The organism is Streptomyces sp. LS-MS-L19 (assembly GCF_058382285.1).
On record NZ_JBYCLL010000001.1, the window covers coordinates 4,888,340 to 4,943,597 of the forward strand.

A 55,258-nucleotide genomic window follows, 5' to 3' on the forward strand; every position below is an offset into this window, starting at 1 on the left:
TCCGAACCGCCCGTGCCGTGGCCGGCCTCGCCGATCTCCAGGCGTTTGCCCTCGGGGGTCAGGACCCGGAAGGAGTCGTCGAGCAGGCCGACGGACTCGGTGAAGGTCAGGATGATGGAGCGGGGGGACGACTTGAGGACGGTTCCGTCTCCGGGGTCGGTGGAGCGGAGGGCCGCGTGGGCCGACGCCGTTCCACCGCCGAGGAGGAGCAGGACCAGCACGGTGCCGAGCAGCACCAGCCCTTGAAGTCCTCGCCTTCGCCGGCCTCCGCTGCTGCGCGCACGCTCACACCTCACGTCACTACTCCGTACCTGGACTCGCGGTCTTCCCGATAGGTACGGACGCGGAGGACGCAGCGCTCACCGGCACGGCGGGTCAACGCCGACTCCGCCTGCCCACCCACCCGGCCCGGCATCGGTGATTCCGTCCACCCGCCTCCCCGGCCACGACGCTCACCACGCCGACCCCGCCGACCCCGCGTCGGCCACGTCCTCCGGGCGCCCGAGGCGGCCCAGCGGTGCCCGCCGTGTCCACGCTCACCCCCGCTGCCGGGCAACGAGCACTCCGTCCGTCCACCGGCCCGGCCCCGCTCCAGTGATCCGTGCGGCTCACCACACCGCCCCCGCCGTCACCCCGCCGTCCACCACCAGGTCGTGCCCGGTGATCCAGGACGCGAGCGGGGAGGCAAGGAACACGCAGGCGTCGGCCACGTCCTCGGGGCGTCCGAGCCGGCCCAGCGGAGCCCGACGGGTCCAGCGCTCCACCCCCTCCGGCCAGGCCTCCGCCAGACCGGCGCGGTCGATCAGGCCAGGGGAGACGGTGTTGACGCGGATGCCGTGCGGGCCGTACTCGAGGGCCGCGGACCGGGCGTGCATGACGATCGCGGCCTTGGAGGCGGAGTAGTGGGCGTGCTCCGGCGCGGGGTGGCTCGCCTCGATCGACGCGATGTGGGTCACCGACCCACCCGGCCGCATGAGCTCCGCGGCGGCCTGCGTACAGGCGAAGACGCCGGTGAGGTTGGTGTCCACGACCTCCCGCCACTGGGCCGCCGTCATCCCGGGCAGCGGCCGTGTGGGCTGCACGCCCGCGTTGTTGACCAGCGCGGTCAGTCCCCCGCCCCATTCCGCGGCCTCCCGCACCAGCCGCCGGCACCCCTCCTCGTCCCGCAGGTCCGCTTCCAGTACGACGGCCCGGGCGCCCACGTCCTCGATCCTGGCCGCGACTTCACGGGCCGCCGCCACCGCCGTACGGCAATGGACCGCGACCGCCGCCCCCTGCTCGGCGAACCGCAGCGCGATGCCCCGTCCGATGCCGCCGCCCGCGCCCGTGACCAGGGCGACCTGGCCCTCCAGGAGTCTCATGGACGGCACAGTGCCGCGATCCGCGCGGCCTCGGCGGGATAACGCGCCGTCAGCTCGGCCGCGTCGCCGTGCTCGTAGCCCTCGTAGGTGAAGCCGGGGGCCATGGTGCAGCCGAAGAAGGTCCACGCGCCGCGGGTCCTGGCGCCCATCCAGGTGCCCGCGGGCACGGTCAGCTGGGGGCGCTGGCCGCTCCTTATGTCCGGGCCCAGGACGGGGGTGGTCGCGGTGCCGTCGGGGGCGAGGAGCAGCAGGTCCAGGGGGTCGCCGAGGTAGTGGTGCCAGATCTCGTCGCTGGGCAGGCGGTGCAGCGCGGAGTAGTCGTCCGCGGTCAGGAGCGCGACGATCGCGGTGCCGTGCGGTCGTCCGTCGGCGCGCTCCGGGCCCGCCCAGGTCTGCCGGAACAGGCCGCCCTCGCGGGGGATCGGTTCCAGGCCGTAGTGGGCGACGAGGTCGTCAGGCGTCACCCGGGAAGGCTACCTCCCGTGTCAGAAAGGCCAGTTGGGCGTGCTTCTCGGGCAGGTGGACGTCGGGGAGGTCGATCTCCGGGAGGACGACCGCCTCGCCCGCCACGAATCCCTGCTTCAGGAAACGGGCGATCGCCTTCTCGTTGCGCACGTCCGGGTCGACGACGACCCGCCGCCGGTCCAGGCCCCGCAGCACGTACGAGGCGACCGCGCTCAGCAGCGCCGAGGACCACCCGGAGGTGGGGGCCCCCTCGGCCGCCGGCGCGAGCAGCAGGTGGACGCCGATGTCGCCGGGGCGGACCTCGTAGCACTCGCTGACCCGGTCGGCCTCCGGCTCGTAGGTCTGGAGCAGCCCGGCCGGGTCGCCGTCCTTCTCCAGGAGGTAGGCGTGGTGGGTGTCGAGGGTGTCCAAGTGGGCGTAGATCTCGGCCACTTGCTCCTCGGTGAGGCCGTTCATGCCCCAGAACGCGGCCCGTTCCTCGCGCACCCACGCGTGCACGGTGGGGGCGTCGGCGTGCGGGTCGAGGCGCAGCACGCGGACGGTGCCGAAGCCGGGGACGGTCTGGGCGTGGACCGCTTCACGGGCGGGGGTGCGGACATCCTCGTCGGCAGGGGCGTGGGCCGCTTCACGGGCGGGGGTGCGGGGCATCGGTCTCCTCAGTCTTCCTTGGTCAGGTGGTGCCAGTCGGTGACGACCGGGACGAGATCTCCCCTGAGCCACAAGGGGAGTTGGTCGCGGTGATGGGGGGAGCCGGGGACGCCGGACGCGCCCAGCGGGACCACCCAGAGGCTGTCCTCGCGGCGGGCCAGGTCCCAGACGTACCGGGCGGCCGGGCCGCGGGCGGCGAGGTCGGTGAGTCCGGGGACCGCCGAGGTGCACAGGACGCAGTCGTGGTCGCCGGAGAGGGCGGGGGCGTCCGGGTCGTGCTCGGGAAGTGCCCGCCAGGGGGCGAGGCGGTGGGTGTCGCCCCAGGTGCCGCGCGGCGGCTCGGCGGCCACCTCCTCCAGGGCGCCGCGCACCATCTCGTCCCGGTCGACTCCGTACAACTCCTCTGCGCGCAGGAGGTGTTCGAGGGCGAAGGCGATCCTGGGGAGGAGACCGAGCCAGGGGAGGAGGACGTCGGGGTAGGCGGGCGCGGTGGTCAGCGCGGCGAAGGCGGGGTGGGCCGCCAGGCGTCGTACGACCGCGCTGCGGACGGCGGCGTAGAGCGCGGCCTCGTGGCTGTCCGCGGTCATACGGCGATCCCAGCGGAGAACCGTTTCCCTCAGGGTCGCGGCCTCGGGGCTCACTCCGTCCAGGTTCCGGAGGCGGTCCAGCAGGGGCTGGGCCGAGGCGAGGTGGGTGTCCGTGTGGATCGCCGGCATGTCGGCCGCGGTCCAGCGGTCCTTCTCCGCCAGCAGGGCGGTGATGCGGTGCGCGCGGTGGGGCGGGGCGAACTCGACGCCGAGGGGGGCGGCGGGGCCGCGCTGGTTCGCCATCACGGCGACCCCGTCGGCGAGAGCGGCTCGGGGCGTCTCGTGCCAGCCCCGCCATTCGTGGCCGGGCTCCCAGGCGGGGACGGGCCGCAGGCGGTTGGCCTCCGCGCGCACCGGGACCCGCCCCGCGACCCGGTGCAGCAGCCCGCCCTCGGTGTCGGCGGCCTGCACCACGTTCACCGGCTCGACCCACCGGTCGAAGGCCCGGTCCACGTCGGCGGTGCGGCGGGCGCGGAGGAGGGGGAGGAGGGCGCTGAAGCCGAGGTCCTCGGTGACGCGGGGCGGGTGACGGAGGGAAAGGGCCACCGGCGGGTGGAGAAGCGCTGCCTCCCCTGCCGGCACTCCCCCGTCCAGCCCCTCCGGGCCGCCCGCGATCACCGGGCCCCGGTCGGTCTCGATCACCTCGATCTCGACCGGTTCCTCGCCCGCCACCTCGACGGTCTCCGTGTGCCGGGAGGCGCGCCGCCAGGTGCCGTCCGGGGCGAGGGCCTCGATGCCCGCACCCGTGCGGCGCAGGCGCTCTCGGTAGAGGTCCTGGTAGTCGGCCATCGCGTTGGTGATGGACCAGGCGACCGGGCCGGCGTGGCCGAAGTGGGCGATGCCGGGGACCCCGGGCACGGCGAGGCCGAGGACGTCGAACTCGGGGCAGGACAGGCGGATCTGCTGGTAGACGCCGGGGTCCTCGATGAAGCGGTGCGGGTCGCCCGCGAGCACGGCGTGCCCGGTGGTGGTGCGGGCGCCCGCGACCAGCCAGCCGTTGCTGCCCGCGGTGCCGGGGCCGTCGGTGGCGAAGAGGCCGACCGCGTCCGGGCCCAGGTGCCGTAGCGCCTCGTCCCGCCAGAGCTTGGCCGGGAAGCCCGCGAAGAGGATGTGCGTGGAGAGCCAGACGGCGAGCGGGGTCCAGGGTTCCCAGCGCCCGGGGGCGAGGCCGGTGCGGGTGAACTCCGGGGCCTCGGTGGCCGGCAGCTCCTCGTTGACCCCTTCGACGTACGCCCGCACCCAGTCGGCCGTCTCCGGGTCCCGTCTCTCCAGGGCCGTGAAGCAGCGTCTCGCGGTGTCGTCGAGGCGGGCCCGTCTCGCGAGGGTGTCCCAGGACAGCGCACCGGCGCCGAGGAAGGCGGCCGAGGTGCCCTGGGCGCGGTGCCGTTCGACCTCCAGCTGCCAGGCACGGTCGCGGGCGGTGACCCGGCCCTGGGCACGGGCGAGTTCCCGCGCGCTGTCCGCGCGGAGGTGGGGGATCCCCCAGGCGTCCCGGTAGATCTCGGTACTCACCCTCACACCCGCTTCTCTTTAAGTTAGGCTTACCTAAGTTTTCTCGGTGTGGGAATCGTACGTGAAGGGTGAAACACCATGGGCCAGGGGCACGGCTGGGAGGGCGCGGTCCTGCGGCTGCTGCGCGCGAAGGACTTCGAGTTCACCGTGACCGGCGCGGAGGACGTCACCGACGCGTACCGCCGGGTGCATCTCACCGACGGCGGAATGCTCGCCGCCACCGGCGTGCACCCCACGATGTGGGTACGGCTGTGGTTCTCCGCCGCGGGCAAGCCGCACCAGCGCGCCTACACCCTGGTCGACCCGGACCCCGGGGCCGGCACCTTCAGCCTGGAGTTCGCCCTGCACGACGGCGTCGCCAGCGACTGGGCCCGCACGGCCAAGCCCGGTGACACCGTCGAGGCCACGGTCCACGGCACCGGCTTCGACCGCCCCGACCCCGAGCCCTCCCACGTCTTCGCCTTCGGCGACCCGGCCTCCCTGCCCGCCCTCAACTCCCTTCTCGGCGCGCTGGACTCCTCCCCCGCGACGGTCTGGTTCGAGGGCGGCGACGACGCCCTCCCCTTCCGCACCGACCCCGCCCGCCACGAGGTCCGCCGGGTCCTGCGCCTCGACTCCGGCGCGCACCTGGTCGCCCAGGCGAAGGCGGACCTGCCGGCCCTGCTGGGGACCCATCCGGACGCCTACGTCTGGATCGCCTGCGACACGGCGACGACCCGCGCCCTGTCGTCGTACGTCCGCAAGGAGCTGGGCGTGCCGAAGGAGCGGGTGAACGCGCTGGGGTACTGGAGGCCCTGACGGTGCATCCACGCCGTGCGTACAACTCTTCGCGTGGCCGGTGTGTCGTAAGGGACGGCTGTTGCCCCTTACCGAGGAGTCCCGTTGCGCAGAGCCGTCATCGCGGCCGCCGTGCTCACCGCGTCCGTCGCCGTCACGCTCACGCCCGTGACGTCGTCCGCGGCCGCCCCCTACAAGGGGGTCAACACCGCCGCCGTCCAGGACGACTTCAACGGTGACGGCTACCGGGACCTCGCGGTCGGTGCCCCGAACGCGGCCAACGGCAGCGTGGAGGAGGCCGGCGCGGTCGTCGTGCTGTACGGCTCGAAGTCCTCGGTGAGCCCCACCCGCCGGACCGTCATCACCCAGGCCACGACCGGGATCCCGGGCGACCCGGAGGCGTGGGACGGGTTCGGCACGACGGTGGCCAGTGCCGACCTGGACCGGGACGGGTACGCGGACCTGCTGGTCGGCACCCCGGACGAGAACGTCGGCGGTGTCGACCTGCGGGGCACCGTGACCGTCGTGTGGGGCGGGCCCAGCGGGCTGAAGGGCGGGGCGAGCATCGCCCCGCCGGCCGGTTTCGGCGAGGGCTGGACGTACTGCCGCTTCGGCATGTCGCTGGCCACGGGTGACATGAACGGTGACGGTGCCCCCGAGCTGGGCGTCGGCTCCGGCTGCGAGGCCTCCTCCTACTCGGGGCCCTTCACCCGCACCGGCAGGGCCGCCTCGCACTATCTGGAGTCGCGGATGAACTCCCGCGGTGTGGTGATGGGCGACGTGAACGGCGACGGCAAGGCCGAGCGCTTCTGGCTCCCGGGCGCGTCCGACGACGACCTGCGCGGTTCCGTCCACCTCGACACCGGCGCCCCCGACCCCGAGGACTACTTGGCCAACTGGCCCGCCGAGCTGCCCTACGCCGACGGCCACGCCGGACAGATCGGTGACGTCAACGGCGACGGCTACGGCGACCTCGTCACGGCAATCGCCGAGGACGACTACAACGGCGAGGCCGCCGCGCACAAGGGCGGCGAGATCCAGGTCCTCTACGGCAGCGCGCAGGGCATCTCGGCCGCCCAGAAGCCCAAGGTCTTCCACCAGGACACCGCGGGCGTGCCGGGCGGCGCGGAGTGGGGCGACCGGTTCGGCCAGTCGCTGAGCGTCGGCGACGTGAACAAGGACGGGTACGCCGACGTCCTGGTCGGCTCCCCCGACGAGGCCGTGGGCACCCGCGCGAGGGCCGGCACCGCCGTCCTGCTGCGCGGCTCCGCCACCGGCCTGACCACCGCCAAGGCCGCCGGGTACACCCAGGACACGACCGACGTGCCCGGCGCGGTGGAGACCGGTGACGCGTTCGGCCAGGCCGTCCACCTCGCCGACCTCAACGGCGACGGCCGGGCGGAGACGGTCGTGGCCGCGCCCACCGAGAACAACGACGGCTGCCTGTGGATCGCCCGCGGCTCGGCCTCCGGGCCGGTCCTCAAGGGCTCGGTGAACCTGTGCGGCAAGAGCGCCGGCATCACCGTCCGGGGCGTCAAGGGCTACTTCGGCGCGGCTCTCACCAGCCCTCACGTGGAGCGATGACCGGCGCGGGGGCATGATCGGGGCATGGACGTCACCCTTCACCTCGCCCAGGACCCCGAGGCCGACGAACTCCTCGGCCGGTCCCCGCTCGCCGCGCTGGTCGGGATGCTGCTGGACCAGCAGGTTCCGATGGAGTGGGCGTTCAAGGGGCCCCGCACCATCGCGGACCGGCTCGGCGCGAACGACCTCGACGCGCACGAGATCGCCGCGCAGGACCCGGAGGCCTTCGCCGCGCTGCTCTCCGAGAAGCCGGCCGTGCACCGCTACCCGGGCTCGATGGCCAAGCGGATCCAGCAGCTGTGCCAGTACCTCGTCGAGCACTACGACGGTGAGGCCGAGCTGGTCTGGAAGGGCGTCGAGGACGGCCGGGAGCTGCTGCGCCGCCTCCAGGAGCTGCCGGGGTTCGGGAAGCAGAAGGCGCAGATCTTCCTGGCGCTGCTGGGCAAGCAGCTCGGCGTGCAGCCGCAGGGGTGGCGGGAGGCGGCCGGCGCGTACGGCGAGCCGAAGTCCTTCCGCTCCGTCGCCGACATCACGGGCCCCGAGTCCCTGACGAAGGTCCGCGCCCACAAGCAGGAGATGAAGGCGGCGGCGAAGGCAGCGAAGGCGACGAAGAAGGCCTAGCCGGGCGGGCGGCTGGTCGTCGTCGGCGCGCGTGAGCCCGGTGAGGGCTGGTCCCGCGGGGCGGCCGCCGGTCCGGGCCGGTGCGCTCGGTACGCCGCTGCGATCGGGGCGTTGAGTGACTCGCGGCGGACCCCGCAACCCCCGCCCGCATCCACAAGCCTGCCGACCGCCCCGAAGAACCCGCACCCCTCCCCCGTCCCCCTTGCTGCAACCGGGTGAATCTCCGCGCCGTTGTGAGGAAGCGCGCGCGTCGGAGGGGGAGACGACTTGGGTGAGCACCGTACGACGCCTTCCGCACCGGCTCGGTCCGCTGCGTGCGCTCGTGCTGCTCCTCGTGCTGCTGGTGCCGGGTGCCCCCGCACAGACGCACGCCGCACATGTCGTGGCCGGTGAGGTCGCCGAGTACGACGTCCTGGACACGGCCCTGCGGCCACCGGCCCGCACAGCCCACCGCAGGGCAGCGGCCGTACCCCTGCGACCCGCCCCGCTCCCCGGGACGGCACCCGCCGTCGCCGAGAGCCGTCGGCTCCCGGCGCCCCCGCGGCCGCCGTACGCGCTGCCCGCCCTGCGTTCCGTGGTCCTGCGCTGCTGACAGAGCCCGCTCCGCCAGGCCGGCTCGAACTCACGCGAGGAACAAGGAATACAGCCATGCCCACCGACCCGTACGCGATCCTGCGCGCCCTGCTGCGCGCGGAAGCCGCCCGCAGTGCGCCGAAGGCGCAGCACCAGGACCGGAAGCCGCCGGTGAAGGAACCGAAGCGCGGCTGATCCACCGGGGCCCGGAGGAGGCGTGGCCCTTCGGCTACCGCCTCCTCCGGGCCGTACCGAAGATCGAGCGGGTGATCTCGCGCCCGAGCTGCGTGCCCAGCGACCGTGCGAGGGACTTGAACACCCCGCTGCCGACGACCTGTTCGACGACGGAGGGGTCGTCCTTCGGCTTCCTGGCCGGTGCCTTCACCTCGTCCGCCATCTCGTCCGGGCCCTTGGCGCCCCGCGCACTCAGCTTCTCGTACGCCGACTCCCTGTCCACAGCCTGTGCGTAACGGCCGTACAGGGCCGAGGCCTTGACCGCCGTGTCCAGGGCTGCCGCCTCGACGGGCCCCATCAGGGACTCGGGGGCGCGCAGCCGGGTCGCCGCGACGGGCGTGGGGGCGCCCTTCTCGCTCAGCACCGTGACGACGGCCTCGCCCGTCCCGAGCCCGGTGAGGAGTTCCTCCAGGTCGTAGGCCGAGTCGGGGAAGGTCTTCACGGTCGCCCGGAGCGCCTTCTGGTCGTCGGGGGTGAAGGCGCGGAGCGCGTGCTGGATCCGGTTGCCGAGCTGGCCGAGGACATCGGCCGGTACGTCCTTCGGGGTCTGCGTGACGAAGAAGACGCCGACCCCTTTCGAGCGAATCAGCCGGACGGTCTGCGTGAGGGCGTCGAGGAACGCCTTCGAGGCCCCGTTGAAGAGCAGATGCGCCTCGTCGAAGAAGAAGACGAGCTTCGGCTTGTCGGCGTCCCCGACCTCCGGCAGGTCGTGGAAGAGATCGGCGAGCAGCCACATCAGGAAGGTCGAGAAGAGCCGCGGCCGGTCCTGTACGGCGGCCAGCTCCAGGACGGACACCAGCCCCCGCCCGTCGCTCGCCGTCCGCAGCAGCTCGGCGGTGTCGAACTCGGGCTCCCCGAAGAAGTCCGCCATGCCCTGCGCCTCGAACGCGGTGAGGGACCGCAGGATGACCCCGGCCGTGGCCGTGGACAGGCCCCCGATGTTCTTCAGCTCGGCCTTGCCCTCGTCGGAGGTGAGGAAGGCGACGACGGCCCGGAGGTCCTTCAGGTCGAGGAGTTCGAGCCCCTTCTGGTCGGCGTAGTGGAAGATCAGGCCGAGGGACTGCTCCTGGGTCTGGTTGAGCTGGAGCACCTTGGACAGCAGCACCGGCCCGAAGCTGGTGACGGTGGCCCGCACGGGGATGCCGTGCCCGATGCCGCCCAGGGCGTAGAACTCGGCGGGGAACCCGGTGGCCACCCACTCCTGGTGTACGTCCGCGGCCCTGGCCTGCACCTTCTCGTTCCGCGCACCGGGCGCCGAGATCCCCGACACGTCCCCCTTGATGTCCGCCAGGAAGACCGGCACGCCCTGCGCGGAGAGCTGCTCGGCGATGAGCTGGAGCGTCTTGGTCTTGCCGGTGCCGGTGGCGCCGGCCACCAGCCCGTGCCGGTTGAGCATCGGCAGGGGGATCCTGACCTGCGCGTCCGGCAGGCAGACGCCGTCCCACAGGAGCGCGCCCAGATCGAGGGCGGGGCCGGTGAAGGCGTAGCCCGACGCGATCTCCAGGGCCGGCTGCGGGAGGGCGGCGGAGGCGGGTTTTGCCTCCGGCATGGACCGGTCGGCGGCTCCGGCGGGAACCCCCGTGACGCCCCCGGGTGCGGTCCTTCGCTCGCTCATACCAGACCCCTGTTCCCGCTATGCCCCGGTTTTGGGCATTTTTTCAAGCGTCGCACTCGCCCGCCATGGCTGCGCCCGGAAGGTCTTGACCGGTAGGCTTTCCGTGTGATCTTCAAGCGCATCGGAAACGGCCGGCCGTACCCCGACCACGGCCGGGAAAGCACCCGGCAGTGGGCGGACGTCGCACCGCGCCCGGTCCGCCTCGATCAGCTCGTGACGACCAAGGGCCAACTCGACCTGGAGACCCTGCTCGCCGAGGACTCGACGTTCTACGGCGACCTGTTCGCGCACGTCGTGAAGTGGCAGGGCGACCTGTACCTGGAGGACGGCCTCCACCGCGCGGTGCGGGCGGCGCTCCAGCAGCGACAGGTGCTGCACGCGCGAGTACTCGAGCTGGACTGAGTGACCGCGCTGTAAAGGTTTGACCCTTTCGGGTTCTCCTGCGCGCGGGTCAATGATCATCTAGTAGGCATTGCCGCCGGAGCGCACTACGCTGCGCCCATGAGCATGCTGACGCCCCCCGGCATGGGCGGTAAGTACCGGATCACGGGCGACAAGTACCCCCGGATGCGTCGGCCCCGGCGGCGCGGCAGGCTCGTGTTCGGCGTGGTCGCCTCCGTCGCCGCGCTGAGCCTGGTCGGCTGGGGCACGCTCCAGCTGATCGACGTGTTCACGGGTGGCGGGGACCAGGCGTCGGCGGCGGGCCCGAAGGCCGACTGCGCGGCCAGGACCAAGGCGAGCGCGTCCCCCTCTGCCGCCGCCTACCCGAAGCCGGGCCAGATCACCGTCAACGTCTTCAACGCCACGAAGCGGGGCGGCCTCGCCAAGAAGACCGCGGACGAGCTGAAGAAGCGGGGCTTCAGGATCGGGGACGTGGGCAACGCGACGGCGGCCTACGACAAGAAGGTCAAGGGCACGGGGATACTGCTCGGTCCTGCCTCCGCGCTGAAGACGTCCCTGCCGGTGCTGGGCACGCAGCTCGCCGCCGCCGAGACCCGTACGGACGCGCGCAAGGGGGCGGAGGTCGACCTGATCATCGGGTCGGCGTTCAAGAGCCTCAACCCCAGGGCCGCCGCCGACAAGGCGCTGACGGCACTGGCCCATCCGCAGCCCGCCGCCACTGCCTCGAAGAAGAGCTGCTGAGTTCAGGTAGGTCGGAGGCGCGGGGAACTGTGCAGGACGCCCGCGCCCACCGACCTGCAGCCGCTACTCGGCCGCGCCGTACAGGCGGTCTCCCGCGTCACCCAGGCCCGGCACGATGTAGCCGTGTTCGTTCAGGTGGTCGTCGACGGCTGCCGTGACGACCGTGACCGGCGTCCCCGCCAGCTCGCGTTCCATGATCTCCACGCCTTCCGGCGCCGCCAGCAGCACCACCGCGGTCACGTCGTCCGCGCCGCGCTTGATCAGCTCGCGGATCGCCGCGACCAGGGTGCCGCCGGTGGCGAGCATCGGGTCGAGGACGTAGACCTGACGGCCCGAGAGGTCCTCCGGCATGCGCGCCGCGTACGTGGTGGCCTGGAGGGTCTCCTCGTCGCGGATCATGCCGAGGAAGCCGACCTCCGCGGTCGGCAGCAGCCGGACCATGCCGTCCAGCATGCCGAGCCCGGCCCGCAGGATCGGCACCACCAGCGGCCGCGGGTACGACAGCTTCACCCCGGTCGTCGCGGCGACCGGCGTCCTGATGTCGACCGCCTCGGTGCGCACGTCACGCGTGGCCTCGTAGGCGAGCAGGGTGACCAGCTCGTCGGCGAGACGGCGGAAGGTCGCGGAGTCGGTGCGCTGGTCGCGCAGCGTGGTGAGCTTGTGGGCGACCAGGGGGTGGTCGACGACGTGGAGACGCATGTCCACAACAGTAACCGGCACCACCGCCCCGTTCGCGCTGGCGTCAAACCGCCCGTCCGAGGGAAAGTGGGAGGGACGGACAACAGGGTGGTGAGCCTATGCCTGACCTGCCGGAGCGCGAATCCGGGCGGAAACCGTCACGACAGCGACCGAGGCGCACGAGGGGCTCGGGAGAGCCCGGGCAACCCCGGGACCCGAGCGGTCCCCAAGAGCCACGCGGCCCCCAGGACGCGCGCGGCCGCCGCGACCCGGGGCCCCGCGACCCGAGTCCCCGCGACCCGAGCGGCCCCCGCGACTCGGGCGAGACCGACGCCGAGCGCCGCCGCCGTCGCGCCCAGTTCCTGCGCGACCTCGCGGAGGCCCGTGAGCTGCGCGACCGGGTCCAGCCACGCCGGGCGAAGGTGGCCCGGCTGCGGCACGCGATGCGTATGCGGACCTTCCGCTGGTAAGGAAGTCCACGCTCCCGAGGCGCCCGGGAACCGCGTCGGCGACGCCCGCGCGGTGCGCTGAACAGGTGGCCGTGCGAAGGCCCTTGGAAAAGCCGCGTACGATCCCGCTCGTGGCGGCGACGAGTGCGCTGGTGATTCCTTCACCGACGTGCCGACGCGCGTGCGATCAAAACCACCGGACACAGGGTGCCGAAGACGTCCCCTGAACGCCTTGTTTCTGCCACGATTCCGAGTGGGTGGGGCTCGGAGCCGAGCTCTCCCCGCCCGCACCTCCGCCGGGGGGACCCCCAACCGGCACGCCTATGACCAGTGGGAGAGTCACGGTGTACTTCGCCGCACTGCTCGCGCGCACCGAAGACGGGTGGGAAGCGAGCGACACAGAGCTCCTCGACAATGTGGAGACGCTGTCGGATCTGGCCGACCTCGCCCGGGAAGCCGCGGCCGAGGACGACACGGTGCTCGTCCTCATCGAGCAGGAGGACGCGTGGTTCGGCGTCGTCCGGATCGACGGTGAGGAAGACCCTCGTATCTACGTCTCGGACGCCGCAGCCGCCGCCCGCAGCTCGTACGGCGAGATCCTGCTCACCGACGAACTGCTCGGAAGGGAGCCCGGCGACGACGACCCCGACCTGGACGCCCTCGACCTCGACGGCACCGAGGACGGTGAGGACGACGAGGACGACGACGCCGAGAGCGGCGGTGGCTCCGCCGAGGCCGTGCCGCACGGTCCGGTCGGTGACGCCGCGGTCCTCGACGACCTGGGCGTCACCGAGAAGGAGCTGAAGTCCCTGTCCGAGGACGCGCTCACCGAGATCGCCGAGGCCCTGGGCGCCTCGGAGGTGCTGGAGACCGTCCGCTGACCGCACCGACCGCAGAAGACGGCGCCCCGGACCCGGTCCGGGACCGCTGGCGGGCCGCCATGCGGCTCGCCCTCGACGAGGCCGGCAGGGCGGGCGCGGACGTCCCGGTGGGCGCCGTCGTCCTGTCCCCGGACGGTACGACCGTGCTCGCGGCCGGCCACAACGAACGCGAGGCCGGCGGCGATCCGACCGCGCACGCCGAGATCCTCGCGATCAGAAGGGCGGCGGCGGAGCTCGGCGAGTGGCGGCTGACCGGCTGCACGCTCGTCGTCACGCTGGAGCCCTGCACGATGTGCGCGGGCGCGATCGTGCAGTCCCGGGTGGACCGGGTCGTCTACGGCGCCCGGGACGAGAAGGCGGGCGCGGCCGGCTCCCTCTGGGACGTCGTCCGCGACCGGCGCCTCAACCACCGCCCCGAGGTCGTCGGGGGAGTCCTCGCCGACGCATGCGCCCGGCTCCTCACGGAGTTCTTCCGGGACCGCTGAGGAGACCCCCGATTACCGATTTCAAAGCACGCCCCACCTTGCTGTAAGGTCTCCCTCGGTAGCGTGTCCGAGCGGCCGAAGGAGCTCGCCTCGAAAGCGAGTGTGGCGCAAGTCACCGAGGGTTCAAATCCCTCCGCTACCGCTTGAGAAGGGCCCCGTCTGACGACGGGGCCCTTCATGCGTACTGATCACCCCGGTTACACTCGCGCCCCATAAGCAACAGCAGAAGCGGGGGAGGCCGCGGTGGCGGTGAACGGTAAGAAGATCGCCGTCTATCTGGTCGTGGTCTTCGTCCTGTACGTGATCATCACGGACCCGGCCAAGGCCGCCGATTACGTGCAGATAGGGTTCCAGGGCATATCGGACGCCGCCAAGGCCGTGGGCGACTTCTTCACCTGGCTGGCCGACGGCGCGCACTGACCGAACCGAGGGAACGCCCATGATCCGCCATCTCGTCCTGTTCAAGCTCAACGAGGGTGTCGAGCGCGACGATCCGCGGGTCGTCGCGGGCGTCGAGGCCTTCCGCGCCCTGGACGGCAAGATCCCCGAGATCCGCTTCTGGGAGCTGGGCTGGAACATCAGCGACCGCCCCATCGCCTACGACTTCGCGATCAACTCCGGCTTCGAGGACGTGGCGGCGCTGCGGACCTACGCCGAGCACCCGGATCACCAGGCCGGCGTGGCGCTGTGGAAGGAGTTCGCGACCTGGGTGGTCGCGGACTACGCGTACTGAGCCCGAACGTACTGAGCCCCAGATCCGAAGCCTCCCGCCGGGAACGGCAGGAGGCTTTTCGGCGTCTTGCGCCCGAACTTGCTCGGACCTGCCCCTCAACACGGCGTAACCCAACGTTATGCGGTGCTTGCACACAGTGCACATGTCTTGTGATGCTATGACCGCTTTTGACGGATGAGTTGACCAACGAAGAGGTGGCGTTGACCGTGTCGGCCAGTACCGCGCCTCCCCAGGAGGCGGCCCCTCCCCAGGAGGCGGCCCCCCGCAGCCGCGGCGCCGACACCCGGGCGCTCACCCAGGTGCTCTTCGGCCAGTTGAAGGGGCTCCAGCCGGGCACGCCGGAGCACAACCGGGTGCGGGCGGCGCTCATCGAGGCCAACCTCCCGCTCGTGCGCTACGCGGCCGCCCGGTTCCGCTCCCGCAACGAGCCGATGGAGGACGTGATCCAGGTCGGCACCATCGGGCTCATCAACGCCATCGACCGCTTCGACCCGGACCGGGGTGTGCAGTTCCCCACCTACGCGATGCCGACCGTCGTCGGCGAGATCAAGCGGTACTTCCGCGACAACGTCCGCACGGTCCACGTCCCGCGCCGGCTGCACGAGCTGTGGGTGCAGGTCAACGGCGCCACCGAGGACCTGACGACCGCCTTCGGACGCACCCCCACGACCGCCGAGATCGCCGAGCGGCTGCGCATCGGCGAGGACGAGGTGCTGTCCTGCATCGAGGCCGGACGGTCGTACCACGCCACCTCGCTGGAGGCGGCCCAGGAGGGCGACGGGATGCCCGGGCTCCTGGACCGGCTCGGCTACGAGGACCCGGCCCTGGACGGCGTGGAGCACCGCGATCTGGTCCGGCATCTGCTGGTGCAACTGCCCGAGCGCGAACAGAGAATCCTTCTCCTGCGCTACTACAGCAACCTCACCCAGTCGCAAATCAGCGCGGAACTCGGCGTCTCACAGATGCACGTTTCGAGGCTACTCGCGCGTAGCTTCCAGCGACTGCGCTCCGCCAATCGGATCGACGCGTAGTTCCGGGCGCATAGCGGATGCATAAGGGGCGCACGGTCGCACGTTCCGTAACACCGCAGTTCGCAAGCACTGTCGAGGCGTAACCGGCGCGAGCGAATCGCTCACCGGCGCCGTTCCCGACACTTCTGTGCCGAAAAACCGTCAGACCCCCTTTATCCAGGGCGGATTCGAGTCTCACATGTCGACATGTCACTACAGCGTGTTGCCGACATGTGACATTCTTCCGGAAGCGCGTTTGCCAGGGCTTCGGCTCCGGTATTCAGGTGAAGGCTGACGTTCCTCGACGGAGCGTCCGCCGTACCGTCCCGCGACCCAAAGGGGGTGGCATGTCCGCAGACCAGGGCAGCTCGAAGGTGCTCACGCTCACGAAGAGCGAGGCTGCGCCCGCGCTCATCGACGTCCCGGCTGTCGAGGCCGCCCCGACCCCGGCCCTGCCGGCCGCGTCCGGAGCCATCGACACCCGCACCCTGTCCCGCTCCCTCTTCCTGCGGCTCGCCGCACTCGACGAGAACAGCCCCGAGCGCGCGTACGTCCGGGACACCCTCATCGAGCTCAACCTCCCGCTGGTGCGCTACGCGGCCGCCCGCTTCCGCTCGCGCAACGAGCCGATGGAGGACATCGTCCAGGTCGGCACCATCGGCCTGATCAAGGCGATCGACCGCTTCGACTGCGAACGGGGCGTGGAGTTCCCGACGTTCGCCATGCCGACGGTCGTGGGCGAGATCAAGCGGTTCTTCCGCGACACCTCGTGGTCGGTCCGCGTCCCGCGCCGCCTCCAGGAGCTGCGCCTGGCCCTCACCAAGGCCAGCGACGAGCTCTCCCAGAAGCTGGACCGCTCCCCGACGGTCGCCGAACTCGCCTCGGTGCTCGGCGTGTCCGAGGAGGACGTCGTCGACGGCCTCGCGGTGGGCAACGCCTACACCGCCTCCTCGCTGGACTCCCCGGCCCCGGAGGACGACGGCGGCGAGGGCTCCCTCGCGGACCGCCTCGGCTACGAGGACACCGCCCTGGAGGGCGTGGAGTACCGCGAGTCCCTCAAGCCCCTGCTGGCGAAGCTGCCGCCCCGCGAGCGGCAGATCATCATGCTCCGCTTCTTCGCCAACATGACCCAGTCGCAGATCGGCGAGGAGGTCGGCATCTCCCAGATGCACGTCTCCCGCCTGCTCACCCGCACGCTGGCCCAGCTGCGCGAGGGTCTCATCTCCGACTGATCCCGTCCCCGCACGGGGGTTCCCATGTGACGGGGCGTCAGCCACCATGGCGCGATGCCTCGCTCACCCCGGACGACCTGGACACCTGGCCGTCGGTGCGCCCTGATCGGCGCGTCGGCGGCCGTCGTCTGTCTCGGCACGGCCCTGGCCGCGTGCGGCGGCGGCACCGGTGAGGGTTACGTCGCCACGGGCGCGGCGGGCGGCCCGTCCCCTTCTTCCGGTACGGCCGTCAGGCCGACGGGCGACGTGACGCTGGTGCCGCTCCCCGGGACGCCGTCCGGGCCGGGCAGGGGCCCGGGACCGGCGGACTCCGCCTCCCCCGGCGGCGCTTCGGCCGGATCGCCGGATGCCGGCGCGGCGGCCACTGCGCCGGGCGGCGCTCCCGGGACAGGCGGGCCGGCCGGCGTCGGCGGTGCCACGAGCGCGCCCGCGCGGTCCACCGAGGGCGCCGGGGACGGTCGTACCCCCTCGGCCTCCCCCTCCGCGGAGGCCACCCCGGAACCCGCGGCGCTCGGCTGGTCCGAGCCGGTCCGGGAGGCGACCGACCAGCGCTGGTGCGAGGACGTCACCCTGGAGTTCCGCAACACCGGGGGCCTGCCGGTGACTTCGGGTGCCGTCACCTTCGGGACGCACGTCATCGGCGCGCTCGGCATCGACTGGGCGACCGTGGAGTCCACGGCGGGACTCCCGGTGCCGATCGATGCCGACGCGCGTGTGGTGAGGACCTGGACGGTGTGCGTCGACGCGTGGCGCGTGCCGGTGGGCATGCGGGTGGAGACGCGGGACGTCACCGTCCGGTGGAGGTAGGTCCGCCTACTTCAGCGCCAGCCAGGCCACCGCGGCCACGACCGCGACGGCGACGATCACGCCGATGATCAGGCCCACGCGGGGGCCGGCGGAGGCGGGAGCGGCGGCCTGCTGCCGTCCGCCCTGGGGACCCTCGTCGACGAAGGCACGGAACATCTGGGTGCTGCCGGCGGGGTCGTAGTTGCCCTGGGGGCCCTGGTTGTCAGCCATGCCCAGAGACCCTAGCGAATCCGGCAGTGGGGCCCAAGTGCGGGGCTGACGGGGGTATCAGGGGGCCTCACGTGCTGGTTTACGTTCGCAATACTTGCCTTTGCCAAGTTTTTATACCGTACTCACCCCGTTTTATTTGCCTGTAGCAACCAAGCACGCCTATGGTTGCCCTAAGCAACGAATACGGGAGGTGTGATGGCCGAGCAGGCGCGATACGAGGAGCTGATCCGCCAGTTCAGCGCCTTCGGTGCCGTGAAGCGGGAGCTGGGGCGGATGATGCCGTCCGAGTGCCCCTCCGGTTCCGCCGCCGTGCTGACCCTCCTCGGGCGCTACGGAGACATGCGCATGAGCAAGCTCTCCGAGCTGCTCGCCGTGGACATGTCCGTGACCAGCCGCCATGTGGCGCATGTCGCCGAGCGCGGCTGGATCGAGCGCTCCCCCGACCCGGCGGACCGGCGCTCGCGCATCCTCCGGCTGACGCCGGCCGGCCAGGCGCTCCTGGACCAGCTGTCCCGGCGGACCTGCCTCATGCTCGCCGAGCGGCTGAGCGACTGGAGCGACGACGAGGTGGCCCAGCTGACCGCGCTGATGGCACGGCTGCGGGCGAGCTTCGACGACACCCGCGCGCACGGCCCCGAACTCCGGCCGCCCGCACCCCTCGTAGACGAACAGACCACCCGTACACCCGCGATCACCAAGTAAGAGAAGGAAGCCCATGGCAACGACCACACCAGCCGGTGTGCGGGCTCACGCCAAGCACGGGGGAGGCTCCGGCGAGTACGCCCCGATGACGCACCGGCAGATCATGGAGGCCATCTCCGGCCTGCTGCTCGGCATGTTCGTGGCGATCCTGTCGTCCACGATCGTCACCAACGCGCTCCCGCACATCATCAGCGACCTCGGCGGCGGCCAGTCCGCCTACACCTGGGTCGTCACCGCCGCCCTGCTGTCGATGACCGCGGCCACCCCCCTGTGGGGCAAGCTCGCCGACCTGTACAGCAAGAAGGCGCTCGTCCAGATAGCCCTGGTCATCTATGTGCTGGGTTCGATGGCCGCCGGCCTCTCGCAGAACCCGGGCATGCTGATCGCCTGCCGTGTCGTGCAGGGCATCGGCGTGGGCGGACTCTCCGCCCTCGCGCAGATCGTGATGGCCGCGATGATCTCCCCGCGCGAGCGCGGCCGTTACTCCGGCTACCTCGGCGCGACCTTCGCCGTCGCCACCGTCGGCGGCCCGCTGCTCGGCGGTGTCATCACCGACACCTCTTGGCTGGGCTGGCGCTGGTGCTTCTACGTCGGCGTCCCCTTCGCCGTCCTCGCCCTGATCGTGCTCCAGAAGACCCTGCACCTGCCCGTCGTGAAGCGGGACGTCAAGGTCGACTGGGCCGGTGCGACCTTCATCGCCGCCGCCGTCTCCCTGCTGCTGGTCTGGGTCACCTTCGCCGGTGACAAGTACGACTGGCTGTCGTGGCAGACGTACACGATGGTCGGTGGTTCGATCGTCCTCGGTCTGCTGTTCGTGCTGATCGAGTCCAAGGCGGCCGAACCGATCATCCCGCTGCGCCTGTTCAAGAACCGCACCATCACGCTGGCGTCGCTGGCCTCGCTGTTCGTCGGTGTCGCGATGTTCACCGGCACGGTCTTCTTCAGCCAGTACTTCCAGCTGGCCCGCGACAAGTCCCCGACGATGTCGGGCGTCATGACCATCCCGATGATCGGCGGACTGTTCATCTCCTCGACCGTCTCCGGGCAGTTCATCACCCGCACCGGGCGCTGGAAGGCGTGGCTGGTCAGCGGTGGTGTGCTGGTGACGGCCGGGCTCGGTCTGCTCGGGACCATCCGGTACGACACGGCCTACTGGAAGATGTCGATCTTCATGGCCCTGCTGGGTCTCGGCATCGGCATGATGATGCAGAACCTGGTGCTGTGCACCCAGAACCAGGTCGACCCCTCCGACCTCGGCTCGGCCAGCTCCACGGTCACCTTCTTCCGGTCCCTGGGCGGTGCGGTCGGCGTCTCCGCGCTGGGCGCGGTCATGTCCCACCGGATCACCCACTACGTCTCGGACGGCGTCGCCGCCCTCGACCCCAAGTACCGGGCGGCGCTGGCCGGTTCCGGCTCCTCCACCGACAGCATCCCGGACCTGGGCAAGCTGCCGGCCCCGATCCGCACCCTCATGGAGAGCTCCTACGGCCACGGCATCGCCGACGTCTTCCTGATCGCCGGCGCCCTCGCGGCCGTCGCGTTCCTGATCACGCTGTTCATCAAGGAGGTCCCGCTGAGGACCAGGGGCGCGCTGGCGCAGGCGGCGACGGACGAGTCGCCGGCCGAGGTGCCCGCGGAGACGGCCGAGGCTCCGGCCGCGGCACACACCCCGAGCTGGGCCACCACCACCTCCGACACCGAGACCGCTCCCGACGGCACCCAGCGGCTGTCCGCCGTGGCCACCCTCGCCCGGCCCGAGGCGTCCGGTGACGGCTCCGGCGGCATCCCGGTCCGCGGCTTCGTCCGCGGCAACGAGGGCGCGCCGGTCCCGCAGGCCGCGGTCACGCTGATCTCCCTCGCGGGACGGCAGCTGGGCCGCTCGGTCACCCAGGCCGACGGTTCCTACGCGGTCGAGGCGCCGAGCGTCGGGTCGTACGTCCTGATCGCCTCCGCGGACGGGTTCCAGCCGCAGGCGTCCACGGTCCTCGTGGGCGGCGAGCCGGTGGCCTACGACGTCCTCCTCAGCGGCACCAGCGGGCTCAACGGGCTCGTGCGGGCCGCGCAGAACGGGGAGCCGGTCAAGGACGCCATGGTGATCGTCACCGATGTGCGGGGCGATCTGCTGGCCACCGGGACCACCGGTGAGCAGGGCGAGTTCGCCTTCGGCGAGCTGGTGCCGGGTGCCGTGACCGTCGCCGTCAACGCCGCCGGGTTCCGGCCGCGCGCCCTGCCCGTCGAGGTCGGCGGCACCGGCGTCACCCGCATCGAGGTGGATCTGGACTCCGGCGCCCGCCTCCAGGGCGTCGTCCGGGCACCGCACGGCCCGCTGGCGGACGCGCGGGTCACCCTCGTGGACGCGGCCGGCAACGTGGTCGGCACCGCCACCACCGGGACGGACGGGGCGTACGCCTTCACCGACCTGGACGGCGGCGAGTACACGGTCATCGCCACGGGCTACCCGCCGCAGGCGACGGCCCTCACGGTCAGCGGCCCGGCGGTCGACGGCCACGACATCGAACTCGCCCACCCCGGCGAGTAGTCCACCCACTCCGGCCCGTGGCGGGGGAGCGCGCTCCGAGCGGAGGTGCGCGCCCGCCACGGGCCGGTCTTCTTGGAGAGGTACGTGAAATGGGACTGACCGCGAGGATCCGCACCCGGGACGGATGGGCCGTGTCGCACGCGGTCGTCACGGTGACCGACATGACCGGGACGCAGGTGCTGCGCGCGGAGGCGGACGCGGAGGGCGCCGTACGGGACGGGACCCCGCTGGAGCCGGGGCCGTACACCGTCATCGTCACGGCCGTCGGGTACGCGCCCGCCGCCTCCAGCGCGATCGTCACCGCGAGCGGGCGGGCCGAGGTCGGCACGGTCACGCTGGCCCGGCTCGGCGGGGCGGAACTCCCGCCGCCCGGCCCCTGGACCGTCGACCCGGCCCACTCCAGCGTGGGCGCGGTCGCCCAGCACCTGGGCATCTCCAGCGTCCACGGGCGCTTCACCGACTTCACCGCGGCGATCGAGGTCGCCCCGGACGACGTGACCAAGTCCCGGGTGGAGGCGGTGATCCGGGCGGCCTCCATCGACACCGGGAACGCGATGCGGGACGAGCACCTGAGGTCGGCGGACTTCCTGGACGTGGAGCGGTACCCGGAGATCACGTACCGGTCGACGGGGCTGGTCGTGGCCGGTACGGACCGCTGGACGGTGCGTGGAGAGCTGGCGATGCGCGGTGTCGTACGGCCCGTCGACCTGGACCTCGCCTACCTGGGCACGGGCGCCGACCCCTGGGGCGGGACCCGCGCGGCCTTCCGGGCCACGACCCAGCTGCGGCGGGAGGACTTCGCCATGAACTACAACCAGGTCGTGCAGGCGGGGATCGCCGCGATCGGGACGACGCTCAAGGTCGAGCTCGATGTGCAGGCCGTGCAGGGGGATTCGCTGCCACAGGGGTGAGGGCGCCGTCCGGGGCGTTGTCAGTGGTGGGTCGTACGGTTTGGGCATGGAGCCGATCACGGGGGTGCAGGGCTACTACGCCGAGTCGGCGGAGCGGCTGGGAGAGGTGTACGAGAGCGTCTCGTTCGAGAGCGTGCACGGGGCGTTGCTGGACCTGTTGCCGGATGCGCCCGCGCGGGTGCTGGACGTCGGCGCGGGGACCGGGCGGGACGCGGCGGCGCTGGCCGGGCGCGGGTTCACCGTCGACGCGGTGGAGCCGGTGGCGGAGCTGCGCGGGGTGGCGGAGCGGCTGCATCCGGACAGCGGGGTGAGGTGGCTGGCGGACGCGCTGCCGGATCTCCGTCGTGCGCGGGGACCGTACGACGTCGTCCTGCTGTCCGCGGTGTGGATGCACCTGCGGCCGGAGGAGCGGCCGCGCGCGATGCGCCGACTGGCCGGGCTGCTGGCCCCGGGCGGGCTGCTGCTGATCACCCTGCGGCGCGGTGTGCCTCCGACGGACCGGCTGATGTTCGACATCGCGCCCGAGGAGGTCGCCGGGCAGGGGGCGGAAGCCGGGCTGAGACCGCTGCGGATCGTGGCCGAGGGGGCGGACGGACTCGGGCGGGACGCCGTGCGCTGGAACTCGGTGGCGCTCCAACTAGGCTGATTCCATGGCACCGAACATCGCGAGCAATACGGCCGTCTCCCTCGACGAACTGCTGGACTTCGTGCGCCCCCGGCACCGGGCGATCCTGCTGACCCGGCGCGGGGACGGGTCGCCGCAGGCCTCGCCGTTGACGTGCGGGGTGGACGACTCGGGGCGGATCGTGGTGTCGACGTATCCCGAGCGGGCGAAGACGCGGAACGCGAAGCGGGATCCGCGGGTGAGCGTGGTCGTGCTGAGCGACGACTGGGACGGACCGTGGGTGCAGGTCGACGGGACCGCGGAGGTCATCGACTCGCCGGAGTCCGTGGAGCCGTTGGTGGAGTACTTCCGGAACATCTCGGGGGAGCATCCGGACTGGGACGAGTACCGTTCGGCGATGGTGCGGCAGGGGAAGTCGATCATTCGGGTCACGCCGGAGCGGTGGGGTCCTGTGGCTACGGGCGGATTTCCGGCGAGGTTGGCTTCGCCGGACGCGTGAGGGGGTGGGGGGCTTCTCGTTCGTCGGGGGGTGCGGGTTCACTGTGGCTGGTCGCGCCGTTCCCCGCGCCCCTGGGGAGTTGCACTCACCATCGTTTCGATGCCTGCCACGAGTAGGTCCAGGGCGAACGTGAAGTCCCTGTCTCTCATCTCCTCCACCGTGTCGCCGCCCCTCGCCTTCATGATCTCCTCGTTCTCCTTGAGGATCTCGGCGGCGTCGGGGGACCGGGTCGCTGATGCCATCGCGTGGCGGAAGTAGGCCTCCTGGGTCATGCCGGCCTGTGCGGAGCGGCTGATGAAGTGGCCCTCGATGGTGCCGAAGCCGTAGACGAACTGGAAGACGGCGGAGATCGCGCCGGTGATGCCGTGGGCGGGCAGGCCGGTTCTGCGGACGACCCGGTGCACGGTCCGGGACAGGGCCAGCGAGTTGGGGCCGATGTTGAGGAAGGTCCCGGCCAGCGGGGAGACCCAGGGGTGCCGGACCAGCAGACCCCGGTACTCCCGGGCGATCGTGCGGAGTTGGTCCCGCCAGTCCTCCTCCTCGGCCTCCGGGTCGGGCAGTCGCAGGCCGCCGAAGGCCGCGTCCAGGGCGAGTTCGAGGAGGTCGTCCTTGGTCTCGACGTACCAGTAGACGGACATCGCGGTCACGTTCAGCTCCGCGGCCAGCCGCCGCATCGAGAACTTGGCCAGGCCGTCCATGTCGAGCAGCCGCACCGTGGCCTCGGTGATCCGGTCCCGGTCCAGCCCCGAGGGCTGCCCTCCCCCACGCCCACCCCGGCGCACCTTGCCTTCAAGCCAGACACTGGTCCGGCCTGAGGCCTTTTGGCCTGCGTTAGCCATGGCGCACCTTCCCGAGACACTCGTCCACTGGCAAAGATGCCAGGTGCCTTCCAACTTAAGGGGCGCGGGGCTGCGTCGATGTGCGGCTCCGCCGCGTGGGCGCGACCAGCCACGACGCTCCCGCACCCGCCGACGACCGAGAAGCCCCCACCCCCTCAGGCGACTGCCTCCCGCTCCGCCCTCCGCAACAGAACAGCCGCGACCACCCCGCCCAGCAACACAGCCACCGCCCCCACCAACTGACTGCTCTCCAGGCCGGAGGCAAACGCGTCAGTGATCCGCGCCCGCTCCAACGCCGATCCCGCCTCCCCCAACGCCCCCGGCAGGGACACCGCGACCACCGAAATCCCCGCCGCGAACCGGGCGTTGAGCACCGCACCCAGCACCGCCACCCCCAGCCCCTGCCCGAACTCCGCCACCGTGCCGTTGATCCCCGCTCCCACCCCGGCCTTCTCCGGCGGGATCGCGCTCATGATCGCGTGGGCCATCGCGGGGCTCGCCACCGCCGCCCCCGCACCGATCAGCACCAGCCCGAGCAGCGTGCCCGGATACCCGTGGTCGGTGAGGGTGGCGATCGAGAAGAGGCCCGCCGCCATCACCGCCATGCCGAGCCCGATGGAGAACGGGGTCCCGAGCCGTGCCGACCACTTCGCCGACAGGCCCGTGAAGTTGAGGGCCACGATCATCAGCGCGAGCGGTGCCGTGCGCAGCCCCGCCTCCAGGGGGCCGTAACCGAGGACGAACTGCATGTGCTGGGTGAGCAGGAACAGGGAGCCGCCCATCCCGAAGGTGATCAGCACCGCGCCGGCCACCGCGCCCGTGAACCGGCGGTCGCGGAAGAAGTGCAGGTCGAGCATGGGGTGGGGGATGCGGCTCTCCCACCACGCGAACCCGGCGAGGACCCCGACCGCCACCGCCGCCGGCACCAGCACCCGGCCGGACGTCCAGCCGTGCTCCGGGCCGGAGATGATCGCGAACACCAGGGAGGCCATGCCGATGGTGGAGAGCAGCGCGCCGAGCAGGTCGGGGCGATCGCCGCGGCCCGGGGGACCGGGGGTGGCCCCCCGGGAAGACACAGCCTTGGACTCGGGGACCAGGACCACCACCGCGACCAGGGCGAGCGCGGCGACCGGCAGGTTGATCAGGAAGATCGCGCCCCACCAGAAGTGGTTCAGCATGAAGCCGCCCAGGAGGGGGCCGGTCGCGAAGCCGAGGGAGTTCACCGCCGCCCAGATGCCGATCGCCCGCGGCTGCTCCTCGGGCGCGAAGATCTGCATCGCCACGGCGAGCGTGGTGGTCATCAGCAGCGCCCCGCCGACGCCCATCCCGGCCCGCGCCGCGATCAGCTGGGCGGTGGAGTCGGCGAGGCCCGCGACCAGCGAGCCCACCCCGAACAGCACCAGGCCGGCGGCCAGCATCTTCTTGCGGCCGTAGCGGTCGGCGGCGCTGCCCGCGGTGAGCAGGAGGCCCGACTGCACCAGCGAGTACGCGTTGATCATCCACTGGATGTCGGCGGTGGCGGCGCCCAGTTCGCTGGTGAGCGAGGGGATCGCCACGTTCAGGATCGTGTTGTCGAGGAGCACGGTCAGCTGGGCGAGACAGATGACGCCGAGTATCAGCCAGCGCTGGGGATGGCCCTGGGAGACGGTGACGGGGGCGGGAGCGGTCATGCCGTACACCGTAGAGGAGTTCTTATACGCCGTACAACGCGGATTCTCGCCGTACGACAGGAGTGGGGGCGGCGACCCCGCGGTCACCGCCCCCACTCCTGTCGTACGCCCTGCGTCAGCCGCTCGCCTTCTGGGTGAGGTCGTAGAAGGTGGCCGAACCGACCGTCACCTTCTTGAAGTTGGCCTCGACCCATGAGGTGATCTGCGAGGACGTACCGCTGCTGCTGCCGCCCATGCCACCCCCGGTGCCGCTGGAGATGAAGTAGTGGATCCTGCCGTCCGCCACGTACTTCTTGAACTGCGCCAGCGTCGGGGACGGGTCGGTGCCGTTGAAGCCGCCGATCGCCATGACGGACTCGTCGGTGGCGAGCTGGTAGCTCGCGGCGTTCTGGGCGCCGATCGCGGCCGCCGCCCAGGTGTAGTCGTCCGCGTCGGCCTGGAGCAGCTTCTTGGCCTCGGAGGAGACGGTCGCGCCGTTGAGCAGGCCGCCGACGCCACCGCCGCCGCCGTCGCCCATGCCGCCGCGCTGGTTCTGGGTGGTGCCGTTGCCCTGGGTGTTTCCGTTCTGGCCCGGCATGCCACCGCCGAAGCCGCCGGTGCCGCCTGTACCGCCGGTGGTGCCGCCTGTTCCGCCGCCCGGGAAGCCCTGGCCCTGCTGGCCCTGGCCCTGCGTGTTGCCGTTGCCGTTCCCGTTCTGCTGGTTCTGGCCGCCGAAGCCGCCCATACCGCCACCGCCGCCGGGACCGCCGCCCCGGCCACCGCCGAAGCCCATCATGCTCGCGCCCGCAGGACCCGCCGTCGGGATGGACCCGGTGTGCGCGGAGTTCACCGTGCTGAGCGTGTACGCCGTGGGACCGGCCAGCGCGGCCACGATGCCCAGGGCCGCCGCACCGAGCGCCAGCTGCCTGCCGAGCCGGGCCACGAAGATCAGGCCGAGCGCGGCGACCAGGCCGCCGACCAGCACCAGCCACCTCAGCCAGGGCAGGTAGTCGGGGGTGCGGTTGAGGAGGACGTACCCCCAGGCGGCACCGGCCACGACCGCCGCCGCGAGGGTGAGCGAGGCCCACGTCTCGGTGCGCTTCTCCCACAGGATTCCGGCGCCCATGCCGACCACGGCGGCGATGTAGGGGGCCAGGGCGATCGTGTAGTACTGGTGGAAGATGCCCGCCATGAAGCTGAAGACCACCAGGGTGATCAGCAGCGAGCCGCCCCAGACCAGGAACGAGGCCCGGGTCACCGAGGTCCGCTTGAGCTTCCGGGTCGCCACCAGGCCCGCGACCAGCAGGATCAGCGCGGCCGGCAGCAGCCAGGAGATCTGGCTTCCGATCTCGGAGTTGAACATCCGGTTCCAGCCGGTCTCGCCCCAGTTGCCGCCGGTGCCGCCACCGCCGCCGCCGACCGAGCCGGTCTCCTCGCCGTTGAGCCGGCCGAGTCCGTTGTAGCCGAAGGTCAGTTCAAGGAACGAGTTGTTCTGGGAGCCGCCGATGTAGGGGCGGGAGGAGGCGGGCCACAGCTCGACGATCGCGACCCACCAGCCACCGGAGACGACCAGGGCGAGGGTGGCCAGGGCCAGTTGACCGATCCGCTTCCTCAGCCGGTGCGGGCCGACCGCCGCGTACACGAAGGCCAGCGCCGGCAGGATCAGGAAGGCCTGGAGGGTCTTGGCGAGGAACGCGAAGCCGATCGCCACGCCCGCCCACACCAGCCACTTCGTCCGGCCGTCCTCGACGGCCCGTACGACGAAGTAGCAGGCCAGCGCCATCAACAGGGCCAGCATCGCGTCCGGGTTGTTGAACCGGAACATCAGCGCCGCGACGGGAGTGAGCGCGAGCACCGCGCCCGCGATCAGACCGGCCCCGGGGCTGAACCGGCGGCGCACGGACGCGTAGACAACGGCGACGGTGCCGACACCCATGAGCACCTCGGGGCCGAGGATCGTCCAGGAGTTCAGGCCGAAGATCCTGGCCGCGATCTCCATCGGCCACAGGAACGCCGAGGGCTTGTCGACGGTGATGGCGTTGCCCGCGTCCAGCGAGCCGAAGAACATCGCCTTCCAGCTCTTGGTGCCGGCCTGGACGGCCGCCGAGTAGAAGGAGTTGGCGTAGCCGGAGGCGCTCAGGTTGTAGAAGTACAGCGCCGCGGTGGCGAGCAGCAGCCCCCAGAAGGCCGGGCGGGCCCAGCGGGGGTCCTCGGGGCGGCCGCGCCACAGTCTGCGCGCGAACGGCTGCTGGGGTTCACCGGATTCGGGGGCCGGGGGAGCGACGGGCTCATGCGGGTCCGTCACGGTCACCGCCGGACCCCACCCGGAACCCTGCTGGGTCGGATGGTCGGTCTGCGTGGTCATCAGGAGCTCCTCGGGTCGGTGTCGGTCGGACGCACCGGGTCGAGGCGCATGGTGGCGTCCTTCCAGGAGCGCTGCTCCGCGGCTTCACCGGCGCGGAACTCGGTCGTGTCGTACGGGGATTGCGGGGTGTACGGCGCCGGCGCGTACTGGTGCGCCGTCGGGCGCGTGGGCAGCGGGGCGTAGCGCTGCTGGGTGCCGTCTGCCTGCCGCGTGCCGTAGGACGGCATGGCTGGCTGCGTGGCGGGCTGCGCGTGCGTGGCGGGCGGCATGTCCGTGGCGGGCGGCGTATGGGTGGCGACCACCGTGGACCGGGGCTGGTCCTCGTCGCGGTCGGGGAAGACCCAGGCCCGGAAGAGCAGGAAGCGCAGCACGGTCGCCGCGAGGTTGGCGGCGATCAGCACCGCCAGCTCGGTGGAGTGCGCCGGGTCGCTGCTGGCCGCGTTGAGCGCGGCGAGCGAACCGCTGGTCAGCGCGAGGCCGATGCCGAAGACGACCAGGCCCTGCGCCTGGTGGCGGACCGCGCCGCCCCGCCCGCGCACCCCGAAGGTCAGCCGCCGGTTGGCCGCGGTGTTGGCGACCGCCGAGACCAGCAGGGCCAGCGCGTTGGCGGTCTGGGAGCCGCCGAACTGCCGGAAGACGCTGTAGAGCAGCAGGTAGAACAGGGTCGACAGACCGCCCACGACACAGAACCCGACGAGCTGGCGGGCCAGCCCCTTCGGCACGTCCTGGACGTCACGGTCGCGCGGGTCGTCGCCGAACGGTCGGGCGATCCGGTCCAGCGGCAGCGCGCCGGTGGCCAGGGCCTTCCCCACGCGCCACACCCCCTTCAGGTCGTCGGTGGCCGTCTTGACGATGTGGACGGTGGAGTCGGGGTCGTCGACCCAGTCGACGGGCACTTCGTGGATACGGAGGCCCGCGCGCTCGGCGATGACCAGCATTTCGGTGTCGAAGAACCAGCCGGTGTCCTCGACCAGCGGCAGCAGGACCTGCGCCACGTCACGCCGGATGGCCTTGAAGCCGCACTGCGCGTCGGAGAAGCGGGCCTGGAGCGAGCCGCGCAGGATCAGGTTGTAGGCGCGGGAGATGAACTCACGCTTGGGGCCGCGCACGACCCGGGAACTGCGGGCGAGCCGGGAGCCGATCGCCAGGTCGGAGTGGCCCGAGATGAGCGGGGCCACCAGCGGCAGCAGGGCGTTGAGGTCGGTGGACAGGTCCACGTCCATGTAGGCGAGGACCGGGGCGTCCGAGGCGGACCAGACCGTCCTGAGCGCTCGGCCGCGGCCCTTCTGCTCCAGCCGGAAGGCCCTGACCTCCGGGATCTCCGCCTCCAGCCGCCGCGACACCAGGGGAGTGGTGTCCGTCGACGCGTTGTCCGCGATGGTGATGCGGAACGCGTACGGGAACGTGCGCTCGAGGTGCTCGTGCAGTCTCAGCACACACGGCTGGAGGTCCTTCTCCTCGTTGTAGACGGGGATCACTACGTCCAGGACAGGCGTACCGGCGTCGCCGGCCGGGAGGTGCTCCCGCGCCGGCAGGGTGCCGGGAGAAGAGTCGGTTCGCATGGGAACGACTCTGGTCAGGCCCCCTGTTGCACCCATATGGCGGCGCTGTGCTGTGCCTGTGAGTGCGATTGCCAGTTCGTTTCGGGCGCCGGACGCGGGGTCACGGGACCGACCGCGGGCAGGTGCACGGTGAACACGGTCCGCCCGGGCACGCTGTCGACGGTCACGGCACCGCCGTGCGCGGTCGCGACGGCCTGCACGATGGCGAGGCCGAGCCCGGTGGAGCCGGAGGCACGGGAGCGCGAGGAGTCACCGCGCGCGAACCGCTCGAAGACGTGCGGGAGCAGCTCGGGCGGGATGCCCTGGCCGTTGTCCTCGACGTCCACGCACATCCAGGGGCCGCGTCGCTGCACGCGCGCGGTGACGGTCGTGCCCTCCGGGGTGTGTTTGCGGGCGTTGCCGAGCAGGTTGATGAGCACCTGCTGGAGGCGGGCCGCGTCACCGGCGACCAGCGCCGGTTCGTCGGGCAGGTCCAGGCGCCAGTTGTGGTCCATGCCGGCCGCACGGGCGTCGCTGATGGTGTCCACGACGAGCGGGATCAGGTCGGTGTGCTCGAACTGGAGCGGCCGCCCCGCGTCGAGGCGCGCGAGCAGCAGCAGGTCCTCCACGAGCAGCGTCATCCGGCCCGCCTCGGACTCGATACGGCCCAGGGCGTGCCGGGTGTCGGGGCCGACCTGTTCCCGGCCGCGCCGGGTGAGTTCGGCGTACCCGCGGATGGAGGCGAGCGGGGTCCTCAGCTCGTGACTGGCGTCGGCCACGAACTGCCGTACCCGCATCTCGCTCTGCTGCCGGGCGTGCAGGGCGCCGTGGACGTGGTCCAGCATCCTGTTGAGCGCGGAGCCGACCTGACCGACCTCGGTGTGCGGATCGCACTCCGCCTCCGGCACGCGCTCGCTGAGGTTCACCTCGCCGGTGTGCAGCGGCAGTTCGGAGACCCGGGTGGCGGTGTTGGCGACCTTGCGGAGGGGGCGGGTGGCGAGCCCGACCAGCACGTAACCGGCGATGACGGCGGCACCGAGACCGGCGGCGGTGACGCTGATCTCTACGAGGATCAGGGTGTTGACGGTGCTGTTGACGTCATCGGTGGGCAGGGCGATGTAGTAGGAGTCGCTGCCGTCCCTGCTCGTGACGTACTGCACGCGGTACTCACCGAAGCCCGGGATGTCCACGGTGTGCGCGTTGTTGTCCTTGGCGACGCCGGCGAGGGCCGCCTTGGCCGCGGTGGTCAGGCTGCCCGCGGCCATTCCCTTGAAGTTGCCGTAGCTGTCCTTCTGCTGCTTGGCGACGGCGGCACTGACGATCTTCCCGCTCTGCACATACGCGGCGATGGTGTCGGGCTGCGTCGGGGCCTGCTTCACGAAGTTCGAGGCCTTGGCGCTCGCCGGAACCTTCTTGTCGGGCTTCTCCGGCAGGGCGCTTCCGGCCGACGGGGCCGTGCCCTCTGCCTTCGGACCGGCGTTTCCGACGACGCCCGGCGCGTTGTCCTTGCCGAAGCCGACCGCGCGCCCGGAGGTCTCGCGCAGCTTGCCGTCCAGCTGCTCGTACAGATGCGACCGCAACGCCAGAGTCGTCACCGTGCCGATCACCGCGCAGATCACGGCGATCAGCACCACCGACGCGACGACGAGCCGCGTCCGCAGCGTGCGCGGCTTGCCTGCTCGCCCTGCCCGCTTCTGCGCCCGCGGCCGTCGTCGCCCGCTCATGAGGCGGCGGGCTTGATCAGGTAACCCGCGCCGCGCCGGGTGTGGATCATCGGCTCCCGGCCCGCGTCGATCTTCCGGCGCAGGTACGAGATGTACAGCTCGACGACATTGGCCTGGCCGCCGAAGTCGTACGACCACACCCGGTCGAGGATCTGCGCCTTGCTGAGCACCCGCCGGGGGTTGCGCATGAGGAACCGCAGGAGTTCGAACTCGGTGGCGGTGAGGTGGATGTTCTCCCCGGCCCGCGAGACCTCGTGGCTGTCCTCGTCGAGCGTGAGGTCACCGACAACCAGCACGGAGTCGGACCGCCGGTCGGCCGCGCCGGACCGCCGGATCAGCCCCCGCAGCCGGGCCACGACCTCTTCGAGGCTGAACGGCTTGGTGACGTAGTCGTCGCCACCGGCGGTGAGCCCGGCGATACGGTCCTCGACGGCGTCCTTGGCCGTCAGGAACAGCACGGGCACGTCCGGCAGCTCACGGCGCAGCCGGCCGAGCACAGCCAGCCCGTCCATGTCCGGCAGCATCATGTCGAGGACGACGGCGTCGGGCCGGAACTCCCGCGCGGTCTGCACGGCACCCATGCCGTCCCCCGCGCTGCGGATCTGCCATCCCTCATAGCGCAGGGCCATGGACAGCAGCTCGGTGATCGACAGCTCGTCGTCCACCACAAGCACTCGGACGGGGCTCCCGTCCGGCCTCAGCAGTTCGGTGCGCCCCTGGGGCGAGGTCGTGGTCATGGTGAACACCCTGTCGGGGCCCCCTGAGAACACCCTTTCGGCAATCTGTGATTTCCCTGAGAAACACACAGGCACCTCTCAGGGAACCCCTGGGGAACTGCTTGTTCTACGGCTCGGACGGGACCGGTGCGCCACGGCTCGGCCGGGCTCCACCCGGCGCCCGCTCGAAGCTCCGGCTCTGCTCCACCCTGGCGATGTGCAGGGAGTACCGCTCGTACCAGTGCGCCCGGCCGTACTCCTTGGCCGCCCTGTGCTCCTCGTCGCGCCGCCACCGCTCGATGCCGGCCAGGTCCCGGAAGTACGCCACGGTCACCGACAGCCCGCCCGGCGTACTGGCCGAGTCCTCCCCCAGGAAGCCGGGGATCCGCTGCACCAGCTCCCCCATGCGTGAGGCGGTCTCGTCGTACCCGTCCCGGTCCGCGGCGGGGACGGACGTGAACACGACGGCGTAGTAGGGCGGTTCGAAGGCGGCGACAGGTGCGACAGATGCGACGGGCGCGACGGGCGCGACGGGTACTGACACGGCGCGTGCGACAGGTACGGACGCGGCGGGTGCGACAGGTACGTCAGGTGCGACACGGTGATCACTCATGTCCTCCACGATCGACGCACAGCGAGCCGTGCTCCACCCGGTTTGCCGAACGGGATCACCGAGGGATCCAACTCTTGACCTTCCGCTCCCCCCTGGCGTCAGAACAACTGGTCCTGAACCCCCGGCACCCCCTTGAACTCCCTTACCGGCACGGTGTTCCCCGGTGTCGCCCCCTCGGCCGGCACCAGCTCCCAGCCGGTCATCAGGCGGGTGTCCAGTACGACGACCCCCTGACCCTCCGTCTCCACATGAAGGTCCGGCCCGGCGGCAGCGATCAGGCGACCGCCCACCACCCCGCCCGCGACGAGTTCCCTCACCTCTCCCCTCGCGGTGGGCAGCCCCGCGAGGCCGAAGGTCCCGACGTGGTCGACCGGTTCGTACGGCGCCCGCTCCAGGGACTCCGGCCAGCCGCCCAGGGTCATCGCCCGGGCATGCAACTCGGCGATCTCGGCGGCCCGCTCGGGGGCCGACGCCGGCAGGGACGACCGTACGGCCCGCTTGTCGCCGTACGGAACACGGTCCGGCACCGAGAGCGCGGCCCGCAACAGCTCCTCGGTGCGCCGGGCCGCCATCAGCGGGCCGGTGCCGAGCCAGCTGAAGCAGACGGCGCCCTGTTCCAGCAGCCGCGCGGAGCCCCGTTCGTACGCCGTGATGCCGACCTTGACCATGCCGGGGCCGAACCAGGCCAGATACACCCGGTACGGCCGGGGGTCGTCCGCGAGGGTGTCGGCGGCCACCGAGTGCGCCCGGTCCAGCCGCGCGCACTCCTCGCAGCGCGCCCCGGTGCTCCGCCCCGACACCGCGGCCCGTGCCGCACACGCGTGCCCCCGCGCTCCCACACATGTCCGCACACCCCCCTCCGCGACCCCGAAAGCCACCCGCTTCCCCCAGGTCAGCGCACTGCGCCGCCCGCCGTCCCACCGCAGCACGGGTCCGTCGGCCGACCACCACAGCCCCGCGCACTTCCATGCCTGTGCCATCCCTCACGAGAGTAGGGGGCACCAATGACAACGGGGGTCGCCGAGGGGACGAGGGGCCTGATCAGCCGACCGACTCCGCGGGGACCTGCCCCGCCGCGACCCCGGTCCCTGTCCCGGCTTCGCTTCCGACCCCGGTATCGACCGCCGCGGCCCGCCGTCCTCCGCGCCCCGCCAGCCGGCACCCGACACACCCCGCATGTCCCTCCCGCGCGCCCGTGTCCCGCACCCGCATGCCCCACTCCGCACGCGGCCGGCGTCCCGGCGGCTTGCCCCAGCCGGACAGATGCAGGGCCCAGGTCACGAGGACGCTGACCGCGGTGACCGCGAGTCCGCCGGCGATCAGCGCGCCGGAGACCGTGCACACGCCCAGCCCCAGCACGGCCGTGCCCACCGTGGCTATGCCGAAGCCGGTCCACCCCGCGACCGTGTGCCCCTCGTCATACTGATGTGCGCTCACAGATCCTCCTGGACGAGTTCTCTCACCTCCTAAGAAATTTAGCGCAAAAACCTCTCACGCACTAAGAGAATCAGGATTCCGATGCCCGCCGAGCCCCGCCCCGCCGCCACCGCGGCCCAGGCACTGGAGGCGATGGACTTCTTCATCGCCACCGCCCACCTCGGCCAGCAGGAGATGGCCCAGCGGCTGGGTCTGAACGTCACCGACCTGCTGTCCTTCGCCTACGTCCTGAAGGCCGGCGAGGACCTCCTCACCGCGGGCGACCTCGCCGAGCACGCCCACGTCACGACCGGCGCGGTCACCGGCATCCTCAACCGCCTCGAACGCGGCGGCTACGTCACCCGCGTCCCCGACCCCGCCGACCGCCGCCGCGTCCGGGTCGCCGCGCGCCCCGACGCCGTGGCCAAGGTCGTCGCCCTCTACCAGCCGTACTACGACCGCCTCGACGCCGTCTTCGCCGAGTACTCCGCCGACGAGATCGCCGTACTCCACGACTGGTTCAGCCGTACGACCGACCTGGCGCTCGCATATATCGAGGAGCTGCGGGCGAAGGACGCGGAGGGGTAGGGAGGGGGAGGAGCGGGGCGGGACTTGGGGAGGGGGAGCGGCGGGTGGCGGGAACCCCCCACCCCGAGGGTGTAGCCAGCCCTACCCCCGGTTCGGGAGGGTGCTCTATCGATCCGGCGAGCGCGCGACGGCATCGTTGATCTCAGCTGATCCACCAGGGATCGAGCAGATCGCGAAGCCCCGCGAAACGCGTGAAGTGCGCGCGAAGCGCGTGCTGCTCGCGACAAGCCGGAGGGAACACCACCATGGAGCCGCAGACGGCCGACAGGACCAAGTCCCCGTCCACGCCCTCCCGTTCCTCCCAGGTCTCGCTGCCGGCCCCGGCGGCTCCCGGCCCGCTCGCCTCCTTCGTGCGCTTCGTCGTCTGCGGCGGCGGGATCGGCGTCCTGTCCAGCTTCGCCGTGCCGCTGGTGGCCATGACGATGCCGTGGGCGGTCGCGAACGCGGTGATCACGGTGGTCTCCACGCTCCTGTGCACCGAGCTGCACGCCCTGTTCACCTTCGGCACGGGCGGCCGCGCGGGCCTGCGCCGACACCTCCAGTCCTCCGGGTCGGCCGTCGCCGCGTACGCCGTCACCAGCGCGGCGATGTTCCTCCTGCACACGGTCCAGGCGGCCCCGAGCATGCTCACGGAACAGGCGGTCTACCTCACCGCCTCCGCTCTCGCCGGCATCGGCCGCTTCCTGGTGCTGCGCCTGTTCGTCTTCACCACGACCCGCAAGCCCCACACGGCGATCCGCCCCACCGCCCTCCCCCGCCCGCAGCTGTCCCGGCCCGCGGTGAGCGCGGCCTGCTGAAGCGCGTCACTCAAGCGGCCAGGTACCGCCGCAGAGCCTCCACCCCGTCGGACACGAACTCCCCCCGCCCGACCGCCTCCAGCAACTCGCCCTCCCCGAACCACCCGTACCAGTCGATCTCCGTCGGATCCGGCACGATCGCCCCGCGCACGACGGCCTCATGCACGCCCAGCCAGTAGGGGCTGATCTCCCCACGGCAGAGGAACTTGAAGACGTGCCGCACCGGCACCCCGAACACCCCCAGTTCCTCGGAGAGTTCACGGGCGGCAGCTTCCTCGTACGACTCGCCGGCCTCCGCGGCCCCACCGATCAGCCAGTTGTACTGCCCCGGGAACCGGGAGATCCCGTCCGGCCGCCGATGCACGAGTATCCGGCCGCGCGGATCACGGCAGACGGTGGTCGCGACCCGGTGCAGCCACCCTTTCTCGATGGCCTCCGCCCGCTCCACCACCCCGACGACGAGGTCCTCCTCGTCCACCCGGTCCACCAGCTCGCCCATGAGGACCACCATCGCAGAGGGGTACGACAGTGCCTTCGCGGAAGCCGCGTGGGTACGACAGTGCCCTCGCGGAAGCCTCGCCGGGAGGGGTGGCAACCCCCCGCGGGTACAGCTGGCCCCACCCCGGACCGGGCGGCGGGCCGCATGTCGCGGCGCCGGGATCGGGGGCATCGTAGAGCCATCGGATCCCGAACCCCGGATCTCAGATCCTCGGGCCCCGGCCCAGAGTTCACCGCACTCCTCCGGAAGGAACTCCCATGAGCCCGCTGCTGTCCTCCGCATCCGTACCGTCGGCCGAGATCGCTGCCGAGATCTCTTCCGAAGGCGAACTGGCCCCGCTCCTCACCGCCTGGGACCTGGCCCACCCGACGGCGGCCGACCCCGACTGGCGCCACCTGCTGGACGAGATCGCCCACCCGCGCACCACGGAGGCGTTCCACGGCCTCGCGTCGAGTGCCGCGTGAGATCAGACCAGTTGGTGTCGGTTCACTCCGCGTCGAGCTGGTGGTCGGCCCAGACGTAGCTCTCGGGCAGCAGGTCGGTGATGGGAACGCTTCGGACGCGGTCCTTCCCGCCGACGATGACGTCGAGGGCGGGGAAGTAGTCGAGCAGCGCCTGCCGGCACCGGCCGCACGGAGGAAGGACCCCCCGGTCGCGGTCGCCCACGGCGACAATGGTGTCCAGCTCGTAGACACCCTGCGCGGCCGCGGCCCCGATGAGGACGAGCTCGGCGCAGGGTCCGCCGGTGAAGTGATAGGCGTTCACCGCGGTGACGATCCGCCCGTCTTGGGCGCGCCCCGCGGCGGCCACGGTGTGGTTGTCACCCCGGCACCGGGTACGGGCGACGTCGGCGGCGGCCTGGACGAGTTCATGATCGACGGGGCGGGTCATGCGATCAACTCCCGGACCGCCAGCACGAGGTTGACCACGGCCGGCAGGAGAAAGACGCAGCCGAACCCGATCCACAGGACCCCGGCTGTCCGATGCCGACGGCTCGGGGCCGGCGGCGGCACCAGTCGATCGGCGGTCCTCATCGTCTCGCTGTGAGCCAGCGCGTGCCGCGCGGTGCGCCACTGCCGCCGTCCCAGCCCGATGAAGAGGACAGCGGCGGCGGCCGTGAAGGCAGCCAGTTGCAGATGCTCTCCCGGCGTCTCGGCACCGGCAAGCGTCATGGCGACGTACGACAAACCCACTCCCCCGAAGACTTACGGTCAGTGGATCACCTCACAAGGCGATGACCGTGTCAAACGAGTTGAACGACTCAACGCCTCCCCCGAGGAGCCCGGCTCTTGCGCACCACCCGCGCCCCCGATACAACCGTCTCGTGACGAGCGACTCGGGCCCGAAGGCCGGGTGGACCAAGGACAAGGCCGGCGCCACCCTCGCGGCCACCACCGGCTTCTTCCTCACTCTCGGCCCGGCTCTTGAGACGACGAAGCAACTGACCCAGAGACACGCGTACACGGCGGCTTCACTCGCCGGCCTGGCGGTTGCCGTCCTCGCGTACTGGATCGGGATGCGGGTGATGAGAAAGCTCCCCTGACGGCTCGCACCCGTCGAGTGGTGGACCAGAATGCGGCCATGGGACCGATGCAACCGGACATCACATGGCCGTTCCCTGCCGGGGTCTTCCCTTCAGGAATGCTGGCAGTGGTGCAACGTACGGTCGCGAAGGGGGAGTTCCCGGCACTGACGGTGATCCACGACGACGAGGACGACTGGCTCCTCTGCGACGGCCTCCATGATCCCAACGCGGACGGCGCCTCGATCCTGCTGCACATGAACCACGTACTGACCCAGGACCCGTCCCTCATCGAACTGGCCACCATGCCGCCGGGGCATGCCGCTGAGCGATCGAGCGGTGAGGCGCCGTGGGAGATCGGTCCTTGGGAGTACCCGAGCGACGAGGGGACCTGATTCGCTGCGCAGACCGGTTGCGGTTGCGGTTTGCGGTTGCCGGGGTTTATCGAAGAGCGCCGGCGTCACCACTTCCGCCACTTGTTTGTGATCTGGTACTTGCCGAGACCATGCCGAGAGGTCAGCGCGATGACGTCGACGCCGTGCTCGGTGAGCGACTGGTCGATGTAGTCGCACAGCAGCTCACGCTCGTCTGTCTCAAATGCCTGCCCCTTGTGGGCCTCGTCCACAGCGTTCAGCGCGAGGACAACGCGCTCCACCACACCCAAGACCCGCACATCATCCATCTGACCCGCGCCGACAAGGTCCCTTTCGAAGGCGTCGAGGGCGGCATCTGTCACCGTCAGCAGATGTTCAGGGAACAGTTCAGCCATGCACCCGCACTCCGGGTCCAGGGTCCCAGCGGCGAGTTCGTCCGCTTCCTCCGCAATGCCCTCGCGCCATACTGTCGTAGGTCTCTCAGCCATGAAGCGGACCGTACAGCGACAGTCTGACAATCCGGATGCATGGCCAGGCGCCCTTTCCCCACAGGGGCGTTCGCCTTCGGCCTCATGGGCTGTGACATGGGGAGTCGGAAGGCACGTGGTGCGTATAGGGGCCCTCGTGCGCCTCGCCGCGCAACCAGTCGGTGAGCCACTGCGCGAGTGATTGTCCGAGTGGTGCAGGGGCGTGGCGAATGCAGCACACATTGGGGTCCCAGTCCCACATCTGGCCGTCGGCCGTACGGAAGTCGATCAGCGCCCACATCGCGCAGCCCCGGTCCATCAGTGGGACGAGCCCGGACGGGAGTGCATCCCCGTCGGGGCCGCCGAACGCGTGGTAGGCCATGGTGATGTCCGCGCAGTCGCTGAACCAGTCGTCGGTCTCGGTCAGCGAGACCACCCGCCAGGGCCCGAAGCCACCGTTGGCGACTTCGAGATACATCCGCTTCAACAACTCGGGCATCGGATCGCCCACCACCCGCTCAAAGGCGGCAACACCCTCAGCGGATGCGGGCCCGGGCAGCCCTCGGTCGGCCACATGCGACCGGACCGCCAGGACGAGTTCGTCATCAGTCACCCCAGGATCCTCAGCAACGCGGGTCCCCTTGTCGATGCCGAGGCGCGGCAGGACCTGTCACTGAGCTTGGTAGCTGAGGTGAACTAGGGCTTGCTACGGGGCTGACCTGCGGTGGAGCGGTGTCGACGCTTAGTGGGCGGTCGTCTGGTGTCCCGGTGCACCCCGCAGTGCCCTACAGGAAGCGAGGGCGCGGGAATTCGGCCCCGTGAGCTGGTGAGGACCTGCCAACCCACTCACTCACAACTCCGGGCACAGAACGTTCGGACGTGCCAAGCTATGTGGACTGCACACCACATACGTGAGGGAGCGCATCTTGTCGACGGAAGTCCACGTTTCCATTACACCCCGAGGCATGAGTGTCCAGGAAGCGTATCGGCTTTTCAGGGACGATTCACTCCTGGTGAATCGACGGTATCAGCGAAAGCTCGTTTGGTCTGTCGCCGAAAAACAGTTGCTAATTGACAGCATTCTGGACGGCTACCCAATTCCTCTAATCCTCCTTGCCGAAAGGCCGGAAATTCACGGAAGCGGGAAATATGAGATCATCGACGGCATGCAGCGCCTAGACGCCATCTTTTCCTTCATTGAGCAGAAGTTCGAGTACAATGGAATGTATTTCGATCTAGGCCAAAGCGCTCGGGCACGCCAGGCAGCTGAAGCTGAGGCCTTCAAACCAGCCGAAACCGAGGTTCTTCTCCCCGCCGACAAGTGTGCAAATCTGCTCGATTATCAGCTGGCGGTCACTATCTTCCCGACTCAGACCGAAGGGCAAATCACAGACGTATTCAGTCGAATTAACTCAAACGGGCGCCAGTTGAGCGCTCAGGAGAAACGGCAAGCCGGAATGCTCAATTCCTTTTCTGAGCTCGTGCGAACGGTTGCCAGCTCTCTGCGGGGCGACGTTTCCGATGATGTGCTGCTTCTGCATGACATGCCCAGCATTTCTATCGAGTCATCTCGCGAGAAGCAGCAGTACGGGGTTCGAGCAGAGGACACGGTATGGATCCGGCATGGAATTCTCAACGTAAAGCAGTTGCGGGAAGGTGACGACGAACAAATGGTGGCAGATGTTGCGGCCTCCATCTTGTTCGGAAGCCCTTTTCCCGCCAGCAAAGAAGAGTTCGACGAGATCTACGACTCACAGAGCGACAAACATAAGCGCATCGAAAGGACTCTCGCCGCGTACGGTAGTCGGCGGTTGCAGGAGGAGATTCAGTCGACATTCTCCGTATTGACCGAGGTAATCGACTCTCAACTCCCAGGTCCGAATGGTCTTAGAAACTTGGTCCGCCCAGGGAGCGGCAACCCCATCCGAACGCCGTTCTATGCAATTTTCATGGCATTTTTCGAACTAATTGTTCGCCAGCAGAAATCGCCTGCCGATAACGCGGCCATTACAGCTTCCCTCAAGAATGTTGGACCTCGCCTTAAGAGTGCACGGCACTACACTTCAGCAGAAGAGCGCACTTCCAATATCGATACAATTACGGGACTGATCCAAAGGTACTTTGTGGATAGGGTTCCGCCCGTCTTTGGCCATGGTCCCGGGTTGGCCCTGGATTTCGAGAATTCTTTGCGCAGGTCCAGGATCGAAACCAGCCGATACGAATTCAAGCAGGGTGTCCTGAGGCTGGACAGCCGCCGGAAGTGGGATGATGCGCTTTTCGAGCGGCTGGCCGAGACGATTTGCGGGATCGCTAACGTGCAACGAGGGCACGAAGGCTACCTGTTCGTTGGGGTTGCCGATAAAGACGCCGACGTAAAGAGAATCGAAACGCTCGACTCTGTGATCTCGATGAAAGTCGGCCAGCACCACGTCGTAGGCGTAGACAGAGAAGCAAAGATTCTTAAGGTATCGCTGGACGCGTACGTGCAACGCTTCGTGACGAGACTTGCTCAGCAACCAATCAGCGAACCTTTGGCAACCCAAATCATGAGCGGTGTGGACACGATTGAGTATAAAGGCCTTTCGGTCATCAGGGTTTTGATTCCCGGCCAGAATGATCTTTCCTATTGTGGCGACCGGGTCTTTGTTCGACGAGGGTCTTCTACGGAAGAAATCACCGACTTCAGGAAGGTCGCCGCGCTCGTGAAAGGATTTAGCTGAGAGCGGGCAGCCAGCAAATACGCCGGTGTTGAGTGGTCTGGTTCCGACCTGTTGATGCTTCGTTGTCACATGGCGCTCGTAGGTGGCGGCGGTGTCATCGAACTGGGACCTGCCTCCGAGTTGGTGCAGATTGCCATAGCGCCGGTCCACAACGATGGGGCCGGTGCCAAACCCCAGGTCGCGAGTCTGGTGGGTCAGGACCCACGTGGAGTTCTGGCGGAGGAACTCCCAGCCGAAGGGTGCTCGCTGATGCTGATGGCGGCGGCGCGATGATTCCGTGGACTTGCTCGGCTGCTCACGAGGTGGGGTGGTGGGTTACTTCTGCAGTACGGGTGCCCAGTCGCTGCAGGGGTCTCTTGGTGGTGCCAGCGTAAAGAGCCGGCTGTCATGGCGCCGACTCAGTGGCGGGCTAGGGCGATGCCGGTCAGGTCGACCGCCCAGCGGACCTCTCTCGCCAGTGCAAGACTCGTTCAAGCTGGCCAGAATGACGGCCCCATCGTTGCTGTCCTTCTTGCACTAGAGGGTGGTTCCGGTGCCGTCAAGGGCCACTCAAGGCGTGGTGCTTGCTGGCATCGATACCGGGGCTCATGAACGGCGTGCTTTGGGGCTCATTTGCGTCTCATTGGCCTCGGCCTTCGGAGGGCGTTCCGATTCGGCTCGAGGGCACGCCGCCATCAGCTCCGTAAGCAACGACTGATGCGCGGGCGAGATCCGTTCCGCCAGGTCCCTGACCGCTACCGCGAGGAAGTACATGCACGGCAACACCTACGAGAAATGCATAACACTGCACAACGAGGCTGCTGAGGGTTCGGTTGCAGCCCTGTCATCGCACTGCTCAGCCTCTTTTTCCTACTGCCCCGACTCGATCGTGAAGTCTGCTCGCACCCCGCTGTCGTACATCTCGTACAAGGGCTCGGTACGGCTTTACATCGCCCCGCACCTGGGCACGAAGCGCTCGACAAACTGACCGTTCGAGACGTCCGGGAGTGGCCCAGGCTGGCCGACGTATGCCAGTGCTGCCGCAGGGCAAGGGCGCCAAGCGGTCCAAGGAGCAGCAGCGTTCCTGTGCCATCGGGAGTCTGTGAGGCGTCCCTGTCCCGGCGCGTGGTTCAGGCTGCCCGCGATGCCCTGCGAGCCGCACTCCCCCACGCCGTGAGCGAGGAGGAGATCAGATAGAACGTGGCCTCCCTGGTCAAGGTCCCGAAACGTCGTCGTGGGATCAAGCCGTGGTCCATCGTCGAAGCGGGCCGCTTCCTCGCCCATCCCCTGGCCCGTGGAGATCCGCAGTTCGCGGCCTGGGTCCTGGTGCTCTACCTCGGCCTCCGCCGGGGTGAAGTCCTGGGCCTCTGGAAGTCGATCGACTTCCAGACAGGTGAGTTGTACGTGGAGTACCAGATCCAGCGGGCGGGACGTCAGATCCTCCACCGCGAGACCAAGACGGAGGAGCCGGACGGTTCGCCCTGCGCGCCCGCCGTGCCGTCCTCCAAGTGCCCGTTTCGAAAGGCCCGGCACATATGCAACGCGCTCGTGGTCGCCCGCAAGGGACTCAGCGCATCGCAGATCGCGATGACGAACGGAGGTCTATGCGGAAGCGAGCGAGGAAGAAGGGCGGTCAGGAGGCTGTCTCAGGCGATGGGTTAGTCCGAAACACCCCGCTATGCGTCAAGCACCCGCCGCACAGCCGCCAGTCGCTCTCGGGCCGCGTCGAGCCACCCGGTCCTGAGGTCAACCGGGACACGGACGGAAATCTGCGTGCTCGGTGCGTCGTGCACCTCGACGACGTACGGGTCCTCGGTGATGAAGGTGAGGTACGCCGTGCGGCCCTCGGCGGGCCAGTTGGCGGCGAGGACGTCATCGGATTCGTCGGTGTCGGCAGCTCTTTCCCCGACTGTCTCCAGCAGCGCTGCCCAGTCGTCGAGATCGCCGACGGCGAAGCCCGTCCGCACGACCGCATTCACGAAGTCACTGCGGATGACAATCTCGGCGTCGTAGTAGCCGTAGCGCGGAGTCGGGGACAGGAGCCGGACCGCAACGCTCTGCACACCGTCATCCAGGACGATCAGGTCCAGCGGTTCGCCACTCCCGGTCACGCTTCCTCCCCCGCTGCCGTACACCACGACAAAGCCCCTCCGGGATGATCCCGGAGGGGCTTTGATCTATGTGCACTCGGCAGGATTCGAACCTGCAACCTTCTGATCCGTAGGATCGGGCAGGCCGCCTGGCGGGGGCTCCGCTTTCCGCACAGATGATTGCTAGTGGTCGTGATCACTAGCCTCTGTGTGACGTCGTTGCCGTCAACGTTGCCGTCAGTTCCGTACGCGGACACTGACCAGAAGCATCTCGGAGCGGGTGTAGGGCCTCAGGCCCAGCCCAGCTGGGGGTTACTGCCTTCCCTACTAGTACCAAGGCACCTCGCTCCGCTCCCCGCGCGAGGCATGAGCGCCGGCCAGCACCTCGCACCTCAGAACAACCTGGTTCCCAGATGAGTCCGCCAAACTTGGGGCGAGCACACTTTTAAACCTCACCCACGCTCTGACGCGCCCCGAGAAGGCCAATATCACAGTTCCGTGTTCCACTAGACTTATGGGCGGTCTGGGACCAGAGGTAAAAAATTTCCGTTACCTCACTTCACTCATGCCGCTAAAATCCTCGCCGAAGGATTCAACTAGGCGCTCGATTAGCAATTGGCGCAGACTCATTTCTCCGACGAGCCCTTCGGCAAGCATCAAACACAGAACTCTACTTAGGTGCGACGCAGCAGGATGAACTGCCCGAATGCCCTCTGTGATAATTTCACGGTCAGAAGCGTCTAGCAATTTCAACACGTGATCACTCAGAGACCACGCGTCGGCCCTAGAACTCGGGTCACCGAAGACTGCAGCCACGAGTAGGCTAATACGTCGCGCTTCAGGAGAGAGGTTCTGAGGCGACTGCCAACGATATTCCGGCTTCCGAGGAAGTTCGACCTTCTCAGAACTCGTCTTAAGAGCAAGACGTCCCAAACCCCAACGCTCAGGGTTCTGTCGCCACAAGGAAAGAATGGCACTCACTCGCTCCCGAGTTAGTGACAGATAGCTCTCGCCAGCGAAACGTCCTGCAAAATCCAGACAGTCCCCCCACGCAGGGATCGACTCCGGCGGAATATATTCAGCCCACCCCAAATGCACGTAGCTACCCTGACAAGCGTCCTCAAGTACCAGTTGAGTCGCACACGGGCCGACTTCATCCAAAATATCTCGCCGCGTATGCGCAGCCACCCAGAGCATGGTGAGCAACCACGAGGCAAACGCCCCGCGAACTCCGGTTACCGGCGAATCAATCTCAGCGTAGTCTTTGAAGATACCTTTCAAAACATCAATACCTGGAGAACCGTCAGGGAGCACCATATATGACCCGCTTGCGGAGCCTAGGGGATAAAATTCTCGCCCGTTTTCAAAGTAGCCCTTCATATCGTTGAACATGATGCGCCAATCGATATGCCCGGTCCATGAAGCCTCTAGATGGTCCCATTCTTGGACGTCACCGTACTCTCCTGCTTCAACAGCCTGCGCAGCTTGTGCGATGTTTGGTTCTTCTCGGAGTACCTGTGTCACGACCCAGGGCAAGGAATTCTCGATCGCCCGAATATCCTGTGGTCGATTTGCAGCTGATCGAAGGAACTCGGCCAGAGAAGCTGCGTCGGGATCTAGGAAGAACTTTCCGAGTTCATGGACGAGCGTGAGCTTAGGGGGATTGAAATTAGATAGACGAACCCATGGAGCATTTGACTCTCTGATTGAGGTAAGCCGACCAGAAAATCCGAGGGGATCTACCTCCGCTGATGAAGGAACTGCATTTTTGGGATACCTACGTACTGCAGCTCGAAATGCCCTAGCCCACTGGGGTTCATCAGGTGATTTGCCATTTCTAGGGACGGAGCGAGCCTTACGGCCTGCATCTCCAACGATGGCCTGAACCACTAGCGGCAATGGAGCATCTAGTAGGCAATCCTGAGTCAATACACGGAGCTTCACATTATCCGTAGTGTAGGCAAGCGTCATGAGCTGATACTTGGATCGATCTGTCAATTTCTCATAAAGAGGAATGATGAAACTTTCCAGAGTTTCACGAGACTCATTAGACAAATCTGAGCGAACCGTCAGAACGCTTAGGCAATACAGCAAACTGAGATCGTCCGTTTTGGCTCTCCCATGCAATTCATCCTCAGCTACTTGGACTACAACACCAGTCATATCTGCCGGAATACATTGCGGCACGCGGCGAACATCAGAGTCTGGTGGAAGCCGCAAGAGCGCCGCTGCTTGGTCTGTTAGCGATTGTAGGTGGATCGGCGACCGAACCATTCCGTCGGAGAGGATCGCGACGGAAAGTCGCGATCCGGCTAGAATCGCCTTCTTTACCTCCCCATGCTCGATTGAATGACTGTTTAGCTCCGAAACCAGAGAAATAACGGTCTCCCGCAGATTCTCGCGCCGTGAAAAAATATGCCCCAGAGCGAAGAGGAGAGTGTTACGCCAGTGTGAGCTGGAAGCGATTAGTCGAAGCGTGTCAGGAATTTGATTTTCAGGGCGCTGCATAATTCCTTGAGCTGCCCAAAATTCCTGAAGTGACCTGATCTCGAAACCGACTTCATCGGACCTACTTGAAACCAGGAAAACTAGTCTATCCGTAGCTGCCTGAATTACCTGCTTACATAGTGCAGCCAGCGAGTCGCCACGATGCCCCTCTGTCTCCAGACGATCCCGTACAATCTGACGGAGCTCCTCCACGGAAAGCGTTGAGTGTGTTTCACCAGAGTTTTCACTACGGGTTTGCAGTAGGAGACCTACCCGCGCATGGATCGCATCGACATCAGAACGGCGATCACGCAGCAGCGAGCTAGCCTGACTGTGCTTTTCGAGTTCCCTCTCATAGATAACTCGATAATAGTCAGCAAATAGGTTGTACCTGTCTTTTGGAGCTTGCCCAACTCTCTCCAGCAAGACTGCCAGGATAGTCACTTGTAGTGGGGTGGTCATCAATCGTGATGTAGCTGGCTCAACGCATGCTCGGTCCAGCCTTTCGATAAGCTGATCCGTCCTGTCGCTATCGAGACCATGCCGGGCAATAGCCAACTTTTTTCCGTAGCTCATCGCAATATCTTTGCTCAGAGCGGTGAGATGTAGGTGGTTGTAGTGTTGTGGAGAAAATTCGTCAGTATATCCTTGCGGGCGGGTCGTCGCTACGACAAAGACATCACCACCGACTGATGCCGACTCGATTAGAAAGTCGTCAATCAGGGAAAGGATTTCACTCCGATTGCTAGCGGCCGGAACCTCGTCAAGGCCATCGAGTACTACAAACCATGGATAGGTGGCGAGCCACTTGCGCAGTTGGTACGCCGTGATCGAAATGGTGGTTTTAGCAGAAATCGCATTAGCGAGATAGTCGAGGACAGAGTGAGCTTCCCCTCTGGCTACGGCATCTGCCAGCCGGGTAAGCTGAATATTTACGGGCCAACGTCGGTTCCTAGGACGTGTCAAACCTTCCTGTTCCATTAGGCTAAAGATTTTGTCGCATGCGACCTTCACTTTCCCGAACTTCGCCTCAGCAGTGTCAACTACGAGCGCAGCGCGGTACATCTGACACGCGAATTGCGTGATGGTTGTTTTTCCTTGACCTGGACCTGCAACGAAGACCAGCCTTTGACTATTACTAGTACCCCTTACCGATCCACGACCTTCTTTCAGTGCCTCACCCTGATCGGCGGCATTGATGATTGAGCTCAGTGCTTTCAGAGAGGTTCTTGATCTTGCCTCTTCGACACCAGACCATGGCTGATATGGAAGATCGATGAAGATTTCAGCCAGAGCGACACTTCGATCGTCGGTAGATCCAGCCTGGTCAAGATTAACGTACCGACCCCTGAGCAATTCCTTTGCGGTAAAGGACTTAAGGGCATCAGAGACATTCGCTGCAGAGTCGTCCTGGTCTGATAGCACCTGCGCTAGGACATCGCCTGGCGTAACCCACGATGCGTAAGAAATGCGAATATCTCTATTATTTGCCAAGAAGGTTGAAATAGTGTCAGAGTGCCAGACGAGCCATCCGATAAAACCCATCTTTTTGGCATGCCTCTTCAGGCATTCATCAACTCTGTCGATCCCGCCATCGCTTTGCGGGGAGAGTCTCACGTTGGTGGAAACGACGTAGTATGCAGGAATTCTCCTCCCTGCCTCCTTCCTTTTGACCCACCCTTCCATCTCTTTGTCGACTTCCCGAATCAGCCATGTCGCATTATCCTTAGGGTCGCTAAGCACTTCTTTGTGTTTAGCTTGGATTACTCCGTATCCATCCCAGGAATGCCCGTTGGTGCTGATCGGGACCGGGCCGTCGAATGTGGCCTCACGGCCTCCATCAGCGCCCGAGCCGAAGACGCCTACTCCGGCTCCGAGCTCAGCAACGGCGATGGATTGGGTTAGATGTTCGAATTCTCGACTGTCAAGACCGCTCAGGTCGAATCGCATGTGCACCATGGTGCCGTCTTTATGCCAGGCTGTCATGGGTTTGCCGCTGCCCGTGCTTCTGTTTCTAGATGCCCGTACAGCGGGGCTCACACCAGTGGCAGTGCGCCGACTCAACCGAGATAGGGTCGCTCGTGGTGCTCCAGGAAGTGACGGATCCTGAGCCGTTGCGTGTGGTGCATCGGCAGCTGATCGATTTCCTCCGGCTTGACGAACCTCAGCTCCGTGGACTCATCCGAGATAGCAAGCCGCCCGTCGACCACACGAGCGGTGAAGCAGACGTTGAACTGTCGACGCACCTCACCATCCGTGTAAGCGATGACGTGGCGAGGGTCGGTGTAGGTCCCGACGAGACCGGTGATCTCCACGTCCAGGCCCGTCTCCTCCTTCACCTCACGGACGGCAGTGCCCGGCAGGGAGTCCGTCATTTCCATGCCGCCGCCAGGCAGCGCCCAGAGATCGTTGTCCCGCCGGCGCTGTAGGAGGATGCGTCCCTCGTCGTCAGTGACCACTGCGGACGCGGCAACGACCAGACTGTTGGGCTTGGGGGCGTCCGGGTCGTCGTAGTACTCAGTGCGTGCCATGATCACTTCTCTCGTACTGGCTTCGCGGTCGCCCACACTGCATCAAAGCTGTCAGCGTAGGTCTCGAACATGCCGCCTTCCCCAATTCGGCGCAGGTGCCACACGGGGGCCCGGTAGGCGTTCACGCCCCAGACGTGGGCGTTGACCAGTGCCTGGTCATCGGCCCGATAAATCGAGTTGTAGAGCGTCGTGGCATGGGTCCGTACCTCGATGCCCTGCGTCCCAATAAGCGGGCGATAGTGCATCAGCGCGAGACGGCAACGTGACTGGATGCCGTGGCCGAACTTCTCCTCGTCGCCGCGCTGTTGGACGTTCGAGCTCTCCGCGTCGCCGAGCGCGATGCGGACCGTGCAGCCCTCGGCCGCTCGCTCCTTCAAGAGCTCGTTGAGTCTCGGGTACGCCTCGTGCAGGAAGACGGCGGCGTACACCAAGACGTCGATCTGCTCGCGCGCCTGGGTCAGCAGGTCCACGAAGGTGGATACGGGGATGTCCGCCCGCTGGTCGTAGAGAGCCACAAGTTCTGGGCTGACGGCGCGGGCGGGGCGTGCCTGCCTGAGCGATGGCCATAGAGCGTGCACGTCTTCTCCTAGCGTTTCTGCTGCCAACATGGCTGTGGCACGACGTGGCGTACGCCCCAGGTTGACCCATCGTTCGACGGACTTGGGATCGACTTCGACCCTGCCCGCGAGGGCGTTGTACGTCCAGCCACCGGCCGCCATGGCCGCACGTAGTCTCTCGTTTGCCATTTCAATCTCTCCTAACATCCGGGGACGGCACTAGGGACGTTCTACCCGACGCGGGACGTCCTGAAGTGGGGATTGTCGGTGGTTCCGACGTCCTGGTGGTCGGCACGAAGCTCGGGTGCATGGCGAGCAACCAGCAGACCAGGCCAGGCATCGGCGAACTGGCGAAGGACAGTGCCAGCAGACGCATCGGCGTCGTCATGGGTGAGATCGGCGGTCGCGTGCAGATGCGGCCAATCCCTGGAGGCAGGGAGTGGGACGCCATGCCGGACAACGTCGTCGCACTCAGCGCTCGGGCAGAACTCAGCGCCCGCCTAGCAACGAGGAACGGCAACAGTCGGGTCGGGCTGTGATGCGCGCCGTCGGCCGGTATGCCGGGGTCCTGTTCATCATCTGCATCAGCGGCTCGTGCGGCTTGGTGATCGGCATGGCCCTCGGTATCGGCCAGTACTAGACCGGCCGCCCCGAGCGGGTGCCACGTACGGCTCCCCGTCCCCGTTCGGGGCCGGCCTCCGATCCCGCTGGCGATCGCCTTCGAGTTGAACTCGGCGATCGAGGCGGCAGGTAAGTGCCCTGCACCACTTCACATGAGGAGGCGGCACATGACAGCAACGGCGAACGTGCAGAAGACCGGTCGCGCGGTCGCAGGTGAGGAACTGTTCGAGAGCCTCGCCCACTTCGTGGTCACCCACAACAGCGAGTCGGCCGAGCGTGCCGAGCGGATCGCCGACCAGGCGGTGGCGTTCGTGGTCACGGCGGCAACTGCCACCGTTTCCATGGTCCCTTCGGACGATGTCGACCTCGGCCTTCACGCCCTCATCCTGCACACCAAGGAGTACGCCCAACTGTGCGAGCGGTACGCGGGCCGCTTCCTGCATCACAACCCGAAGCCAGGCGGTGGGGCCCGCGCCCCGGAGAAGGTCGCGGCCTCGGCCCGTGCCATGAAGGCCGCCGGATTCGCGGTCTTCGACGACTTGTGGACCGTCGACGGCACGAACCTCGCACAGTGCGACTCGGACTGCGGCCGTCCCTACGGTGACGCGTAGCACCCACAACAGCGAGGCGGTCGACCCGGGTTGGTGGTCGGCCGCGTCGCCGGAAGGAGAGAGGACGTTGTCCGACTCAACCCCTGAAATGCCGATCGCGGTGCTCAACGCGCTCATGCCCACGGGACAGCGGCTGGTCCTGAGCCGTCGGGGCTCCACGGTCTGGGAGGTGGACGGCCCCCGTGGTCACCACGCCGTGAAACTCGGCCATCCGATCGAAGCCACCGGGGAGTGGCCGGCCCAACCCTGGACCGCGCTTGCGCCCGCACGCGAAGGGGCCGTGCTGCACCGTCTCGGCTCGGGTGAGGTCGCATACGGCGAGTGGGAGCGCGGAACCTGGAACTTCCAGCCGTGGCACGAGGGACCAGACCTGTACCGGATCTGGGAGCCCTGCCGCAGACGCGGCTCATCCATCGCCCCGCACTACAGCGTGGCACTGGGCTGCGTCGAAGCGCTGGCAGAACTCCATGTACGGGGCTGGGCACACGGCGACGTGCAGCCTGCCCACTTCATCATCGGGCCGGTACGAACCCATCTCATCGACCTCGCGCTAGCTCGCGGCGGGCAGGTACCTGAGAGTTACGACTTCCCGTTCCGCGGCTGCCTCGTCCACTACGAGGCGCCAGAGATCGCTCGCAGCGTGCTCGACATCGGAGAAGCCGAGCCGACGCAGGAGGCCGACATTTACGCCCTCGGGGCGTCCCTCCTGATCTCAGCCACCGGGTGGCGAGCGGTCGAGTACCCGGACGACGCTCCGCGCGCCGTCCAGAGAGAAGCAGTGGCGAACGGAAGGCGCCGTCCTGTGAGGGCGCCCGGTGAGCTGGGCGATCTGGTCGACGCGATGCTCAGCCATGCTCCCGAAGATCGGCCAACGATCTACGAGGTGGGTAAAGCCCTGAGCTGATCCCACGGCCCGTTTCGCCCAGCCTGCTCGCGCGGGGCGACCAACAACAAGAGACCGGACCACCCTCAGCCTGGACAGCATTCCGGGTGGTCCGGTCATGGAAGCCCTGATCAGGACCCCGGTGCCGATGGTACCGGGGCAGTCGGCGTGCGCGGATTCGGGTGCGGCTGCAACCCCACTCAGCTGGCGTTGCGTTGGGGAGGAGGGCGAATGAACGACGGTCATTGGGCGCACAGTTCTGACCTGGACCACCGAAAGTCAGCCACGACGGCGAGTCCGCCGAACAGGCACCCGTCACGTATGTCTCCAGCAACCCTGTTCCGGCATCAGCCACGTTTCCAGATTTCGAAACGAGGGTCACCAGTGCGGCGGGCCGTGCCTGCTCGGGCTCGACCTGATCCTTGGTTTGGGCGAGCCGCTTCCTGCCCTGGCTGTCTGACTCGGCGGTACTGCGCGCTGAGTGGCCGGGGGCCGACGCAGCGGTGGCGGAGACAGGGAGCGGCGGCGGCCCGTGGCCGCCAGCGCGCGCGGTCCGCCGCAGGCGGGCCGCCTTGATCCAGTAAAGAAACTCTGAACAGCACCGCAGCGAAGTAGTCGATCGACCTGGGAGAGACACGGATGCGGCGGGCGGGCCCCGACAGAGCGAGCGAGTGCGGCACGCAACGACGGCACGGTGGCAAGCGAGGAACGATGACCGAGCACATACCGGACAACGAAATGGGGTCGACCAGCATTCACGGCGGGGACACGGATCAGGTGGTCGCACTGATCGAGGAGATGCGAGCCATGGTCGCTCGCCTCAGCAGAGAGACAAGGGAGTTGCGAGAGGAAGTGGCCCAGTTCAGGACTACGGCTTCGGCTGCTGAGCTGCCTTCAGTTCCTCGACCTCACGCCGCAGTTCCTGATGATCGGCACTGAGAACACGGATCTCGTCACGTAGTGCGGTGAGTACCTCGGCAAGGGTGGTCCCGGCGACTTCGACTGCTTCGGCGTCGTCGGGCTCTCCCTCCCTCGCCCCTGCCTGGCCAACGCTCGCGTCCTTGTTCGCCAAATACCAGGCGGGAGCGTTGTAGTTCGCCGAGAGCTCCCCGCCGGCGTTGTGGTCAGCGACGAAGCTGCCCCGCCCGTGGATCGTGTAGATCAGACCCTCATCGCGCAGCACGTTGAGCGCGGACCTGGCGGTCATGTTCGCCACGCCGAAGCGTTCCTGTAGCTCGCGGATGGACGGCATCTGCTCGCCCGGCTTGATCCGCCCCTGCAAGATGTCGCGCCGAATCTCGTCGGCAGCGTGCTGATACGGCGGCCGGCGGTCCTGCTTGCTCTCTGGCGCGGGGCTCATGGCCCAAGAGTAGCGATTCCTAGCATCCCTAGCACACCCCACTGACATAGGTGGCCTATGTCAGTGGGGCACCTAGCTCACTCGATTCACTTGACTCTGCTAGGTCTGCTATGTTCAATGGAGAGCACGCCCCACCACTCCGGTGGAGCGCAATCGAAAGGAATCAACTCCCATGGCACGCATCCGCGTTGGCCTGCTCCCCACGTCCTCGTTCATGGTCGGCACCCTGCCGGTCCCCAAGTACGCGGACCAGGAGAAGACGCAGTTCGCCACCGACCGTGAGACCGGCGCGAAGCTCTACACGATCACCCTCTTCTTCATGGAAGAGGACCGTGCCGAGGCCCTGAAGATCACCGTCCCGGAAACCGGTCTCCCCAACGGCCTCCGGCCGGGTGTCCCGGTCATGCCGGTGGAGCTGTTCGCCACACCGTGGGCTCGCATCTTCAACGGCTCGCTCTCGGACGGCATCGCCTACCGCGCGGGCCGCCTGGACCTGGTGGCCCCGGCTGCTGAGGCGGCGTGAGCGGCACCACTTCCCGGTCCGGCGCTGAGCGCAGCTACCCGCTGCCTCACGCCGGGCCGGATGCCCGGTTCACCGAATCACTCGTGACCTCGGTGGCGGCCGTGCTCGTCGGCTACGGCTACCCCCGCCTCGACTGCCCGGCAGATCGGGCAGCCCTCGAAACAGCCCTCGGGGCCTTCCTCTACAACCCGTTGGAGAACCGCACATGAAGGATCCGAACCCCCCGGCGGAAGGCATCCTCGGTCACGTCCCGCTCGTCGTCGCCCTGGCGCTCGCCGTGCTTGTCGGATGGGCAGTCTGGTGGGTGGTCCGCTACGTTCGCGCCGATGCCATGACCCGGCAGTCCATACGGCAGGCCATTCGCGTGCGGTGGGGCTGGAAGCGGCTCGCACCCATGCTCAAGCTGTCGGCCACGGACAAGACCCCGACCGCGCTGGCGTCGCTGGCGAACACGAACGGCAAGCCCATCAAGCCGCGCGTCCTCATCCCCTCCCTGAAGGTGAAGCACGACGCGTACGGAGTGATCGCGCGGGCGCAGTGCCTGCCTGGCGTTGGGCTTCATCAGTTCCAGAAGGCGGGCCCGCACCTGGCGGACGCCTGGCGATGCACACGGGTGGCGATCACTCAGGACAGTCCTGGGCAGGTCCTCATCCGGGGTGTGCGGCTGGACCCGCTGAAGTTCCCCACCGAGCACCACCCCACGGGCGAGCCACCCGAGGAGACAGCCCGGTGGGATCTGGGCCTGGACGAGTACGCACAGCCCGTGTCCGTGAACCTCACGCAGGTACCCGGGGTGACCGTGGCCGGCCTCCCCGGCTTCGGCAAGACCAGCCTGATCAACAGGCTCCTCTCCGACTGGGCGCCCTCGCCTGCGGTGCAGTTCGCCTGCGCTGATGGCAAGGTGTCGGCTGCCTATGAAGGCGACTACGCGGACTGGGTACAGCGCATGTTCGCCTTCGTGGGGGATGACCTGGAAGAGGCCAATAAGCTGTTCCGGCACCTGGTGGAGCTCCGCCGCGCCCGGTCGGCCTCGGTGCGCCACGTGCTCGGCGTGAAGTCCATGTGGGACATCGGCCCCTCCACGAGCTGGCCCCTCGTCGTACTGATCGTCGACGAAGCACACACCTACTTCCGTGACCACAAGGGCAGCGACCAGCAGACGAAGAAGTTGGCCGCGCTCGCCGCCGAGAACGCCCGGCTCGTGGAAGACCTGGTGAAAAAGGGCCGGTCCGTGGGACTGCTCGTCATCCTCACCACTCAGAAGTCCACCGGCGACGCGATCCCCACCTTCATCCGCGACGTGTGCCCTGTCGGCCTGAGCTTCGCCCAGAAGACCGCCGAAGCAGCCGTGGCCGCGCTCGGCGACGAGATCCGGGAATGGCCGGACGCCAACCCGATCAACCTCCAAGACCCCACCTACGTCGGCGTCGCGTCGATGAACCACCAGTCGCAACCCGGCTTCACCCGCATCCGTACGCCCTACGTACCCGACGCGGAAGCAGCTCGGATCGCCGAAGAGACGGCCGACCTGACCGCCGACCCGTACGCCCTCTTGGAAGCCGCCCTCGGCCCTCGCATGGCGGATGTGGATCTTACGAAGCTCGACGCCTGAGCGGCCCGACCTACGCCCTCGCAAGTCCCTGATACCGCAGGAGAGGAGGTGAACACTCATGGCAGAAGACCGGATCACTCAGCGCACCATCACCGCCGTCATGATCGTCATTGCCGCGCTGGCATTCGTCTTCTCCTTCGGCAACGTCTGGTCCCTCGCCCTGCGCCTCGGCGTGCCCCGCCCGATCGCACCGCTCATCGCCCCGATGGTGGACCTGTCCGTGGTCGGCCTCCTGGTTGCACTCCGCTACCTCTCTCTACGCGGTCTCCCCGCAGAGCAGATGACGTCCGCCACGCGCCTCATGCACTTCTCCGGACTGCTGACCCTCGCCCTCAACGTCGCCGAACCGGTCGTCGCGGGACACTACGGCCGTGCCGCCGTCGACGCGGTGGCCCCGCTGCTCCTCCTCGGCTGGGGCTCCGTCGGCCCGCAGCTCCTGCGCGCCTTCCACACTGTTGCGCGCCCCGCCGCATCAACTCCCTTGCCGAGCGCGATCGGGTCGGACCCTGAGACGACTTCCGACGTCTCCCGTCCTGGGGTGCCGCTCATCGTTCCTGCCCCGGCCTCGGTCGCTCCTCAGATCGCCCCAGCTCCCGCTTCGCCCGCAATCAAGGTTCCTGAGCCGCTGCTGACCGAAGCACGCTCCATCGCGAGGTCTCACCACACCGAGCACGGTGAACCGATCACGGCAGCCCAGCTCAAGACGCGACTCGGGATCGGCCTGCCCATGGCCACCGCGTTGCACGCCGCTCTGTAGCGGCTACTCCCCTCCGCCGGCCTCTCCGGCACTTCCCACCGCCGCCCCACCGCTGGGCCCGACCTGCCATGCCTGCGGGCAGCAGCCCGAGCGCACTGAATCGCTGCTGCCCGCAGGCCCACCCTCGTGCCAGAAAGGACTCTTCGCCACTCATGCGCCGCCCCCTCGACCTGCGCCACGTCATCAGCCCCGGCCTGCGGGACCTGGTCGAACTGGCCAACACGGACGACTTCGACCGAGTCGCCGAACAGGTCCGCGACCTTCGCGGCTGCACCAGTCCCGTCAACCTGCACGGCTGGACCGTCACCACCGACCAGACCACCAAGCAAGTGGTCCGCTCCTACCGCTCTGAGGACGAACCCTCCGGACGCCTCCTCACCACCTGCGGCAACCGCCGCGCCTCCCGCTGCCCCGCCTGCTCCCGCCTCTACGCCGCCGACACCTACCACCTGATCAAGGCAGGACTGTCCGGCGGCAAGAACGTCACCGAAGCCGTCCGCGACCACCCCCGCGCCTTCGTCACCCTCACCGCCCCG

General features: G+C 68.5%; 59 protein-coding genes, 1 tRNA gene and 1 pseudogene (2 of these 61 cut by a window edge). 34 read left to right on the plus strand and 27 right to left on the minus strand.

All coding sequences use genetic code 11. The annotated features are described in order from the left end of the window. The 5 genes from AC2XR2_RS21880 to AC2XR2_RS21900 all read right to left on the minus strand — a co-directional run. On the minus strand, positions 1-236 hold the beginning of the coding sequence (locus tag AC2XR2_RS21880) for a copper resistance CopC/CopD family protein (protein ID WP_491516058.1). The gene continues 1,867 nt to the left of window position 1, outside the view; 236 of the gene's 2,103 nt are visible here — the first part of the coding sequence; the start codon lies at positions 234-236; its stop codon lies off the left edge, out of view. Positions 237-608: 372 nt separating this feature from the next. After that, complete coding sequence (locus AC2XR2_RS21885) at positions 609-1,361, minus strand: SDR family NAD(P)-dependent oxidoreductase (protein WP_491516059.1); 753 nt, start codon at positions 1,359-1,361, stop codon at positions 609-611. Continuing rightward, positions 1,358-1,825 carry a cupin domain-containing protein gene (locus AC2XR2_RS21890; RefSeq protein WP_491516060.1) on the minus strand — a complete coding sequence of 156 codons (468 nt, stop codon included), beginning with the start codon at positions 1,823-1,825 and terminating at the stop codon, positions 1,358-1,360. The genes AC2XR2_RS21885 and AC2XR2_RS21890 overlap by 4 nt, the downstream gene beginning before the upstream one ends. Continuing rightward, entirely contained in the window at positions 1,815-2,474 is a 660-nt protein-coding gene (locus AC2XR2_RS21895; protein WP_491516061.1) for a GNAT family N-acetyltransferase, read from the minus strand. The genes AC2XR2_RS21890 and AC2XR2_RS21895 overlap by 11 nt, the downstream gene beginning before the upstream one ends. Positions 2,475-2,482: 8 nt before the next feature. Further along, the gene (locus tag AC2XR2_RS21900) at positions 2,483-4,573 is read right to left on the minus strand and encodes a penicillin acylase family protein (RefSeq protein WP_491518477.1); all 2,091 of its coding nucleotides are present in this window, start codon (positions 4,571-4,573) and stop codon (positions 2,483-2,485) included. Between the two features lie 78 nt (positions 4,574-4,651). Here AC2XR2_RS21900 and AC2XR2_RS21905 point away from each other — a divergent pair, with 78 nt between their 5' ends. From AC2XR2_RS21905 to AC2XR2_RS21920, 4 genes are all read left to right on the plus strand, one after another. Next, positions 4,652-5,371, plus strand: a complete 720-nt coding sequence (locus AC2XR2_RS21905; RefSeq protein WP_491516062.1) for a siderophore-interacting protein — start codon at positions 4,652-4,654, stop codon at positions 5,369-5,371. Between the two features lie 84 nt (positions 5,372-5,455). Beyond that, a complete protein-coding gene (locus AC2XR2_RS21910) occupies positions 5,456-6,934 on the plus strand; it encodes a hypothetical protein (protein WP_491516063.1) in 1,479 nt (492 codons plus the stop codon). 24 nt (positions 6,935-6,958) lie between these two features. Further along, positions 6,959-7,555 carry an HhH-GPD-type base excision DNA repair protein gene (locus AC2XR2_RS21915; protein WP_330265871.1) on the plus strand — a complete coding sequence of 199 codons (597 nt, stop codon included), beginning with the start codon at positions 6,959-6,961 and terminating at the stop codon, positions 7,553-7,555. A gap of 271 nt (positions 7,556-7,826) precedes the next feature. After that, on the plus strand, positions 7,827-8,147 hold the full coding sequence (locus AC2XR2_RS21920) for a hypothetical protein (protein WP_491516064.1): 321 nt from the start codon (positions 7,827-7,829) through the stop codon (positions 8,145-8,147). Between the two features lie 210 nt (positions 8,148-8,357). Here AC2XR2_RS21920 and AC2XR2_RS21925 read toward each other — a convergent pair whose 3' ends face one another. Next, on the minus strand, positions 8,358-9,977 hold the full coding sequence (locus AC2XR2_RS21925; RefSeq protein WP_449352656.1) for a helicase HerA-like domain-containing protein: 1,620 nt from the start codon (positions 9,975-9,977) through the stop codon (positions 8,358-8,360). Between the two features lie 105 nt (positions 9,978-10,082). Here AC2XR2_RS21925 and AC2XR2_RS21930 point away from each other — a divergent pair, with 105 nt between their 5' ends. Next, positions 10,083-10,379 (plus strand): type II toxin-antitoxin system VapB family antitoxin, encoded by a 297-nt coding sequence (locus AC2XR2_RS21930; protein ID WP_003999914.1) that lies wholly within the window; start codon positions 10,083-10,085, stop codon positions 10,377-10,379. Positions 10,380-10,478: 99 nt separating this feature from the next. Then, entirely contained in the window at positions 10,479-11,120 is a 642-nt protein-coding gene (locus AC2XR2_RS21935) for a LytR C-terminal domain-containing protein (RefSeq protein ID WP_381303133.1), read from the plus strand. 63 nt (positions 11,121-11,183) lie between these two features. Here the strand turns inward: AC2XR2_RS21935 and upp are convergent, their stop codons facing one another. Continuing rightward, positions 11,184-11,819: a uracil phosphoribosyltransferase gene (gene upp / locus AC2XR2_RS21940; protein WP_123765058.1), complete on the minus strand. Its 636-nt coding sequence runs from the start codon at positions 11,817-11,819 to the stop codon at positions 11,184-11,186. A gap of 772 nt (positions 11,820-12,591) precedes the next feature. On the opposite strand from upp, the gene AC2XR2_RS21945 reads away from it, so the two are divergent. The 8 genes from AC2XR2_RS21945 (at position 12,592) to AC2XR2_RS21980 (ending at position 17,395) form a co-directional block, all read left to right on the plus strand. Beyond that, on the plus strand, positions 12,592-13,128 hold the full coding sequence (locus AC2XR2_RS21945; protein WP_330269676.1) for a tRNA adenosine deaminase-associated protein: 537 nt from the start codon (positions 12,592-12,594) through the stop codon (positions 13,126-13,128). A 59-nt stretch (positions 13,129-13,187) separates the two neighbouring features. Continuing rightward, entirely contained in the window at positions 13,188-13,613 is a 426-nt protein-coding gene (gene tadA / locus AC2XR2_RS21950; RefSeq protein ID WP_381303135.1) for a tRNA adenosine(34) deaminase TadA, read from the plus strand. Between the two features lie 57 nt (positions 13,614-13,670). Next, a tRNA-Ser gene (locus AC2XR2_RS21955) sits at positions 13,671-13,755 on the plus strand. Between the two features lie 101 nt (positions 13,756-13,856). Then, complete coding sequence (locus AC2XR2_RS21960) at positions 13,857-14,033, plus strand: hypothetical protein (RefSeq protein WP_330265865.1); 177 nt, start codon at positions 13,857-13,859, stop codon at positions 14,031-14,033. 19 nt (positions 14,034-14,052) lie between these two features. Beyond that, the gene (locus tag AC2XR2_RS21965; protein ID WP_381303137.1) at positions 14,053-14,346 is read left to right on the plus strand and encodes a Dabb family protein; all 294 of its coding nucleotides are present in this window, start codon (positions 14,053-14,055) and stop codon (positions 14,344-14,346) included. A 194-nt stretch (positions 14,347-14,540) separates the two neighbouring features. Then, entirely contained in the window at positions 14,541-15,377 is an 837-nt protein-coding gene (locus AC2XR2_RS21970) for an RNA polymerase sigma factor SigF (RefSeq protein ID WP_491518478.1), read from the plus strand. A 326-nt stretch (positions 15,378-15,703) separates the two neighbouring features. Beyond that, positions 15,704-16,588, plus strand: coding sequence for an RNA polymerase sigma factor SigF (locus AC2XR2_RS21975; protein WP_020134018.1), 885 nt, complete (start codon positions 15,704-15,706; stop codon positions 16,586-16,588). A 54-nt stretch (positions 16,589-16,642) separates the two neighbouring features. Then, on the plus strand, positions 16,643-17,395 hold the full coding sequence (locus AC2XR2_RS21980; RefSeq protein WP_491516065.1) for a hypothetical protein: 753 nt from the start codon (positions 16,643-16,645) through the stop codon (positions 17,393-17,395). Positions 17,396-17,401: 6 nt separating this feature from the next. On the opposite strand, the gene AC2XR2_RS21985 is transcribed toward AC2XR2_RS21980, so the two are convergent. Next, a complete protein-coding gene (locus AC2XR2_RS21985; RefSeq protein ID WP_330265861.1) occupies positions 17,402-17,605 on the minus strand; it encodes a hypothetical protein in 204 nt (67 codons plus the stop codon). A 195-nt stretch (positions 17,606-17,800) separates the two neighbouring features. Between AC2XR2_RS21985 and AC2XR2_RS21990 the strand changes: the two genes are divergently transcribed. The 5 genes from AC2XR2_RS21990 (at position 17,801) to AC2XR2_RS22010 (ending at position 22,881) form a co-directional block, all read left to right on the plus strand. Next, the gene (locus AC2XR2_RS21990; RefSeq protein WP_381303139.1) at positions 17,801-18,307 is read left to right on the plus strand and encodes a MarR family winged helix-turn-helix transcriptional regulator; all 507 of its coding nucleotides are present in this window, start codon (positions 17,801-17,803) and stop codon (positions 18,305-18,307) included. Positions 18,308-18,392: 85 nt separating this feature from the next. Beyond that, entirely contained in the window at positions 18,393-20,846 is a 2,454-nt protein-coding gene (locus AC2XR2_RS21995; protein ID WP_463311447.1) for an MFS transporter, read from the plus strand. A gap of 89 nt (positions 20,847-20,935) precedes the next feature. Then, positions 20,936-21,757, plus strand: coding sequence for a YceI family protein (locus AC2XR2_RS22000; protein ID WP_491516066.1), 822 nt, complete (start codon positions 20,936-20,938; stop codon positions 21,755-21,757). 46 nt (positions 21,758-21,803) lie between these two features. Beyond that, positions 21,804-22,403, plus strand: coding sequence for a class I SAM-dependent methyltransferase (locus AC2XR2_RS22005; RefSeq protein WP_491516067.1), 600 nt, complete (start codon positions 21,804-21,806; stop codon positions 22,401-22,403). Between the two features lie 4 nt (positions 22,404-22,407). Beyond that, the gene (locus AC2XR2_RS22010) at positions 22,408-22,881 is read left to right on the plus strand and encodes a PPOX class F420-dependent oxidoreductase (protein WP_330265856.1); all 474 of its coding nucleotides are present in this window, start codon (positions 22,408-22,410) and stop codon (positions 22,879-22,881) included. A gap of 38 nt (positions 22,882-22,919) precedes the next feature. On the opposite strand, the gene AC2XR2_RS22015 is transcribed toward AC2XR2_RS22010, so the two are convergent. From AC2XR2_RS22015 to AC2XR2_RS22055, 9 genes are all read right to left on the minus strand, one after another. Beyond that, complete coding sequence (locus AC2XR2_RS22015; RefSeq protein ID WP_491516068.1) at positions 22,920-23,720, minus strand: TetR/AcrR family transcriptional regulator; 801 nt, start codon at positions 23,718-23,720, stop codon at positions 22,920-22,922. Between the two features lie 155 nt (positions 23,721-23,875). Further along, positions 23,876-25,390, minus strand: coding sequence for an MFS transporter (locus AC2XR2_RS22020; protein ID WP_491516069.1), 1,515 nt, complete (start codon positions 25,388-25,390; stop codon positions 23,876-23,878). A 115-nt stretch (positions 25,391-25,505) separates the two neighbouring features. Further along, positions 25,506-27,734, minus strand: a complete 2,229-nt coding sequence (locus AC2XR2_RS22025; RefSeq protein WP_491516070.1) for a glycosyltransferase family 39 protein — start codon at positions 27,732-27,734, stop codon at positions 25,506-25,508. After that, the gene (locus AC2XR2_RS22030; protein ID WP_491516071.1) at positions 27,734-29,296 is read right to left on the minus strand and encodes a bifunctional glycosyltransferase family 2/GtrA family protein; all 1,563 of its coding nucleotides are present in this window, start codon (positions 29,294-29,296) and stop codon (positions 27,734-27,736) included. The genes AC2XR2_RS22025 and AC2XR2_RS22030 overlap by 1 nt, the downstream gene beginning before the upstream one ends. A 14-nt stretch (positions 29,297-29,310) precedes the next feature. Then, positions 29,311-30,999 (minus strand): ATP-binding protein, encoded by a 1,689-nt coding sequence (locus AC2XR2_RS22035; protein WP_381303145.1) that lies wholly within the window; start codon positions 30,997-30,999, stop codon positions 29,311-29,313. After that, on the minus strand, positions 30,996-31,736 hold the full coding sequence (locus tag AC2XR2_RS22040) for a response regulator transcription factor (protein WP_330265850.1): 741 nt from the start codon (positions 31,734-31,736) through the stop codon (positions 30,996-30,998). Before AC2XR2_RS22040 ends, AC2XR2_RS22035 begins: the two co-directional genes overlap by 4 nt. Positions 31,737-31,842: 106 nt before the next feature. Beyond that, positions 31,843-32,259 carry an antibiotic biosynthesis monooxygenase family protein gene (locus tag AC2XR2_RS22045; protein ID WP_491516072.1) on the minus strand — a complete coding sequence of 139 codons (417 nt, stop codon included), beginning with the start codon at positions 32,257-32,259 and terminating at the stop codon, positions 31,843-31,845. A 167-nt stretch (positions 32,260-32,426) separates the two neighbouring features. Beyond that, on the minus strand, positions 32,427-33,308 hold the full coding sequence (locus AC2XR2_RS22050; RefSeq protein ID WP_381303147.1) for a DUF2797 domain-containing protein: 882 nt from the start codon (positions 33,306-33,308) through the stop codon (positions 32,427-32,429). Between the two features lie 61 nt (positions 33,309-33,369). After that, positions 33,370-33,765, minus strand: coding sequence for an HGxxPAAW family protein (locus AC2XR2_RS22055; protein ID WP_491516073.1), 396 nt, complete (start codon positions 33,763-33,765; stop codon positions 33,370-33,372). A gap of 81 nt (positions 33,766-33,846) precedes the next feature. Between AC2XR2_RS22055 and AC2XR2_RS22060 the strand changes: the two genes are divergently transcribed. Both AC2XR2_RS22060 and AC2XR2_RS22065 read left to right on the plus strand, forming a co-directional pair. Next, on the plus strand, positions 33,847-34,332 hold the full coding sequence (locus tag AC2XR2_RS22060; protein WP_381303149.1) for a MarR family winged helix-turn-helix transcriptional regulator: 486 nt from the start codon (positions 33,847-33,849) through the stop codon (positions 34,330-34,332). 245 nt (positions 34,333-34,577) lie between these two features. After that, a complete protein-coding gene (locus tag AC2XR2_RS22065; protein WP_491516074.1) occupies positions 34,578-35,129 on the plus strand; it encodes a GtrA family protein in 552 nt (183 codons plus the stop codon). A 10-nt stretch (positions 35,130-35,139) separates the two neighbouring features. Here AC2XR2_RS22065 and AC2XR2_RS22070 read toward each other — a convergent pair whose 3' ends face one another. After that, the gene (locus AC2XR2_RS22070; RefSeq protein WP_491518479.1) at positions 35,140-35,628 is read right to left on the minus strand and encodes an NUDIX hydrolase; all 489 of its coding nucleotides are present in this window, start codon (positions 35,626-35,628) and stop codon (positions 35,140-35,142) included. A gap of 257 nt (positions 35,629-35,885) precedes the next feature. On the opposite strand from AC2XR2_RS22070, the gene AC2XR2_RS22075 reads away from it, so the two are divergent. Then, the gene (locus AC2XR2_RS22075) at positions 35,886-36,092 is read left to right on the plus strand and encodes a hypothetical protein (RefSeq protein WP_381303151.1); all 207 of its coding nucleotides are present in this window, start codon (positions 35,886-35,888) and stop codon (positions 36,090-36,092) included. 22 nt (positions 36,093-36,114) lie between these two features. Here the strand turns inward: AC2XR2_RS22075 and AC2XR2_RS22080 are convergent, their stop codons facing one another. Both AC2XR2_RS22080 and AC2XR2_RS22085 read right to left on the minus strand, forming a co-directional pair. After that, positions 36,115-36,519, minus strand: a complete 405-nt coding sequence (locus AC2XR2_RS22080) for a cytidine deaminase family protein (protein ID WP_491516075.1) — start codon at positions 36,517-36,519, stop codon at positions 36,115-36,117. Further along, positions 36,516-36,815 (minus strand): hypothetical protein, encoded by a 300-nt coding sequence (locus tag AC2XR2_RS22085; RefSeq protein WP_491516076.1) that lies wholly within the window; start codon positions 36,813-36,815, stop codon positions 36,516-36,518. Before AC2XR2_RS22085 ends, AC2XR2_RS22080 begins: the two co-directional genes overlap by 4 nt. A 137-nt stretch (positions 36,816-36,952) precedes the next feature. On the opposite strand from AC2XR2_RS22085, the gene AC2XR2_RS22090 reads away from it, so the two are divergent. Further along, on the plus strand, positions 36,953-37,171 hold the full coding sequence (locus AC2XR2_RS22090) for a hypothetical protein (RefSeq protein ID WP_391198433.1): 219 nt from the start codon (positions 36,953-36,955) through the stop codon (positions 37,169-37,171). Between the two features lie 107 nt (positions 37,172-37,278). After that, complete coding sequence (locus AC2XR2_RS22095; RefSeq protein WP_491516077.1) at positions 37,279-37,545, plus strand: hypothetical protein; 267 nt, start codon at positions 37,279-37,281, stop codon at positions 37,543-37,545. A gap of 65 nt (positions 37,546-37,610) precedes the next feature. Here AC2XR2_RS22095 and AC2XR2_RS22100 read toward each other — a convergent pair whose 3' ends face one another. Both AC2XR2_RS22100 and AC2XR2_RS22105 read right to left on the minus strand, forming a co-directional pair. Next, the gene (locus AC2XR2_RS22100) at positions 37,611-37,919 is read right to left on the minus strand and encodes a hypothetical protein (protein WP_491516078.1); all 309 of its coding nucleotides are present in this window, start codon (positions 37,917-37,919) and stop codon (positions 37,611-37,613) included. Between the two features lie 175 nt (positions 37,920-38,094). Continuing rightward, a complete protein-coding gene (locus AC2XR2_RS22105; protein ID WP_381303158.1) occupies positions 38,095-38,604 on the minus strand; it encodes an SMI1/KNR4 family protein in 510 nt (169 codons plus the stop codon). Between the two features lie 352 nt (positions 38,605-38,956). Here AC2XR2_RS22105 and AC2XR2_RS22110 point away from each other — a divergent pair, with 352 nt between their 5' ends. After that, entirely contained in the window at positions 38,957-40,711 is a 1,755-nt protein-coding gene (locus AC2XR2_RS22110) for a GmrSD restriction endonuclease domain-containing protein (RefSeq protein WP_491516079.1), read from the plus strand. Positions 40,712-41,450: 739 nt separating this feature from the next. Then, positions 41,451-42,434, plus strand: a pseudogene (locus AC2XR2_RS22115) (hypothetical protein); the annotation flags it as partial. Here the strand turns inward: AC2XR2_RS22115 and AC2XR2_RS22120 are convergent. The 4 genes from AC2XR2_RS22120 to AC2XR2_RS22135 form a co-directional block, all read right to left on the minus strand. Continuing rightward, positions 42,367-42,801: a DUF5959 family protein gene (locus AC2XR2_RS22120; RefSeq protein ID WP_491516080.1), complete on the minus strand. Its 435-nt coding sequence runs from the start codon at positions 42,799-42,801 to the stop codon at positions 42,367-42,369. The pseudogene AC2XR2_RS22115 and the gene AC2XR2_RS22120 sit on opposite strands and share 68 nt — an antisense overlap. Positions 42,802-43,329: 528 nt before the next feature. Further along, the gene (locus AC2XR2_RS22125; RefSeq protein WP_491516081.1) at positions 43,330-47,217 is read right to left on the minus strand and encodes an NACHT domain-containing protein; all 3,888 of its coding nucleotides are present in this window, start codon (positions 47,215-47,217) and stop codon (positions 43,330-43,332) included. Between the two features lie 110 nt (positions 47,218-47,327). Then, positions 47,328-47,798 (minus strand): NUDIX domain-containing protein, encoded by a 471-nt coding sequence (locus AC2XR2_RS22130; RefSeq protein WP_491516082.1) that lies wholly within the window; start codon positions 47,796-47,798, stop codon positions 47,328-47,330. A 2-nt stretch (positions 47,799-47,800) separates the two neighbouring features. Then, complete coding sequence (locus AC2XR2_RS22135) at positions 47,801-48,544, minus strand: DUF5919 domain-containing protein (RefSeq protein ID WP_491516083.1); 744 nt, start codon at positions 48,542-48,544, stop codon at positions 47,801-47,803. Between the two features lie 119 nt (positions 48,545-48,663). On the opposite strand from AC2XR2_RS22135, the gene AC2XR2_RS22140 reads away from it, so the two are divergent. From AC2XR2_RS22140 to AC2XR2_RS22150, 3 genes are all read left to right on the plus strand, one after another. Further along, positions 48,664-48,894 (plus strand): hypothetical protein, encoded by a 231-nt coding sequence (locus AC2XR2_RS22140; RefSeq protein WP_491516084.1) that lies wholly within the window; start codon positions 48,664-48,666, stop codon positions 48,892-48,894. A gap of 249 nt (positions 48,895-49,143) precedes the next feature. Beyond that, on the plus strand, positions 49,144-49,587 hold the full coding sequence (locus AC2XR2_RS22145; RefSeq protein WP_491516085.1) for a glycine-rich domain-containing protein: 444 nt from the start codon (positions 49,144-49,146) through the stop codon (positions 49,585-49,587). A gap of 67 nt (positions 49,588-49,654) precedes the next feature. Beyond that, the gene (locus AC2XR2_RS22150; RefSeq protein ID WP_491516086.1) at positions 49,655-50,491 is read left to right on the plus strand and encodes a protein kinase family protein; all 837 of its coding nucleotides are present in this window, start codon (positions 49,655-49,657) and stop codon (positions 50,489-50,491) included. 847 nt (positions 50,492-51,338) lie between these two features. On the opposite strand, the gene AC2XR2_RS22155 is transcribed toward AC2XR2_RS22150, so the two are convergent. After that, on the minus strand, positions 51,339-51,830 hold the full coding sequence (locus AC2XR2_RS22155) for a GntR family transcriptional regulator (protein ID WP_491516087.1): 492 nt from the start codon (positions 51,828-51,830) through the stop codon (positions 51,339-51,341). A gap of 172 nt (positions 51,831-52,002) precedes the next feature. Between AC2XR2_RS22155 and AC2XR2_RS22160 the strand changes: the two genes are divergently transcribed. From AC2XR2_RS22160 to AC2XR2_RS22180, 5 genes are all read left to right on the plus strand, one after another. Continuing rightward, a complete protein-coding gene (locus AC2XR2_RS22160) occupies positions 52,003-52,353 on the plus strand; it encodes an SCO3933 family regulatory protein (protein WP_006381100.1) in 351 nt (116 codons plus the stop codon). Continuing rightward, positions 52,350-52,562, plus strand: coding sequence for a hypothetical protein (locus AC2XR2_RS22165; RefSeq protein ID WP_491516088.1), 213 nt, complete (start codon positions 52,350-52,352; stop codon positions 52,560-52,562). Before AC2XR2_RS22160 ends, AC2XR2_RS22165 begins: the two co-directional genes overlap by 4 nt. Further along, entirely contained in the window at positions 52,559-53,965 is a 1,407-nt protein-coding gene (locus AC2XR2_RS22170; protein ID WP_491516089.1) for an FtsK/SpoIIIE domain-containing protein, read from the plus strand. The genes AC2XR2_RS22165 and AC2XR2_RS22170 overlap by 4 nt, the downstream gene beginning before the upstream one ends. A 58-nt stretch (positions 53,966-54,023) precedes the next feature. Then, positions 54,024-54,722 carry a DUF2637 domain-containing protein gene (locus tag AC2XR2_RS22175; RefSeq protein ID WP_491516090.1) on the plus strand — a complete coding sequence of 233 codons (699 nt, stop codon included), beginning with the start codon at positions 54,024-54,026 and terminating at the stop codon, positions 54,720-54,722. A 152-nt stretch (positions 54,723-54,874) separates the two neighbouring features. Beyond that, positions 54,875-55,258: the beginning of a replication initiator gene (locus AC2XR2_RS22180; RefSeq protein WP_491516091.1), read on the plus strand. 1,080 nt of this gene lie beyond the right edge of the window; only the first 384 of its 1,464 coding nucleotides appear in the window; its start codon is at positions 54,875-54,877; its stop codon lies beyond the right edge, outside the window.

Coding starts and splice junctions, on each gene's coding strand:
- AC2XR2_RS21885 (WP_491516059.1), bottom strand. CDS start 1,361: ATGAGACTCCTGGAGGGCCAGGTCGCCCTGGTCACGGGCGCGGGCGGC.
- AC2XR2_RS21895 (WP_491516061.1), bottom strand. CDS start 2,474: ATGCCCCGCACCCCCGCCCGTGAAGCGGCCCACGCCCCTGCCGACGAG.
- AC2XR2_RS21905 (WP_491516062.1), top strand. CDS start 4,652: ATGGGCCAGGGGCACGGCTGGGAGGGCGCGGTCCTGCGGCTGCTGCGC.
- AC2XR2_RS21915 (WP_330265871.1), top strand. CDS start 6,959: ATGGACGTCACCCTTCACCTCGCCCAGGACCCCGAGGCCGACGAACTC.
- AC2XR2_RS21925 (WP_449352656.1), bottom strand. CDS start 9,977: ATGAGCGAGCGAAGGACCGCACCCGGGGGCGTCACGGGGGTTCCCGCC.
- AC2XR2_RS21935 (WP_381303133.1), top strand. CDS start 10,479: ATGAGCATGCTGACGCCCCCCGGCATGGGCGGTAAGTACCGGATCACG.
- upp (WP_123765058.1), bottom strand. CDS start 11,819: ATGCGTCTCCACGTCGTCGACCACCCCCTGGTCGCCCACAAGCTCACC.
- tadA (WP_381303135.1), top strand. CDS start 13,188: ATGCGGCTCGCCCTCGACGAGGCCGGCAGGGCGGGCGCGGACGTCCCG.
- AC2XR2_RS21965 (WP_381303137.1), top strand. CDS start 14,053: ATGATCCGCCATCTCGTCCTGTTCAAGCTCAACGAGGGTGTCGAGCGC.
- AC2XR2_RS21975 (WP_020134018.1), top strand. CDS start 15,704: ATGTCCGCAGACCAGGGCAGCTCGAAGGTGCTCACGCTCACGAAGAGC.
- AC2XR2_RS21980 (WP_491516065.1), top strand. CDS start 16,643: ATGCCTCGCTCACCCCGGACGACCTGGACACCTGGCCGTCGGTGCGCC.
- AC2XR2_RS21985 (WP_330265861.1), bottom strand. CDS start 17,605: ATGGCTGACAACCAGGGCCCCCAGGGCAACTACGACCCCGCCGGCAGC.
- AC2XR2_RS21990 (WP_381303139.1), top strand. CDS start 17,801: ATGGCCGAGCAGGCGCGATACGAGGAGCTGATCCGCCAGTTCAGCGCC.
- AC2XR2_RS21995 (WP_463311447.1), top strand. CDS start 18,393: ATGACGCACCGGCAGATCATGGAGGCCATCTCCGGCCTGCTGCTCGGC.
- AC2XR2_RS22000 (WP_491516066.1), top strand. CDS start 20,936: ATGGGACTGACCGCGAGGATCCGCACCCGGGACGGATGGGCCGTGTCG.
- AC2XR2_RS22005 (WP_491516067.1), top strand. CDS start 21,804: ATGGAGCCGATCACGGGGGTGCAGGGCTACTACGCCGAGTCGGCGGAG.
- AC2XR2_RS22010 (WP_330265856.1), top strand. CDS start 22,408: ATGGCACCGAACATCGCGAGCAATACGGCCGTCTCCCTCGACGAACTG.
- AC2XR2_RS22015 (WP_491516068.1), bottom strand. CDS start 23,720: ATGGCTAACGCAGGCCAAAAGGCCTCAGGCCGGACCAGTGTCTGGCTT.
- AC2XR2_RS22020 (WP_491516069.1), bottom strand. CDS start 25,390: ATGACCGCTCCCGCCCCCGTCACCGTCTCCCAGGGCCATCCCCAGCGC.
- AC2XR2_RS22025 (WP_491516070.1), bottom strand. CDS start 27,734: ATGACCACGCAGACCGACCATCCGACCCAGCAGGGTTCCGGGTGGGGT.
- AC2XR2_RS22030 (WP_491516071.1), bottom strand. CDS start 29,296: ATGCGAACCGACTCTTCTCCCGGCACCCTGCCGGCGCGGGAGCACCTC.
- AC2XR2_RS22035 (WP_381303145.1), bottom strand. CDS start 30,999: ATGAGCGGGCGACGACGGCCGCGGGCGCAGAAGCGGGCAGGGCGAGCA.
- AC2XR2_RS22040 (WP_330265850.1), bottom strand. CDS start 31,736: ATGACCACGACCTCGCCCCAGGGGCGCACCGAACTGCTGAGGCCGGAC.
- AC2XR2_RS22050 (WP_381303147.1), bottom strand. CDS start 33,308: ATGGCACAGGCATGGAAGTGCGCGGGGCTGTGGTGGTCGGCCGACGGA.
- AC2XR2_RS22060 (WP_381303149.1), top strand. CDS start 33,847: ATGCCCGCCGAGCCCCGCCCCGCCGCCACCGCGGCCCAGGCACTGGAG.
- AC2XR2_RS22065 (WP_491516074.1), top strand. CDS start 34,578: ATGGAGCCGCAGACGGCCGACAGGACCAAGTCCCCGTCCACGCCCTCC.
- AC2XR2_RS22070 (WP_491518479.1), bottom strand. CDS start 35,628: ATGGGCGAGCTGGTGGACCGGGTGGACGAGGAGGACCTCGTCGTCGGG.
- AC2XR2_RS22075 (WP_381303151.1), top strand. CDS start 35,886: ATGAGCCCGCTGCTGTCCTCCGCATCCGTACCGTCGGCCGAGATCGCT.
- AC2XR2_RS22080 (WP_491516075.1), bottom strand. CDS start 36,519: ATGACCCGCCCCGTCGATCATGAACTCGTCCAGGCCGCCGCCGACGTC.
- AC2XR2_RS22100 (WP_491516078.1), bottom strand. CDS start 37,919: ATGGCTGAACTGTTCCCTGAACATCTGCTGACGGTGACAGATGCCGCC.
- AC2XR2_RS22110 (WP_491516079.1), top strand. CDS start 38,957: ATGAGTGTCCAGGAAGCGTATCGGCTTTTCAGGGACGATTCACTCCTG.
- AC2XR2_RS22125 (WP_491516081.1), bottom strand. CDS start 47,217: ATGCGATTCGACCTGAGCGGTCTTGACAGTCGAGAATTCGAACATCTA.
- AC2XR2_RS22130 (WP_491516082.1), bottom strand. CDS start 47,798: ATGGCACGCACTGAGTACTACGACGACCCGGACGCCCCCAAGCCCAAC.
- AC2XR2_RS22135 (WP_491516083.1), bottom strand. CDS start 48,544: ATGGCAAACGAGAGACTACGTGCGGCCATGGCGGCCGGTGGCTGGACG.
- AC2XR2_RS22140 (WP_491516084.1), top strand. CDS start 48,664: ATGGCGAGCAACCAGCAGACCAGGCCAGGCATCGGCGAACTGGCGAAG.
- AC2XR2_RS22145 (WP_491516085.1), top strand. CDS start 49,144: ATGACAGCAACGGCGAACGTGCAGAAGACCGGTCGCGCGGTCGCAGGT.
- AC2XR2_RS22155 (WP_491516087.1), bottom strand. CDS start 51,830: ATGAGCCCCGCGCCAGAGAGCAAGCAGGACCGCCGGCCGCCGTATCAG.
- AC2XR2_RS22160 (WP_006381100.1), top strand. CDS start 52,003: ATGGCACGCATCCGCGTTGGCCTGCTCCCCACGTCCTCGTTCATGGTC.
- AC2XR2_RS22170 (WP_491516089.1), top strand. CDS start 52,559: ATGAAGGATCCGAACCCCCCGGCGGAAGGCATCCTCGGTCACGTCCCG.
- AC2XR2_RS22175 (WP_491516090.1), top strand. CDS start 54,024: ATGGCAGAAGACCGGATCACTCAGCGCACCATCACCGCCGTCATGATC.